General features: G+C 71.6%; 52 protein-coding genes and 1 pseudogene (2 of these 53 cut by a window edge). 36 read left to right on the top strand and 17 right to left on the bottom strand.

All coding sequences use genetic code 11. The annotated features are described in order from the left end of the window. A protein-coding gene (locus tag ACWC97_RS18285; RefSeq protein ID WP_450650256.1) for a helix-hairpin-helix domain-containing protein crosses the window boundary here: on the bottom strand, positions 1-279 show its 5' portion. It extends 1926 nt beyond the left edge of the window; the window shows 279 of its 2205 coding nt (coding positions 1-279); its start codon is at positions 277-279; the stop codon falls past the left edge of the window. Beyond that, positions 276-1259, bottom strand: coding sequence for an aldo/keto reductase (locus ACWC97_RS18280; protein WP_352280635.1), 984 nt, complete (start codon positions 1257-1259; stop codon positions 276-278). Before ACWC97_RS18280 ends, ACWC97_RS18285 begins: the two co-directional genes overlap by 4 nt. Positions 1260-1399: 140 nt before the next feature. Here ACWC97_RS18280 and ACWC97_RS18275 point away from each other — a divergent pair, with 140 nt between their 5' ends. Then, positions 1400-2449 (top strand): LLM class F420-dependent oxidoreductase, encoded by a 1050-nt coding sequence (locus ACWC97_RS18275; RefSeq protein ID WP_450650253.1) that lies wholly within the window; start codon positions 1400-1402, stop codon positions 2447-2449. A gap of 168 nt (positions 2450-2617) precedes the next feature. After that, complete coding sequence (locus ACWC97_RS18270; protein WP_352280645.1) at positions 2618-3406, top strand: ferritin-like domain-containing protein; 789 nt, start codon at positions 2618-2620, stop codon at positions 3404-3406. Between the two features lie 15 nt (positions 3407-3421). Here ACWC97_RS18270 and corA read toward each other — a convergent pair whose 3' ends face one another. Further along, positions 3422-4417, bottom strand: a complete 996-nt coding sequence (corA, locus tag ACWC97_RS18265; RefSeq protein ID WP_352280631.1) for a magnesium/cobalt transporter CorA — start codon at positions 4415-4417, stop codon at positions 3422-3424. A 66-nt stretch (positions 4418-4483) separates the two neighbouring features. Here corA and ACWC97_RS18260 point away from each other — a divergent pair, with 66 nt between their 5' ends. The 5 genes from ACWC97_RS18260 (at position 4484) to ACWC97_RS18240 (ending at position 11247) form a co-directional block, all read left to right on the top strand. Beyond that, the gene (locus tag ACWC97_RS18260; RefSeq protein ID WP_352280629.1) at positions 4484-5173 is read left to right on the top strand and encodes a histidine phosphatase family protein; all 690 of its coding nucleotides are present in this window, start codon (positions 4484-4486) and stop codon (positions 5171-5173) included. 123 nt (positions 5174-5296) lie between these two features. Continuing rightward, on the top strand, positions 5297-5887 hold the full coding sequence (locus ACWC97_RS18255) for a DUF3090 domain-containing protein (RefSeq protein WP_352280628.1): 591 nt from the start codon (positions 5297-5299) through the stop codon (positions 5885-5887). After that, the gene (locus ACWC97_RS18250; protein WP_352280626.1) at positions 5851-6696 is read left to right on the top strand and encodes an SCO1664 family protein; all 846 of its coding nucleotides are present in this window, start codon (positions 5851-5853) and stop codon (positions 6694-6696) included. Before ACWC97_RS18255 ends, ACWC97_RS18250 begins: the two co-directional genes overlap by 37 nt. Positions 6697-6816: 120 nt before the next feature. After that, complete coding sequence (gene mshC, locus ACWC97_RS18245) at positions 6817-8046, top strand: cysteine--1-D-myo-inosityl 2-amino-2-deoxy-alpha-D-glucopyranoside ligase (RefSeq protein ID WP_352280624.1); 1230 nt, start codon at positions 6817-6819, stop codon at positions 8044-8046. A gap of 135 nt (positions 8047-8181) precedes the next feature. Beyond that, a complete protein-coding gene (locus ACWC97_RS18240) occupies positions 8182-11247 on the top strand; it encodes an NPCBM/NEW2 domain-containing protein (protein ID WP_450650251.1) in 3066 nt (1021 codons plus the stop codon). A gap of 71 nt (positions 11248-11318) precedes the next feature. Here ACWC97_RS18240 and ACWC97_RS18235 read toward each other — a convergent pair whose 3' ends face one another. Then, on the bottom strand, positions 11319-12374 hold the full coding sequence (locus ACWC97_RS18235) for a PAC2 family protein (protein WP_352280620.1): 1056 nt from the start codon (positions 12372-12374) through the stop codon (positions 11319-11321). Positions 12375-12632: 258 nt separating this feature from the next. On the opposite strand from ACWC97_RS18235, the gene ACWC97_RS18230 reads away from it, so the two are divergent. Together ACWC97_RS18230 and ACWC97_RS18225 are read left to right on the top strand one after the other, a co-directional pair. Further along, entirely contained in the window at positions 12633-13985 is a 1353-nt protein-coding gene (locus ACWC97_RS18230; protein ID WP_352280618.1) for an L-fuconate dehydratase, read from the top strand. Further along, a complete protein-coding gene (locus ACWC97_RS18225) occupies positions 13982-14761 on the top strand; it encodes an SDR family NAD(P)-dependent oxidoreductase (RefSeq protein ID WP_352280616.1) in 780 nt (259 codons plus the stop codon). Before ACWC97_RS18230 ends, ACWC97_RS18225 begins: the two co-directional genes overlap by 4 nt. Before the next feature lie 122 nt (positions 14762-14883). Here the strand turns inward: ACWC97_RS18225 and ACWC97_RS18220 are convergent, their stop codons facing one another. The 5 genes from ACWC97_RS18220 to ACWC97_RS18200 all read right to left on the bottom strand — a co-directional run bounded on the left by ACWC97_RS18220 (position 14884) and on the right by ACWC97_RS18200 (position 20762). After that, positions 14884-15555: a FadR/GntR family transcriptional regulator gene (locus tag ACWC97_RS18220; protein ID WP_352280614.1), complete on the bottom strand. Its 672-nt coding sequence runs from the start codon at positions 15553-15555 to the stop codon at positions 14884-14886. 144 nt (positions 15556-15699) lie between these two features. After that, positions 15700-17310, bottom strand: coding sequence for an FAD-dependent oxidoreductase (locus tag ACWC97_RS18215; protein ID WP_450650247.1), 1611 nt, complete (start codon positions 17308-17310; stop codon positions 15700-15702). Between the two features lie 5 nt (positions 17311-17315). Beyond that, entirely contained in the window at positions 17316-18851 is a 1536-nt protein-coding gene (gene glpK / locus ACWC97_RS18210; protein WP_450650246.1) for a glycerol kinase GlpK, read from the bottom strand. A gap of 57 nt (positions 18852-18908) precedes the next feature. Next, positions 18909-19700 carry an MIP/aquaporin family protein gene (locus ACWC97_RS18205; RefSeq protein ID WP_352280608.1) on the bottom strand — a complete coding sequence of 264 codons (792 nt, stop codon included), beginning with the start codon at positions 19698-19700 and terminating at the stop codon, positions 18909-18911. Positions 19701-19997: 297 nt separating this feature from the next. Then, on the bottom strand, positions 19998-20762 hold the full coding sequence (locus ACWC97_RS18200; protein ID WP_352280606.1) for an IclR family transcriptional regulator: 765 nt from the start codon (positions 20760-20762) through the stop codon (positions 19998-20000). Between the two features lie 240 nt (positions 20763-21002). Between ACWC97_RS18200 and metH the strand changes: the two genes are divergently transcribed. From metH to ACWC97_RS18185, 3 genes are all read left to right on the top strand, one after another. Next, positions 21003-24515 carry a methionine synthase gene (gene metH / locus ACWC97_RS18195; RefSeq protein WP_352280604.1) on the top strand — a complete coding sequence of 1171 codons (3513 nt, stop codon included), beginning with the start codon at positions 21003-21005 and terminating at the stop codon, positions 24513-24515. A gap of 118 nt (positions 24516-24633) precedes the next feature. After that, positions 24634-25335, top strand: a complete 702-nt coding sequence (locus ACWC97_RS18190) for an HAD family hydrolase (RefSeq protein ID WP_392279292.1) — start codon at positions 24634-24636, stop codon at positions 25333-25335. 113 nt (positions 25336-25448) lie between these two features. Next, positions 25449-27053 carry an ABC transporter substrate-binding protein gene (locus tag ACWC97_RS18185; protein WP_352280601.1) on the top strand — a complete coding sequence of 535 codons (1605 nt, stop codon included), beginning with the start codon at positions 25449-25451 and terminating at the stop codon, positions 27051-27053. A gap of 37 nt (positions 27054-27090) precedes the next feature. On the opposite strand, the gene ACWC97_RS18180 is transcribed toward ACWC97_RS18185, so the two are convergent. Further along, positions 27091-27762 carry a response regulator transcription factor gene (locus ACWC97_RS18180; RefSeq protein WP_352280599.1) on the bottom strand — a complete coding sequence of 224 codons (672 nt, stop codon included), beginning with the start codon at positions 27760-27762 and terminating at the stop codon, positions 27091-27093. Positions 27763-27780: 18 nt separating this feature from the next. Then, positions 27781-28626: a RecB family exonuclease gene (locus tag ACWC97_RS18175; protein ID WP_450650392.1), complete on the bottom strand. Its 846-nt coding sequence runs from the start codon at positions 28624-28626 to the stop codon at positions 27781-27783. 171 nt (positions 28627-28797) lie between these two features. On the opposite strand from ACWC97_RS18175, the gene ACWC97_RS18170 reads away from it, so the two are divergent. The 3 genes from ACWC97_RS18170 (at position 28798) to ACWC97_RS18160 (ending at position 31811) form a co-directional block, all read left to right on the top strand. Next, entirely contained in the window at positions 28798-30048 is a 1251-nt protein-coding gene (locus tag ACWC97_RS18170; protein ID WP_450650243.1) for a site-2 protease family protein, read from the top strand. Between the two features lie 50 nt (positions 30049-30098). Continuing rightward, a complete protein-coding gene (locus ACWC97_RS18165; protein WP_352280595.1) occupies positions 30099-31001 on the top strand; it encodes a tRNA (adenine-N1)-methyltransferase in 903 nt (300 codons plus the stop codon). Positions 31002-31232: 231 nt separating this feature from the next. Beyond that, positions 31233-31811, top strand: coding sequence for a hypothetical protein (locus ACWC97_RS18160; RefSeq protein ID WP_450650242.1), 579 nt, complete (start codon positions 31233-31235; stop codon positions 31809-31811). Between the two features lie 52 nt (positions 31812-31863). On the opposite strand, the gene ACWC97_RS18155 is transcribed toward ACWC97_RS18160, so the two are convergent. Continuing rightward, positions 31864-32175: a ferredoxin gene (locus tag ACWC97_RS18155; RefSeq protein WP_352280591.1), complete on the bottom strand. Its 312-nt coding sequence runs from the start codon at positions 32173-32175 to the stop codon at positions 31864-31866. A 241-nt stretch (positions 32176-32416) separates the two neighbouring features. Between ACWC97_RS18155 and arc the strand changes: the two genes are divergently transcribed. From arc to prcA, 6 genes and pseudogenes are all read left to right on the top strand, one after another. Further along, positions 32417-34183: a proteasome ATPase gene (gene arc, locus ACWC97_RS18150; RefSeq protein WP_352280589.1), complete on the top strand. Its 1767-nt coding sequence runs from the start codon at positions 32417-32419 to the stop codon at positions 34181-34183. A 235-nt stretch (positions 34184-34418) separates the two neighbouring features. Next, a complete protein-coding gene (gene dop / locus ACWC97_RS18145; protein WP_352277597.1) occupies positions 34419-35930 on the top strand; it encodes a depupylase/deamidase Dop in 1512 nt (503 codons plus the stop codon). 122 nt (positions 35931-36052) lie between these two features. Further along, positions 36053-36271 (top strand): ubiquitin-like protein Pup, encoded by a 219-nt coding sequence (locus tag ACWC97_RS18140; protein ID WP_124718707.1) that lies wholly within the window; start codon positions 36053-36055, stop codon positions 36269-36271. Positions 36272-36372: 101 nt separating this feature from the next. Beyond that, positions 36373-36563: pseudogene (locus ACWC97_RS18135) on the top strand (endonuclease domain-containing protein); the annotation flags it as partial. After that, on the top strand, positions 36515-37360 hold the full coding sequence (prcB, locus tag ACWC97_RS18130; protein WP_352277596.1) for a proteasome subunit beta: 846 nt from the start codon (positions 36515-36517) through the stop codon (positions 37358-37360). The pseudogene ACWC97_RS18135 and the gene prcB, both read left to right, overlap by 49 nt. A gap of 59 nt (positions 37361-37419) precedes the next feature. Next, positions 37420-38211, top strand: a complete 792-nt coding sequence (gene prcA / locus ACWC97_RS18125) for a proteasome subunit alpha (protein ID WP_352277594.1) — start codon at positions 37420-37422, stop codon at positions 38209-38211. Between the two features lie 64 nt (positions 38212-38275). On the opposite strand, the gene ACWC97_RS18120 is transcribed toward prcA, so the two are convergent. Then, complete coding sequence (locus ACWC97_RS18120) at positions 38276-39301, bottom strand: LacI family DNA-binding transcriptional regulator (protein WP_450650238.1); 1026 nt, start codon at positions 39299-39301, stop codon at positions 38276-38278. 132 nt (positions 39302-39433) lie between these two features. On the opposite strand from ACWC97_RS18120, the gene ACWC97_RS18115 reads away from it, so the two are divergent. The 12 genes from ACWC97_RS18115 to ACWC97_RS18060 all read left to right on the top strand — a co-directional run bounded on the left by ACWC97_RS18115 (position 39434) and on the right by ACWC97_RS18060 (position 51549). Then, positions 39434-40693 carry an MFS transporter gene (locus tag ACWC97_RS18115; RefSeq protein WP_385210642.1) on the top strand — a complete coding sequence of 420 codons (1260 nt, stop codon included), beginning with the start codon at positions 39434-39436 and terminating at the stop codon, positions 40691-40693. A gap of 9 nt (positions 40694-40702) precedes the next feature. Next, positions 40703-42064 carry a Pup--protein ligase gene (gene pafA / locus ACWC97_RS18110; protein ID WP_352277589.1) on the top strand — a complete coding sequence of 454 codons (1362 nt, stop codon included), beginning with the start codon at positions 40703-40705 and terminating at the stop codon, positions 42062-42064. A gap of 164 nt (positions 42065-42228) precedes the next feature. Then, positions 42229-43173: an FKBP-type peptidyl-prolyl cis-trans isomerase gene (locus ACWC97_RS18105; protein ID WP_352277588.1), complete on the top strand. Its 945-nt coding sequence runs from the start codon at positions 42229-42231 to the stop codon at positions 43171-43173. Positions 43174-43217: 44 nt separating this feature from the next. After that, positions 43218-43592 carry an FKBP-type peptidyl-prolyl cis-trans isomerase gene (locus ACWC97_RS18100; protein WP_352277586.1) on the top strand — a complete coding sequence of 125 codons (375 nt, stop codon included), beginning with the start codon at positions 43218-43220 and terminating at the stop codon, positions 43590-43592. Positions 43593-43707: 115 nt separating this feature from the next. Further along, positions 43708-44661: a helix-turn-helix transcriptional regulator gene (locus tag ACWC97_RS18095; protein WP_352277585.1), complete on the top strand. Its 954-nt coding sequence runs from the start codon at positions 43708-43710 to the stop codon at positions 44659-44661. 18 nt (positions 44662-44679) lie between these two features. Further along, on the top strand, positions 44680-45639 hold the full coding sequence (locus tag ACWC97_RS18090; protein ID WP_352277583.1) for a helix-turn-helix transcriptional regulator: 960 nt from the start codon (positions 44680-44682) through the stop codon (positions 45637-45639). 19 nt (positions 45640-45658) lie between these two features. Beyond that, positions 45659-45928: a hypothetical protein gene (locus ACWC97_RS18085; protein WP_352277582.1), complete on the top strand. Its 270-nt coding sequence runs from the start codon at positions 45659-45661 to the stop codon at positions 45926-45928. A gap of 44 nt (positions 45929-45972) precedes the next feature. Further along, complete coding sequence (locus ACWC97_RS18080; RefSeq protein ID WP_385210651.1) at positions 45973-46173, top strand: hypothetical protein; 201 nt, start codon at positions 45973-45975, stop codon at positions 46171-46173. Between the two features lie 261 nt (positions 46174-46434). Continuing rightward, positions 46435-46728, top strand: a complete 294-nt coding sequence (gene tatA, locus ACWC97_RS18075) for a Sec-independent protein translocase subunit TatA (RefSeq protein ID WP_352277579.1) — start codon at positions 46435-46437, stop codon at positions 46726-46728. Between the two features lie 65 nt (positions 46729-46793). Further along, on the top strand, positions 46794-47744 hold the full coding sequence (gene tatC / locus ACWC97_RS18070; RefSeq protein ID WP_352277578.1) for a twin-arginine translocase subunit TatC: 951 nt from the start codon (positions 46794-46796) through the stop codon (positions 47742-47744). A gap of 17 nt (positions 47745-47761) precedes the next feature. After that, positions 47762-48670: a diacylglycerol kinase gene (locus ACWC97_RS18065; protein WP_352277576.1), complete on the top strand. Its 909-nt coding sequence runs from the start codon at positions 47762-47764 to the stop codon at positions 48668-48670. A gap of 44 nt (positions 48671-48714) precedes the next feature. Beyond that, a complete protein-coding gene (locus ACWC97_RS18060) occupies positions 48715-51549 on the top strand; it encodes a DEAD/DEAH box helicase (RefSeq protein ID WP_450650234.1) in 2835 nt (944 codons plus the stop codon). Between the two features lie 124 nt (positions 51550-51673). Here ACWC97_RS18060 and ACWC97_RS18055 read toward each other — a convergent pair whose 3' ends face one another. Both ACWC97_RS18055 and ACWC97_RS18050 read right to left on the bottom strand, forming a co-directional pair. After that, positions 51674-52117, bottom strand: a complete 444-nt coding sequence (locus ACWC97_RS18055) for an SPW repeat protein (RefSeq protein WP_450650232.1) — start codon at positions 52115-52117, stop codon at positions 51674-51676. An 84-nt stretch (positions 52118-52201) separates the two neighbouring features. Then, positions 52202-53611, bottom strand: coding sequence for a cryptochrome/photolyase family protein (locus ACWC97_RS18050; RefSeq protein ID WP_450650230.1), 1410 nt, complete (start codon positions 53609-53611; stop codon positions 52202-52204). A gap of 135 nt (positions 53612-53746) precedes the next feature. Here ACWC97_RS18050 and ACWC97_RS18045 point away from each other — a divergent pair, with 135 nt between their 5' ends. From ACWC97_RS18045 to ACWC97_RS18035, 3 genes are all read left to right on the top strand, one after another. Further along, positions 53747-54442, top strand: a complete 696-nt coding sequence (locus ACWC97_RS18045; RefSeq protein WP_450650228.1) for a PadR family transcriptional regulator — start codon at positions 53747-53749, stop codon at positions 54440-54442. A 209-nt stretch (positions 54443-54651) separates the two neighbouring features. Further along, entirely contained in the window at positions 54652-55665 is a 1014-nt protein-coding gene (locus tag ACWC97_RS18040) for an ATP-binding cassette domain-containing protein (protein WP_450650226.1), read from the top strand. After that, positions 55662-56441, top strand: coding sequence for an ABC transporter permease (locus ACWC97_RS18035; protein ID WP_450650224.1), 780 nt, complete (start codon positions 55662-55664; stop codon positions 56439-56441). Before ACWC97_RS18040 ends, ACWC97_RS18035 begins: the two co-directional genes overlap by 4 nt. A gap of 71 nt (positions 56442-56512) precedes the next feature. On the opposite strand, the gene ACWC97_RS18030 is transcribed toward ACWC97_RS18035, so the two are convergent. Further along, complete coding sequence (locus ACWC97_RS18030) at positions 56513-57355, bottom strand: siderophore-interacting protein (RefSeq protein WP_352277566.1); 843 nt, start codon at positions 57353-57355, stop codon at positions 56513-56515. 46 nt (positions 57356-57401) lie between these two features. Then, on the bottom strand, positions 57402-57671 hold the final stretch of the coding sequence (locus tag ACWC97_RS18025) for a 5'-3' exonuclease (RefSeq protein WP_450650390.1). The gene runs 639 nt beyond the window's last position; only the last 270 of its 909 coding nucleotides appear in the window; the start codon falls outside the window, past its right edge — the gene reads right to left on this strand; it ends in the stop codon at positions 57402-57404.

Here is a 57671-nt window from a genome sequence, read left to right as displayed (position 1 = left end):
GGCGGCGATCGGCCCCGCCTTCTCCGCCTTGCGCTGCTCGATCCGCTCCCGCAACTCGCGCTGGGCGGCCAGCTCGGCCTCCGCCTCGGAGGGCGCCGCGGCCCCGTCCTCCGTACCCGCGTCCGTCTCCGTGGCCGCGTCGTCGGACGTCGGCGACCCGTCGTCCACGGCCGCTTCGCCGGCGGACGGGGCGGGCACGTCGGCGGAAGGGGTGGCCTCGGCGCCGTCGTCGGCGGCGGCCGGGGAGCCGGGGGTCTCTCCCCCGGGAAGCGCAGTCACAGCGTGCTCCAGTCCTGGTCGGGATAGCGGTGCACGGGCGCCGACACGTCGTCGAGCGCCTGGCAGATCTCGTCAGGAAGACTAAGCGCCTCCACTGACAGCGCCTCCGCGAGCTGCCGCGCGGTGCGCGCGCCGACGACCGGGGCCACCACTCCGGGACGGTCCCGCACCCAGGCGAGCGCCACCTGGAGCGGGGTGGTGGCCAGACCGTCCGCCGCCGTCGCCACCGCGTCCACGACCCGCCTCGCCGGATCGTCGAGATACGGCTCGACGAACGGGGCCAGCAGCTCCGAGGCGCCCCGGGAGTCCGCCGGGGTGCCCGTGCGGTACTTCCCGGTGAGCACGCCGCGCCCCAGCGGCGAGGACGGCAGCAGCCCGATGCCGAGGTCGAGGGCGGCGGGCAGCACCTCGCGCTCCACCCCCCGCTGCAGCAGCGAGTACTCCATCTGGGTGCTCGCGATCCGGGTACGCATCCCGGGCGAGGCGAGCTGCCAGGTCGCCGCCTTGGCCAGCTGCCAGCCGCAGAAGTTCGACACCCCGGCGTACCGGGCGCGCCCGCTGGACACCGCCAGGTCCACCGCCTGGAGCGTCTCCTCCAGCGGGGTCGCCGGATCGTAGGCGTGTATCTGCCACAGGTCCACGTGGTCCGTGCCCAGCCGCTCCAGCGAGGCGTCCAGCGCGGCCAGCAGATGGCCGCGCGAGCCGTCGAACCTGCGGTACGGATCGGCCACGCTGCCGGCCTTCGTCGCGACGACCAGATCGCTCCTCGGCACCAGGCCGCCGATGAGCTGACCCAGCAGGTACTCGGCCTCCCCGCCGCCGTACACGTCGGCGGTGTCGACCAGCGTGCCGCCCGCTTCCCAGAAGACCTTCAGCTGTTCGGCGGCGTCGTGGTCATCGGTGTCCCGGCCCCAGGTGAGGGTGCCGAGCCCGATCCGGGACACGCGAAGGCCGGTGCGGCCGAGATGCCTCTGCTCCATGGGGGCTGAGATTACTGGCCGGAACCCCACCGGGCCCGGGCCTGTGGACAACCAGGCGGCAAGCCGCCTCTGCCGGATCGCGCCACCGCGCGCTAGAGTCCGGAACTCAGGGACGTTACTGATCGGTAAGGGGAGCGGCCATGCGGCTCGGCATCAATCTCGGCTACTGGGGTGCGGGAATGGACGGCGACAACCTCGCCGTCGCCCAGGAGGCCGACCGGCTCGGCTACGACGTCTGCTGGGCGGCCGAGGCGTACGGCTCCGACGCGCCGACGGTCCTCTCCTGGGTCGCCGCCCGGACCGAGTCCATCGACGTCGGCTCCGCGATCATGCAGATCCCGGCCCGTCAGCCCGCCATGACCGCGATGACCGCGGCCACCCTCGACTCGCTCTCCGGCGGCCGGTTCCGGCTCGGCCTCGGCGTCTCGGGGCCGCAGGTCTCCGAGGGCTGGTACGGCGTCAAGTTCGACAAGCCGCTCGCCCGCACCCGCGAGTACGTCGAGATCGTCCGCCGGGCCATGTCCCGCGAGCGCCTCTCCTACGAGGGGGAGCACTGGACGCTGCCGCTCCCGGGCGGACCGGGCAAGCCCATCAAGCTGACCGTCCACCCGCAGCGCGAGCACATCCCGCTCTACATCGCCGCGATCGGCCCGAAGAACCTGGAGCAGACCGGCGAGATCGCCGACGGGGCGCTGCTGGTCTTCCCCTCCGCCGAGCACCTGGAGGAGACCGCGATGAAGCCGCTGCGGGCGGGCCGCGAGAAGGCGGGCCTGACCATGGACGGCTTCGACGTCTGCCCGACGCTGCCGCTCGCCGTCGGCGACGACCCGGACGCCCTCGCGGACATCTTCCGCCCGTACACCGCCCTGTACGTGGGCGGCATGGGCAGCCGCAAGCAGAACTTCTACAACCAGCTCGCGCAGCGCATGGGCTACGAGAAGGAAGCCGCCGAGATCCAGGACAAGTACCTGTCCGGCGACAAGAACGGCGCCGCCGCCGCGGTGCCGAGGCAGCTGGTCGACCAGACCTCGCTGCTCGGCCCCGTCGAGCGGATCGCCGACCGGATGCAGGCCTACGCCGACGCCGGCGTCACCACGCTGACCCTCGCCCCGGCCGGGTTCACCCTGGAGGAACGGCTCACCGCGCTGCGGGCCGGGACGGACGCCCTGGAGCGGGCCGGACTCGCCTGATCCCGGTGCCGGCCGGTCGGGCCCGCCCCGGACCCGACCGGCCGGACGGAACCGGGGCCCCTCCCGTACCCGTGTGCCGGACGCCCCGGCCCGGGGCCGTTCCTGTTGCCCGTGCCGGGATGCCGCACTTGACTGTCGTCCGGAGGAAGCGGCACGGAGGTGGCAGTGATGCTCTCGGCGAAGAACCTGTTCCAGGAGATCCTCGACGACGACGAGTCGTTCCGGCTGTTCTGTTCCATCGCGGCCGGCGGGGAGTCGCAGGGCGGCTGGGAGAACGGCCGGATCGCCGCCCTGGCACCGGAGAGCCAGCGCGCCCTGGCCCCCAGGATCGCCCGGCACGGCGCCGACGAGGACAAGCACGGCAGGATCTTCCACGCGCTGCTGCGCAAGCGCGGGCTGCGGCCCGTGGCGGTCCCGCACGAGACCGACTACACGATGCTGCTGGAGAAGCACGGCATCGGCCTCGCCCACGAGCGGCTGCGCGAGGAGGAACGGCTCACCGAGCACGACATCATCACCTACCTGGCCCACAGCCGGGTCACCGAGCAGCGCGCCTCCGAGCAGATGGCCCTGCTCCGCAAGCACTTCGCCGACCACCCCGACATCGGCCGTGCCGTACGGATGATCTCGGACGACGAGGACAACCACCTGGCCTACTGCCACGAGGAACTGCTCCGCTTCGCCCGGGCCGGACACGGCCGCACCATCCAGCGCACCCTGCGTGCCTGCGCACTCGCCGAGATCCGCGTCTACCGAGACGTCAGCCTCGCCGTGATGGACCACATGGGCCGCATCCTGGGCTGGTCCCGGACCAGGGCCGCGGTGCTGGCCGCCGGGATCCACGCGCTCTACGCCTACGAGCGGTTCGCCGGGTGGCGGCGGATGGTGAGCCTGGCGCAGCCCGAGCGGCGCGACGCGCTGGGCGGGCCCGCGACGCCCGGCCCCGAGCCCGCCTGACCCCGCCCCGCGCCCTCAGAGCCAGCCGCGCCGCTTGAACTGCCGGTACAGCCCGAACACCACCACGGCCATCAGCGCGATCACCGCCGGATAGGCCCACACCCACTTCAGCTCCGGCATGTGGTCGAAGTTCATGCCGTAGATCCCCGCCACCATCGTCGGCACGGCGGCCATCGCCGCCCAGGCCGAGATCTTGCGCATGTCGTCGTTCTGCCGCACCCCCACCTGGGCCAGATGGGCCGAGAGGATGTCGGAGAGCAGCCGGTCCAGCCCCTCCACGTACTCGGTGGCACGGGTCAGGTGGTCGCCGACGTCACGGAAGAACGGCTGCGAATGCGCGGGGACGAACGGCACCTGCGCGTTCGCCAGCCTGGACATCGGCTCGCTCAGCGGCCCGGCCGCCCGGCGGAACTCCAGGAGCTGCCGCTTGAAGGTGTAGATCCGGGACGCGGTGCCCTTGGTGTCCCGGGAGCCGGTCGGCGCGAACACCTCGGTCTCCAGCTCCTCCAGGTCGGTCTGGAGCTCACCGGCCACCTCGATGTAGTGGTCGACGACGGCGTCGCTGATCGCGTACAGCACCGAGGTCGGCCCGTGCTTGAGCACCTCCGGCTCCGACTCCAGCCGCCGCCGTACCGCGGCCAGCGGCGCCCCCTCCCCGTGCCGGACGGTCACGACGAACGAATCGCCCACGAAGGCCATCAGCTCGTCGGCGGAGACCGTGTCGTCCGACTGCTGGTACACCACCGGCTTGATGACGGCGAACAGGGAGTCGTCGTACACCTCCAGTTTGGGGCGCTGGTGCGCGCCCAGGGCGTCCTCGACCGCCAGCGGGTGCAGCTTGAACGCCCTGCTCACCAGGGAGAACTCCTTCTCCGTCGGCTCGTGCAGCCCGATCCAGAGGAAGGCGTCCCCGGTGGCCCGCGCCTCCGCGAGGGCCTCGGAGAGATCGGCGGGGCCGTCGGTGCGGCGCCCGTCCCGGTAGATGGCACTGTCCACGATCACGGCGGGCATTCTTCCCTGCCCCGCTCCCCGGCGCACCTCTTCGCCGGTGCGCCGGTACCCCCTACGCTGGCCCGTATGCCCACCCTGATCCTCGTACGCCACGGACGCTCCACCGCCAACACGGCCGGGGTGCTCGCGGGCCGCACCCCGGGCGTCGCGCTCGACGAACGCGGCGCCGCGCAGGCCGCTGCCCTCCCCGGCCGCCTCGCCGGGGTGCCACTCGCCGCCGCCGTCAGCAGCCCGCTCCAGCGCTGCCGGGAGACCCTGCGCCCGCTGCTCGACGCCCGCCCGGAGCTGGAACCGCACACCGAGGAGCGGATCAGCGAGTGCGACTACGGCGACTGGTCGGGGCGCAAGCTCACGGAGCTCAACGACGAGCCCCTGATGGACGTCGTGCAGCGCCACCCCTCGGCCGCCGCGTTCCCCGGCGGCGAGTCGATGCGCGCCATGCAGGCCCGCGCCGTCGACGCCGTACGGGACTGGAACGCCCGCGTCGAGGCCGCGCACGGCGAGGGGGCCGCCTATGTGATGTGCTCGCACGGCGACATCATCAAGGCCCTGGTCGCCGACGCCCTCGGCCTCCACCTCGACCTCTTCCAGCGCATCCACGCCGACCCCTGCTCGGTCACCGTGATCCGCTACACCCGGCTGCAGCCCTTCCTGCTCAGACTCGGCGACACCGGGGACCTCGGATCGCTCGTACCGCGCGAGGACCCCGGCGCGGACGCGCGGGCGGCCGTCGGCGGCGGCGCTGGGGCGCCGTGATCGCTTCGCGCAGTAGGGTGGGCGCTCCGTAGGTGCCGGGGCGCCAGGCCCCTGCCCCGGGAGACCTTCCGCGGCCTTTCCGGCCGCTTTCCCCACCGTCGTCGATCTCAAGGGAGACAGGACGTGTCCCGTCAGGTGTTCCTCTACGACCCGCCGGACCGCTTCGTGGCCGGTACGGTCGGGCTGCCTGGGCGCCGTACGTTCTTCCTGCAGGCGTCCTCGGGCGGACGTGTCACCAGCGTGGCCCTGGAGAAGACCCAGGTCGCCGCACTCGCCGAGCGGATCGACGAACTGCTCGACGAAGTGGTGCGGCGGACCGGCGGGAACTCCCCGGTGCCCGCCGTGGCGCCGATGGACGTCACCGACACCGCGCCGCTGGACGTCCCCGTCGAGGAGGAGTTCCGCGTCGGCACCATGGCGCTCGCCTGGGACGGCGAGGAGCAGCGCATGATCGTCGAGGCGCAGGCGCTGGTCGAACTGGACGTGGAGGCCGACGAGGACCCCGCCGAGGCGGAGGAGCGGCTGCTCCAGGACGAGGAGAACGGCCCGCCGATGCTCCGCGTCCGGCTCAGCGGCGCACAGGCGCGGGCCTTCGCCAAGCGCGCCCTCGACGTCGTGAACGCCGGCCGCCCGCCGTGCCCGCTGTGCAGCCTGCCGCTCGACCCGGAAGGACATGTATGCCCGCGCCAGAACGGATACCGTCGCGGAGCCTGACCGGCACCGACCACCTGACCCTGCTCGCCGAGGGCGAGCTGACCGTTCTCGGACAGATCCGCGGCGCCTCCAACGCGGCGCTCCACTGCACCGTCGCCCTGGACGGCGAGGAAGCCGCCTGCGTCTACAAGCCGGTGGCCGGCGAGCAGCCCCTGTGGGACTTCCCGGACGGCACGCTCGCCGGGCGTGAGGTGGCCGCGTACCGGATCTCCGAGGCGACCGGCTGGGGCCTGGTCCCGCCCACGGTGCTCCGCGACGGCCCGTACGGCGAGGGCATGTGCCAGCTGTGGATCGACGCGCTGCCCGAGGAGGGGGAGGACGCCGCGGAGCCGCTGCTCGCGCTCGTCGAGGATGACGAGCCCGGCGAGGGCTGGAAGGCCGTGGTCCGCGCCGGGATCGGCGGGGGCCGCACCGCCCTGCTGGTGCACGCGGACGACGAGCGGCTGCGGCGGATGGCCGTCCTCGACGCCGTGATCAACAACGGTGACCGCAAGGGCGGCCATCTGCTGTCCGCGCCCGACGGCCGGATCCTCGGCATCGACCACGGAGTGACGTTCCACACCGACGACAAGCTGCGCACGCTGCTGTGGGGCTGGGCGGGGGAGCCGCTCACCGAGGAGGCGGCCGGGGTCGTCGAGCGGCTCGCGGACCGGCTCGCGCCCGGAACCCCGTTGGTCACCCGGCTGGCCGAACTGATCACCGGGGCCGAGATCGAGGCCCTGCGGGGGCGGGTGGCGCGGCTGCGGGAGACCGGACGCCACCCGGAGCCGAGCGGTGAGTGGCCCTCGATCCCCTGGCCGCCGGTCTGATCCCGGCGAGGACGGCTCCGGGGGCGAAGCACACGGGAGGCCATGGCGCAAGAACGCCTCTTCGGCCGGTATCCGGGATCCGGTTCGTATCCGGAACGTGCATCCGGTTACGCTCGTGCCATGCATGCCTGGCCCGCTTCTGAGGTCCCCGCCCTGCCCGGCAAGGGCCGCGACCTTCGGATCCACGACACCGCGACCGGCGGACGGATCACTCTTGACCCCGGTCCCGTCGCCCGCATCTACGTCTGCGGCATCACGCCGTACGACGCGACCCACATGGGTCATGCGGCGACCTACAACGCGTTCGACCTCGTGCAGCGCGTGTGGCTCGACACCAAGCGGCAGGTCCACTACGTCCAGAACGTGACGGACGTGGACGACCCGCTGCTGGAGCGGGCCGTGCGCGACGGACAGGACTGGACCGAACTCGCCGAGCGCGAGACGGCCCTGTTCCGCGAGGACATGACCGCTCTGCGCATGCTTCCGCCGAAGCACTACATCGGTGCCGTGGAAGCGATACCCGGCATCGTTCCGCTGGTGGAACGGCTCCGCGACGCGGGCGCCGCCTACGAGCTCGACGGCGACGTGTACTTCTCCGTCGAGGCCGACCCGCGCTTCGGCGAGGTCTCCCACCTCGACGCCGAGGCGATGCGCCTGCTCTCCGCCGAGCGCGGCGGCGACCCGGAGCGCCCCGGCAAGAAGAACCCGCTCGACCCGATGCTCTGGATGGCCGCCCGCGAGGGCGAGCCGAGCTGGGACGGCGGCTCGCTCGGCGCCGGCCGCCCCGGCTGGCACATCGAGTGCGTCGCCATCGCCCTGGACCACCTGGGCATGGGCTTCGACGTCCAGGGCGGCGGGTCCGACCTCGTCTTCCCGCACCACGAGATGGGCGCCTCGCACGCCCAGGTGCTGACCGGCGAGCACCCCTTCGCCCAGGCGTACGTCCACGCCGGCATGGTCGCCCTGGACGGCGAGAAGATGTCCAAGTCCCGGGGCAACCTGGTCTTCGTCTCCCGGCTGCGCCGCGACGGCGTGGACCCGGCGGCGATCCGGCTCGCCCTGCTCTCGCACCACTACCGGTCCGACTGGGAGTGGACGGACCAGGTGCTGGCCGACGCGGTGGCGCGGCTCGGCCGCTGGCGGTCCGCCGTCTCCCGGCCGGACGGGCTGCCCGCCGAGGCCCTGGTGGAGGAGGTCCGCGCGGCCCTCGCCGACGACCTGGACGCGCCGGCCGCGCTGGCCGCCGTGGACCGCTGGGCCGAGCGGCAGAACGCCGAGGGCGGTACGGACGAGGGCGCTCCCGGCCTGGTGTCGCGCACCGTCGACGCGCTGCTGGGCGTCGCCCTGTAGTGCCGCACATGCGGACAACTCGCTGAATCATCAAGGCTGTTCATCGGGAACCGGCCCCGGACTTCTTTCATGGAGTTCGGGGCCGGTTCCGTTTTGTCCGTGGTCAAGTGCTCGATCCTGCGCTAAAAGCGCTCTATGCAATCATCAACGCGCATCAGAGCGGCGGCAGTTGCAGCCTTGCTGGGACTGGTGGCCGTCTTCACCGGACCCGGCGCCGGACCGGCCGCGGCCGCCGCACCCGAGGCCGCCGAGGCCGGTCCGGACACCACGGTCGGCGACGTCACCGGCTTCTCGGCCGATGGGGCCGTCTACCACCTGGAGGCGGGCGCCGCCGAGGTCCGGGTCGGCTTCGTCTCCACCGACACCTTCCGCATCGAACTGGCCCCGGACGGCACCTTCACGGACCCGGCGGGCGACGAGATCGTCCTGCCGCAGGGCGCCCCGCCCCGCACCCGGTGGAAGGAGCTCGGCGACCGCTACGAGCTCTCCACCGCCGACATCACCCTGCGCGCCTACAAGTCGCCCCTGCGGTTCGCCCTCCACCGGGCGGACGGCAGCCGGATCTGGTCCGAGACCCGGGGGCTGAGCTGGAACGGCGAGCGGACCACCCAGACCCTGGCCCGGGGCGCCGACGAGCAGTTCTACGGCGCGGGCATGCAGAACGGCCGGGGCAACACCTCGCACCGGGGCAAGACCGTCGAGATCGGCGTCGACTACGACTGGAACGACGGCGGCCACCCCAACTCGGTGCCGTTCTACCTCTCCTCGGCCGGATACGGCGTCTTCCGCAACACCTTCGCGCCGAACACGTACACCTTCGGCGACCCGGTGACCACCAGCGCGCAGGAGAAGCGGTTCGACGCCTACTACTTCGCCGGCGACAGCGCCAAGGACGTCATCGGCCAGTACACGAAGCTCACCGGGAAGCCCTTCCTGCCGCCCGTGTACGGGCTGGAGATCGGTGACGCCGACTGCTACCTCCACAACGCCAACCGGGGCGAGCGGCACACCCTGGACGCGCTGAAGGTCGCCGACGGCTACGTCGAGAACGACATGCCCAACGGCTGGATGCTCGTCAACGACGGTTACGGCTGCGGCCACGAGAACCTCGCCGAGACCGCCAAGGGCCTCCAGGACCGCGGCATGCAGCTCGGCCTGTGGACCGAGGACGGCATCGACAAGATCGCCGACCAGGTCAGGGCCGGCCAGCGGGTCGCCAAGCTGGACGTCGCCTGGGTCGGCGACGGCTACCAGTTCGCCCTGGACGGCTGCAAGGACGCGTACAAGGGCATCGAGGACAACAGCGACGCCCGCGGCTTCACCTACGCACCCGAGAGCTGGGCGGGCGCGCAGCGCTGCGGGGTGCAGTGGTCCGGCGACCAGTACGGCACCTGGGACTACATCCGCTGGCAGATCCCGACGTACGCGGGCGCCACGATGTCCGGCCTCGCCTACACCACCGGCGACGTCGACGGCATCTTCGGCGGCAGCGCCAAGACCTACACCCGCGACCTCCAGTGGAAGATGTTCCTGGGGACCACGATGACGATGGACGGCTGGGCGGCCAGCGACAAGCAGCCCTTCCGCCACGGCGAGCCGTACACCTCCGTCAACCGCGACTACCTCAAGCTCAAGGAGTCGCTGCTGCCGTACCAGTACTCCTACGCGCACGAGGCGACGAAGACCGGCGTCGGCATGGTCCGCCCGCTCGCGCTGGAGTACCCGGACGACCCCAGGGCGGCGACGGACGCCGCGAAGTACGAGTTCCTCTCCGGCGAGGACTTCCTCGTCGCCCCGGTCTACCGGGACACCGCCGTCCGCGACGGCATCTACCTCCCGAAGGGCACCTGGACCGACTACTGGAGCGGACGCACCTACGAAGGGCCGGTCACCCTCGACGGCTACAGCGCCCCGCTCGACACCCTGCCGCTGTTCGTCCGGGGCGGCGCCGCCGTCCCGATGTGGCCGGGCATCCGCTCCTACCGCGACCGCACCGCCGACTCTCCGCTGGCCTGGGACGTCTACCCGCGGGGCCGGTCCTCCTTCACGCTGTACGAGGACGACGGCGTCACCAAGCAGCACCGCGACGGCAAGTACGCCACCCAGCGCGCCGAGGTGACCGCCCCGGACCGGGGCGCCGGCGACGTGACCGTGCGGATCGGCGCCAGCCGGGGCGACTTCACCGGCAAGCAGCGCAGCCGCCCGTACGAGTTCACCGTGCACACCGGCTCCGAGCCGGCCTCGGTCGCCCTGCGCGGGAAGCTGCCCCGGCTGGGTTCGGCCGCCGCGTTCGAGGCGGCGGAGCAGGGCTGGTGGTACGACCGGGACGACCGGGGCGGCGTCGTACGGGTCAGGACCGCGCCGCTGAGCACCGGGGCGCCGTTCACCCTGCGGCTGACGGACGCGAGCGCGGTCGGCGGCCGGCACCCGGCGGCCGGCGCGGTGGTCACCGTCCCGGCCGGGCAGGAGCTCGGCGCCGGGACCGGGTCCACCGTTGCCGTCGACGTCACCGCGGGCACCGCCGAGGTGACCGGGGCCGAGATCGGCCTGGACGTCCCCGAGGGCTGGAAGGTCACGCGCCCCGCGACGGTGGACCGGATACCGGCGGGCACCACCCGGCGGGTCGAGGTCGCCGTCACCCCCGGCAAGGACGCCGCGCCGGGCGAGGCCCGGCTCACCGCGCTCGCCCGCTACCGCGCTGCGGGCGAACCGCGCACCACCACGCAGCGGTTCGCGGCCGCGGTGATGCCACCGCCGCCCACCGGGCAGGCCTGGGCGAGCGACCTGGTCTGGCTGACGTCCGTCAACGGCTACGGACCGGCCGAACGCGACCGCAGCAACGGCGAGTCGGGCGCGGCCGACGGCCACCCGCTGACCCTCGACGGGAAGACGTACGAGAAGGGCATCGGCACCCACGCCGACTCCGACATCGAGGTCTACCTCGGCGGCCGCTGCACCGCGTTCACCGCCGACGTGGGCATCGACGACGAGATCGACGGCTACGGCGAGGTCGCCTTCTCCGTAGAGGCGGACGGGAAGGTGCTGTGGACCTCGCCGAAGACGACCGGGGCCTCGGCGACCGTGCCGGTCGACGTGAAGCTCGACGGGGCCCGCCATGTGCGCCTGAAGGTCACGGACACCAACGGGTCGAAGACCGGTGACCACGGGGACTGGGCGGTGGCCCGGTTCAGCTGTTCCTGAGCCCCACCGAGGACGGGGGAGCGCCGGGCGGTCGCGTCCGGCCCGGCGCTCCTTCCCCACCGCTCGTGCCGTCACTCCTCCGGCGAATCCTGCGGGCCGTCGCCCTCCTCGGGGCCGTCGCCGTCCTCCTGGTCGGCGGGGCGCCGGCGGGGACCGGAGGCCGGGCCGCCGCCCGTGTCGGGGCGGAGCGGCTTCGGCGGGCGGGTGCGGCCGCCGGAGGTGTCGCGCAGATAGGAGGTGTCACCGCTCTCCGTCGCATGCCCGCCCGGGGACTGGCCCGGACCGCCGACGTCCCGGCGGCGCAGATAGCGCTCGAACTCGCGGGCGATGGCCTCGCCGCTCGCCTCGGGAAGCTCGGCGGTGTCCCGGGCCTCCTCCAGCGTCTGCACGTACTCGGCCACCTCGCTGTCCTCGGCGGCCAGCTGGTCGACGCCGAGCTGCCAGGCGCGCGCGTCCTCGGGCAGCTCGCCCAGCGGGATGCGGACCCCGATGAGGTCCTCCAGCCGGTTCAGCAGGGCGAGCGTGGCCTTCGGGTTGGGCGGCTGCGACACGTAGTGCGGCACCGCCGCCCACAGGCTGACCGCGGGCACGCCCGCATGCGCGCAGGCTTCCTGGAGGATGCCGACGATCCCGGTCGGCCCCTCGTACCTGGTCTCCTCCAGGTCCATGGCCCGCGCCAGATCGGGGTCGGAGGTGACCCCGCTGACCGGCACCGGGCGGGTGTGCGGGGTGTCGCCGAGCAGGGCGCCCAGCACCACGACCATCTCCACCCCCAGCTCATGGGCGAAGCCGAGGATCTCGTTGCAGAACGACCGCCAGCGCATGGACGGTTCGATGCCGCGGACCAGGACGAGGTCGCGGGGCTTCTCCCCGCCGACACGGACCACGGAGAGCCGGGTGGTGGGCCAGGTGATCTTGCGCACTCCGCCGTCCAGCCAGAGCGTCGGCCGGTTGACCTGGAAGTCGTAGTAGTCCTCGGCGTCCAGCGCCGCGAACACCTCGCCCTTCCACTCCCGGTCCAGATGCGCCACCGCCGTGGAGGCGGCGTCCCCTGCGTCGTTCCATCCCTCGAACGCGGCCACCATGACCGGGTCGATCAGCTCGGGTACCCCGGCGAGCTCGATCACCCAGGCCTCCTTCCGAAGTTCCCTTGTGTACCCATCAACCTTACGGCTTCCGGCCCCTCCTGCCGCTGCCCCCGCGCACAGCCGTCCGGACCCGTTCCCCCACGGTGCATCACCGATCGAATCAGGGCATCGAGCATCGAATACATCCGAGCTGTGAGGGGTGAAATTCCAGAAAACCCTGGACGGCATCGCCTCTAGGGCGCTATACATCGGATGACCAGAACAGAGGTCCGATGTTATTCCCCTGGGGGGCCGCACATGAGCCAGACCGTCACGGATTTCGAGGTCCATGACATCCGTTTCCCGACCTCGGAACAACTGGACGGCTCGGACGCCATGAACCCCGATCCCGACTACTCGGCCGCCTACGTCGTCCTGCGCACCGACGCCCCCGGCGCCGCGGACCCGTCGGACGGTGCCGGCTCCGGCATCGAGGGCCATGGCTTCTGCTTCACCATCGGGCGCGGCAACGAGGTGATGGCCGCCGCCATCGAGACCCTGCGCCCCTATCTGGTGGGGCGCCCGGCGCCCCGCACCGCGGCCGATCTCGCCGCGCTCCACCGCGAGCTCACCCATGACTCGCAACTGCGCTGGCTCGGCCCGGAGAAGGGCGTGATGCACATGGCGGCCGGCGCGGTCGTCAACGCCGCCTGGGACCTGGCCGCCAAGCTGGCCGGCCGGCCCGTCTGGGAGTTCCTCGCCGGGATGACCCCCGAGGAACTCGTCTCGCTGGTCGACTTCCGCTACCTCACCGACGCCCTCACCCCCGAGGAGGCCCTGGAGATCCTGCGGGCCGCCGAACCGGGCCGCGCCGAGCGCGCCGAACGGCTCCGCGCTGAGGGCTACCCTGCGTACACCACCTCGCCCGGCTGGCTGGGCTACAGCGACGACAAGCTGGTCAGGCTCGCCAAGGAGGCCGTCGCCGAGGGCTTCACCCAGATCAAGCTGAAGGTCGGCGGCAGCCTCCCCGACGACGTCCGCAGACTCGCCCTGGCCCGCGAGGCGGTCGGCCCCGGCATCCGGATCGCCGTCGACGCCAACCAGCGCTGGGACGTCGCCGACGCCGTCGCGTGGATGACCGCGCTCGCACCGTACGACCCGCACTGGATCGAGGAGCCGACCAGCCCGGACGACGTCCTCGGCCACGCGGCCGTCCGCTCCGGCCAGCCGGTCAAGGTCGCCACCGGCGAACACGTCGCCAACCGGGTCGTGTTCAAGCAGCTCCTCCAGGCCGGGGCCGTCGACTTCGTCCAGATCGACGCGGCCCGGGTCGCGGGCGTCAACGAGAACCTGGCGATCCTGCTGCTCGCGGCGAAGTACGGCGTCCCGGTCTGCCCGCACGCCGGCGGCGTCGGCCTCTGCGAACTGGTGCAGCACCTCTCGATGTTCGACTACGTGGCCGTCTCCGGCAGCCGGGAGGACCGCGTGATCGAGTACGTCGACCACCTCCACGAACACTTCGCCGACCCCACCGTGATCGAGTCGGGCCACTACCGGGCACCGAGCGCTCCGGGCTTCTCCGCCCGGATGCTCCCCGCGTCGATCGCCGCACACCGCTACCCGGAGGGCGCCGTCTGGCGCTCCCGCCGCACCGAGGAGGCCAACCGATGACCGGCACACGCGACTTCGAGGGAATGGGGGCCCTGGTCACGGGCGGCGCCTCCGGGATCGGGGCGGCCGTCGCGACCCAGCTCCTGGCGCGCGGCGCGAGGGTCGCCGTCCTGGACCGGGACACCGCGGGCGCCCCCGAGGGCACCCTGGCCGTCGAGGCGGACGTCACCGACGACGCCGCCGTGCGCCGGGCGGTCGACCGGGCCGCCGCCGAACTGGGCGCCCTGCACACCCTGGTGTCCAACGCGGGCATCGGCTCCATCGGCACGGTCGAGGACAACGCCGACGCGGAGTGGACCCGGGTCCTGGACATCAACGTCCTCGGCATGGTCCGCACCGCCCGGCACGCCCTGCCCCATCTGCGGCGTTCCGCCGCCGAGCGGCCCGGCGCCGTGTCGATCACGCAGACCTGCTCCATCGCCGCGACCGCCGGGCTCCCGCAGCGCGCCCTCTACAGCGCGAGCAAGGGCGCGGTCCTCTCGCTGACCCTGGCGATGGCCGCCGACCACGTCCGCGAGGGCGTCCGGGTCAACTGCGTCAACCCCGGCACCGCGGACACCCCGTGGATCGGCCGCCTCCTCGGCCAGGCCGACGACCCGGAGGCCGAGCGGGCCGCCCTCAACGCCCGCCAGCCGCTGGGACGGCTGGTCGCGGCCGACGAGGTGGCCGCCGCGATCGTCTACCTGGCGAGCCCGGCCGCCGCCTCGGTCACCGGCACGGCGCTGGCCGTCGACGGCGGGATGCAGGGACTGCGCCTGCGCCCCGCCGGCGCCTGACCGCGCGGGGTACGGCCCCGAGGGTGCCCGCCCGGCCCTGACACCGGCCGGGCACCCCGGGCCGTACCCCGCGCTTTGCTCCGTACCCGGCGCTCCACCGGGACGCCCCGCCGCCCGCCGCGCTACAGCGTCGAGCGCAGCCACTGCTCCACGCTCGCCACATGGACCGTGGCCCAGGCCCGCGCCGCCTCCGCGTCCCGGTCGCGCAGCGCCGACACGATCGCCCGGTGCTCGTGGAGCGTACGGCTGACCGCGTCCTCCTGGGTCAGGCCGCGCCAGACCCGGGCCCGGGTGGTGGGCCCGGACAGTCCGTCGAGCAGCGAGCAGAGCACCGAGTTCCCCGACGACTGCACGATGCCCCGGTGGAACTCCAGGTCGCCAGCGACCAGTTCCTCCACCGAGGGCCGCGGGCCCAGCGCGTCGAGCTGCGCGGTGAGCTCGTCGAGCCGGTCCTCGGTGATCCGGGTGGCCGCCATCGCCGTGGCGGCGGGTTCCAGGATCCTGCGGACCGCGAGGAACTCCAGCACCGTGTCGTCGCGGTGGAAGTCCACCACGAAGCTCAGCGCCTCCAGCAGCAGTTGCGGGTCGAGGCTGGTCACGTACGTGCCGTCGCCCTGGCGGACGTCGAGGATGCGGATCAGCGACAGGGCCCGCACCGCCTCCCGCAGCGAGTTGCGGGAGAGCCCCAGCTCCGCCGCCAGCTCGCTCTCCTTGGGAAGCCGGTCGCCGGGGCGCAGCGCACCCGAGACGATCATCGCCTTGATCTTCTCGATCGCCTCGTCGGTGACAGCCATGACGGTCCTCCTGGGGCCGGAGCGGGGGAATCAGCCAGCGGAATCAGACATCCGATGTATCCGTTCATTATGCGGGTCGGCCCGAACCGCAGAAGGGGGCGGCCCCGACGGGACCGCCCCCTTCTCCGGACGCGTCCGGCCCGGTCAGCGCCGGTCGTCGAGCATCGCTTCGACAGCGGCCCGGATGCCGTCCGTCGCCAGGCCCCGGATCGTCAGCGTCGTACGGCGGCGCAGCACGTCGTCGGCGGTCTCGGCCCACTCGTGGTCCCGGGCGTAGGCGACCTGCGCCCAGATCTCCGGCGCGTCCGGGTGGACGCGCTCGGCCAGCGCCGGGTTCTCGTTCGCCATCCGGGCGATGTCGAAGGCGAGCGAGCCGTAGTGGGTGGCCAGGTGCCGGGCGGTGTCGGCGGCCATCCGGGGGCCGGGCGCGGCGCCGTCGACGACCAGCCGGTGCGCCACCGCGTTCGGGTTGGCGATGCCGGGCAGCGGGAGCTTCTTCGGCAGGCGCGCGATGGGCTCCATGTCCTCGGCGAGCGGGTGCCCGGGCAGCGCGGCCAGCTTGTTCACCACGGTGCGGCCGATGTGGCGGAACGTCGTCCACTTGCCGCCCGCCACCGACAGCATCCCGCCCCGGCCCTCGGTGACCACCGTCTCGCGCTTGGCCCGGGAGGTGTCGCCGGGCCCGCCGGGCAGCACCCGCAGCCCGGCGAAGGAGTACGTGATCAGATCGCGCGAGAGCTGCTGGTCGCGGACCGAGAACGCCGCCTCGTCCAGGATCTGCGCGGTGTCCTTCTCGGTGACCGCGACGTCCGCCGGGTCGCCCTCGTAGACCTCGTCCGTGGTGCCGAGCAGCAGCATGTCCTCCCACGGCAGGGCGAAGGTGATGCGGTACTTGTCGATCGGGGTGGCCAGCGCGGCCTTCCACGGGCGGGTCCGCCGCAGGACCAGGTGGGCGCCCTTGGACAGGCGTATGGAGGGCGCCGCGTTCGGGTCCTCCATCTTCCGCAGGTGGTCGACCCAGGGGCCGGTGGCGTTCAGCACGAGACGGGCGTCGACGCCGAACTCGGTGCCGTCCAGCCGGTCCGTCAGCTCGGCGCCGGTGACCCGGCCCCGGGTGAACCGCAGCCCGGTGACCGCCGCGTGGTTGAGGACGACGGCGCCCGCGTCGACGGCCGCGCGGACGGTCATCAGCGCCATCCGGGCGTCGTTCATCTGGTCGTCGCCGTAGACCGCGACGGCCTTCAGGTTCTCCGTGCGCAGCTCGGGCACGTCGCGCCGGGCCTGCGCCGGGCTGATCACGTGCCCGACGCCGTCACCGAAGGCGGAGAGCGCCGAGTACGCGAACACGCCCGCGCCGAGCTTGGCCGCGCCGTGCGGCCCGCCCTTGTAGACGGGGAGGTAGAAGGTGAGCGGGTTGGCGAGGTGCGGGGCGACCTGACGGGACACCGCGCGCCGCTCGAAGTGGTTCTCCGCGACCAGCTTGACCGCGCCGGTCTGCAGGTAGCGCAGACCGCCGTGGAGCAGCTTGGAGGAGGCGGAGGAGGTGGCGCCGGCGAAGTCGCCGGCGTCCACCAGGGCCACCCGCAGCCCGGACTGCGCGGCATGCCAGGCGGTGGAGATGCCCAGGATGCCGCCACCGATCACCAGGAGGTCGTACGCCGCCTTGGACAGCTGTTCCCTGGTCTCGGCCCGGCTCGGAAGGGAACCGGCGGCCGGGCGGGTCCCGAGGGCCGGGACGCTCTGCAGGGTGGTCATGTCGATTACTCCTCGGCAGTGTTCTCGTCGAGCCAGCCCATGGAACGCTCCACGGCCTTCAGCCAGCTCTTGTACTCGCGGTCGCGGGTGTCCGCGGCCATGCGGGGGGTCCATTCGGCGGCCCGGCGCCAGTTGGCGCGCAGCGCGTCGGTGTCCGGCCAGAAGCCGACGGCCAGACCGGCGGCGTAGGCGGCGCCGAGGCAGGTCGTCTCGGCGACCATGGGCCGCACCACGGGCGCGTCCAGGAAGTCGGCGAGCGTCTGCATCAGCAGGTTGTTGGAGGTCATGCCGCCGTCGACCTTGAGGGCGGTCAGCTCCACCCCCGAGTCCTTGGTCATCGCGTCGGTGATCTCGCGGGTCTGCCAGGCGGTGGCCTCCAGCACGGCACGGGCGATGTGCGCCTTGGTGACGTACCGGGTCAGGCCGGCGATGACGCCGCGGGCGTCGGAGCGCCAGTACGGGGCGAACAGGCCGGAGAACGCGGGCACGAAGTAGGCGCCGCCGTTGTCCTCGACCGACAGGGCCAGCGTCTCGATCTCGGCCGCCGACTTGATCAGCCCCATCTGGTCGCGCATCCACTGCACCAGCGAGCCGGTGACGGCGATGGAGCCCTCCAGGGCGTAGACCGGCTTCTGGTCGCCGATCCGGTAGCCGACGGTCGTCAGCAGCCCGTTGTACGAGTTGACCGGGGTCTCGCCGGTGTTCATCAGCATGAAGGTGCCGGTGCCGTACGTGGACTTGGCCTCGCCCTTGGAGAAGCAGGTCTGGCCGAAGAGGGCCGCCTGCTGGTCGCCGAGGGCGGACGCCACCGGTACGCCGTCGAGCGCGCCGCCCCTGGCGGTGCCGTACACCTCGGCGGAGGAGCGGATCTCGGGGAGGACCGCGGCCGGGATGTCCATGGAGTGCAGGATGCGCTCGTCCCACCGCATCTCGTGGAGGTTCATCAGGAGGGTGCGCGAGGCGTTGGTGACGTCGGTGACGTGGACGCCGCCGTCGGTGCCGCCGGTCAGGTTCCAGATGACCCAGGAGTCCATGGTGCCGAAGAGGATGTCGCCGCGCTCGGCGCGCTCGCGCAGCCCCTCGACGTTGTCGAGCAGCCAGCGGACCTTGGGCCCGGCGAAGTACGAGGCGAGCGGCAGGCCGGTCTCGCGGCGGAAGCGGTCCTGGCCGACGTTGCGGCCGAGCTCCTTGCAGAGCGCGTCGGTCCGCGTGTCCTGCCAGACCAGGGCGTTGTGCACCGGCTCGCCGGTGTGCCGGTCCCAGAGCAGCGTGGTCTCGCGCTGGTTGGTGATGCCGATGGCCTTCACGTCGGCGGCGGTGATGCCGGCCTTGGCGACGGCGCCGACCACCACTTCCTGGACGTTCGCCCAGATCTCGCGCGCGTCGTGCTCGACCCAGCCCGGCTTCGGGAAGATCTGTTCGTGCTCCTTCTGGTCGACGGAGACGATCCGGCCGTCCCGGTCGAAGACGATGCAGCGGCTGGAGGTGGTGCCCTGGTCGATGGCGGCGATGAACGGGCCGGCGGTGTGTGCGTCGGTCACGGTGTGCTCCCGGAGGTCTGTGTGGTCGTGAGGGGGTACGGCTACGGGGGCCGCGGCTCAGGCGAAGGCGACGTTGTAGAGGCCGCCGGCTATCGCGCCGCCGACGAGCGGGCCGACGATCGGGACCCAGGCGTAGCCCCAGTCGGAACCGCCCTTGTTCGGCAGCGGCAGCAGCGCGTGCACGATACGCGGGCCGAGGTCGCGGACCGGGTTGATCGCGTACCCCGTCGGGCCGCCGAGCGAGAGGCCGATGCCGACGACGACCAGCGCGGTGATCAGCGCGCCGAGGGTGCCCAGGCCGTTGCCGTCGTCGTTGAGGCCCTGGGTGAGGATGGCCAGGACCAGCACGACGGTGGCGACGACCTCGGTGGCCAGGTTCTGTACGGCGTTCCGGATCTCCGGACCGGTGGAGAAGATACCGAGGACCGGTCCCGCAGCCGGGGCGGCGGCCTGGTCGACCATGCCGTCCTCACCCGTCCGGGTGCCCACGATCTCCGGATCGGTCAGATGGGCCCGGAACTGCCCGTAGTACGTCACCCAGACCAGCACCGCGCCGATCATCGCGCCGAGCAGCTGGGAGCCGAGGTAGACCGGTACGTCGCTCCACTTCGTGCCGCCCTCGATCGCGAGGCCGATGGTGACCGCCGGGTTGAGGTGCGCGCCCGACACGCCGCCGGCGAGGTACGCGCCGGTCAGCACCGCGAAACCCCACCCGAAGGTGACGGCCAGCCAGCCGGCGTTCCGGGCCTTGGAGTGCTTGAGCGTGACGGCGGCACAGACACCACCGCCGAGCAGGATGAGCACGGCGGTACCGATGGTCTCGCCGATGAAGATGTCGGAGCTGGACACCCGCGACTCCTTTGTCCTTCGTCCAGGGAAGCCGAACCACGGGTCACTCCGGTGGTCCGCGCCCTCGGGGGGAGGGCGTTTCCGGCCCTGCGCACCGTCACACCCTAACGCCACTTTCCGTCAGGTGTTCGACAATGCCGACCGGTGAACGGCAATGCTTCCCCTCGGTGCATCGGGCGTCAAGAGTTGTGCGGCCCCGAACCGGATCGTTACCGGTGGCGTCGCGTCCGGGGGCGGTGCGCCGGGCGGGCCGGTCCCGGGCCGCGGTGCGCGGCCCCGGACCGGCCCCGGGGCCCGTCAGAACCGGCCGGCGCCCAGGTCCCGGGAGACCGCGCGGGCGCAGTCGCGCACCGCCGCGATCAGCTCGGGGCGCAGCTCCCCGGCCGCGCAGACCCGCTCCACGGCGCCGGTCACGGCCACCGCGCCGACCGGCATCCGGCGCCGGTCGTGGATCGGGGCGGCCACCGCGGCCACCCCCTCCCAGGTCTCCTCCACGTCGGCCGCCCAGCCGCGCGCCCGGATCAGGTCGAGCATCGCCTCGAACTCCTCCGCGCCGGTCACCGTGCGCGGGGTGAAGGACTGCCGCTCGGCCTCCATGGCCTCGGTGTGCGCCACCGGGTCGTACGCCGCCAGCACCTTGCCCAGGGCCGTGGAGTGGAGCGGCTGCATGGCACCGACCTCCAGCACCTGGCGGCTGTCGTCGGGCCGGAAGACGTGGTGGACGACGAGGACGCCCTGCTGGTGCAGCACGCCCAGATGGGCGCTCTCGCCGCTGGAGCGGGCCAGGTCGTCCGTCCAGACCAGGGCGCGGGCCCGCAGCTCGTGCACGTCCAGATAGCTGTTGCCCAGGCGCAGCAGCTCGGCCCCCAGCTGGTAGCGGCCGGACGCCGCGTCCTGCTCGACGAAGCCCTCGTGCTGGAGGGTGCGCAGGATGCCGTGCGCGGTGCCCTTGGCCAGCCCCAGCGAAGAGGCGATGTCGGACAGTCCCAGCCGCCGCTCGCCGCCTGCCAGCAGGCGCAGCATCGCCGCCGCCCGCTCCAGCGACTGGATGTTCTTGGCCATCGCGCCGTACTCCTCCACCTCGGTTCGACAATGCTGAACACTATCGGTCGATGCCGACCAGTGCTCGGTCATGCGACGAAACCGCGCCACCTCATGGATCCGGACATCTCCCCGCACAGCATGCAGTCCGCTCCGTGGGACGGAGTGACGGCCCCGGCCGTCACCGGGCTACGCTGGCCCGGTGCGTCTTCCACCGAAGTACGCAAAGCCGACAGCCGTCGCATCCCAGGGAGCACATCCATGGCCTCGTTGCCGACCCCTTCCGCCGACAGCCGGAACCGAGCCGAAGCCCTCCGCGAGGCACTCGCCACCCGTGTCGTGGTGGCCGACGGCGCCATGGGCACCATGCTCCAGGCGCAGGACCCGACCCTCGACGACTTCCAGGACCTCGAGGGCTGCAATGAGATCCTGAACGTCACCCGCCCCGACATCGTGCGCTCGGTGCACCAGGAGTACTTCGCCGCAGGGGTGGACTGCGTCGAGACCAACACCTTCGGCGCCAACCTGTCGGCCCTGGGCGAGTACGACATCCCCGAGCGGATCTTCGAGCTCTCCGAGTCCGGCGCGAGCATCGCCCGCCAGGTCGCCGACGAGTTCACCGCCGACACCGGGCAGCAGCGCTGGGTGCTCGGCTCGATCGGCCCCGGTACGAAGCTGCCGACCCTGGGCCACGCCCCGTACACCAAACTCCGCGACGCCTACCAGCAGAACGCCGAGGGGCTGATCGCGGGCGGCGCCGACGCCCTGCTGATCGAGACCACCCAGGACCTCCTCCAGACCAAGGCATCCGTCATCGGCGCCCGCCGCGCCCTCGCGGCCGCCGGCGCCTCGCTGCCGGTGATCTGCTCCGTCACCGTCGAGACGACCGGCACCATGCTGCTCGGCTCCGAGATCGGCGCGGCGCTCACCGCCCTGGAACCGCTCGGCATCGACCTCATCGGTCTGAACTGCGCCACCGGCCCCGCCGAGATGAGCGAGCACCTGCGCTACCTCGCCCGGCACTCCCGCATCCCGCTCTCCTGCATGCCCAACGCCGGTCTCCCCGTGCTCGGCAAGGACGGCGCGCACTACCCGCTCACCCCGTCCGAGCTGGCGGACGCCCAGGAGACCTTCGTCCGGGAGTACGGCCTCTCCCTGGTCGGCGGCTGCTGCGGTACGACCCCCGAGCACCTGCGCCAGGTCGTCGAGCGCGTCCGCGGCACCGCCGTCGTCCCCCGTACCCCGCACCCCGAGCCGGGCGCGGCCTCCCTCTACCAGACCGTCCCGTTCCGCCAGGACACCTCGTACCTGGCGATCGGCGAGCGGACGAACGCCAACGGGTCGAAGAAGTTCCGCGAGGCCATGCTGGAGGCCCGCTGGGACGACTGCGTGGAGATGGCCCGCGACCAGATCCGCGAGGGCGCGCACATGCTCGACCTCTGCGTGGACTACGTGGGCCGCGACGGGGTGGCCGACATGGAGGAGCTGGCCGGCCGCTTCGCGACCGCCTCCACGCTCCCGGTCGTGCTGGACTCCACGGAGGTCCCGGTGCTCCGGGCCGGCCTGGAGAAGCTGGGCGGCCGCGCGGTGCTGAACTCGGTCAACTACGAGGACGGCGACGGGCCCGAGTCGCGGTTCGCCAAGGTCACCGCTCTGGCCGCCGAGCACGGCGCCGCGCTGATCGCGCTGACCATCGACGAGGAGGGCCAGGCCCGCACCGTCGAGCACAAGGTCGCCGTGGCCGAGCGCCTGATCGCCGACCTGACCGGCAACTGGGGCATCCGCGAGTCGGACATCCTGATCGACACGCTGACCTTCACCATCTGTACCGGCCAGGAGGAGTCGCGCGGCGACGGCATCGCCACCATCGGCGCGATCCGCGAGCTGAAGAAGCGCCACCCCGAGGTGCAGACCACCCTCGGCCTGTCCAACATCTCCTTCGGCCTCAACCCGGCCGCCCGTGTCGTGCTGAACTCCGTCTTCCTCGACGAGTGCGTCAAGGCCGGGCTGGACTCCGCGATCGTGCACGCCTCCAAGATCCTCCCGATCGCCCGTCTGGACGAGGAGCAGGTCAAGGTGGCCCTCGACCTCGTCTACGACCGGCGCGCCGAGGGCTACGACCCGCTCCAGAGGCTCATGGAGCTGTTCGAGGGCGTCAGCACCAAGTCGATGAAGGCGGGCAAGGCCGAGGAACTGGCCGCCCTGCCGCTGGAGGAGCGCCTCCAGCGCCGCATCATCGACGGCGAGAAGAACGGCCTGGAGGCCGACCTCGACGAGGCGCTCCGCTCCCGCCCCGCTCTCGACATCGTCAACGACACCCTCCTGGAGGGCATGAAGGTCGTCGGCGAGCTCTTCGGCTCCGGCCAGATGCAGCTCCCCTTCGTCCTCCAGTCTGCCGAGGTCATGAAGAGCGCGGTCGCCCACCTGGAACCGCACATGGAGAAGTCCGACGCCGAGGGCAAGGGCACCATCGTGCTGGCCACGGTGCGCGGCGACGTCCACGACATCGGCAAGAACCTCGTCGACATCATCCTGTCGAACAACGGCTACAACGTCGTCAACCTGGGCATCAAGCAGCCCGTCTCCGCGATCCTGGAGGCCGCCGAGGAGCACCGGGCCGACGTGATCGGCATGTCCGGGCTCCTGGTCAAGTCCACCGTGATCATGAAGGAGAACCTGGAGGAGCTCAACCAGCGCAGGATGGCCGCCGACTACCCCGTCATCCTCGGCGGCGCCGCCCTCACCCGCGCCTATGTCGAGCAGGACCTCCACGAGATCTACGAGGGCGAGGTCCGCTACGCCCGCGACGCCTTCGAGGGGCTGCGCCTGATGGACGCGCTGATCGCGGTCAAGCGCGGCGTCCCCGGCGCCGTGCTGCCGGAGCTGAAGCAGCGCCGGGTGCCCAAGCGCGACACCGCGGTCCTGGAGGTCGACGAGCCGGAGGAGGGCGTGCGCTCCGACGTCGCCGTCGACAACCCGGTCCCCGAGCCCCCGTTCTGGGGAACCCGCGTCGTCAAGGGCATCCAGCTCAAGGAGTACGCCTCCTGGCTCGACGAGGGAGCCCTCTTCAAGGGGCAGTGGGGCCTCAAGCAGTCCCGGGCCGGGGACGGGCCCACCTACGAGGAGCTGGTGGAGACCGAGGGCCGCCCGCACCTGCGCGGCTGGCTCGACAAGCTCCAGACCGAGAACCTCCTGGAAGCCGCCGTCGTCCACGGCTACTTCCCGTGCGTCTCCAAGGGCGACGACCTGATCCTGCTCCACGAGGACGGCTCCGAGCGCACCCGCTTCACCTTCCCCCGCCAGCGCCGCGGCCGGCGGCTCTGCCTCGCGGACTTCTTCCGGCCCGAGGAGTCCGGAGAGACCGACGTCGTCGGCCTCCAGGTCGTCACGGTCGGTTCGAGGATCGGCGCCGAGACGGCCAAGCTCTTCGAGGCCAACTCCTACCGCGACTACCTGGAGCTGCACGGCCTCTCCGTCCAGCTGGCCGAGGCGCTGGCCGAGTACTGGCACGCCCGGGTCCGCTCCGAGCTGGGCTTCGGCGGCGAGGACCCGGCCGACGTCGAGGACATGTTCGCGCTGAAGTACCGGGGGGCCCGCTTCTCCCTCGGCTACGGGGCCTGCCCCGACCTGGAGGACCGCGCCAAGATCGCCGATCTGCTCCAGCCGGAGCGGATCGGGGTGCACCTCTCCGAGGAGTTCCAGCTGCACCCGGAGCAGTCCACCGACGCGATCGTCATCCACCACCCGGAAGCCAAGTACTTCAACGCCCGGTAAGACGCCGTTCGACGCGCGGCAGCACCGCAGGTCGTACACTTGTCGGCCCAGTGCAGGCCGGTCGCCCTCCCACGGGAGTGGCGGCCGGCCTTCTCGTCCCTTACGGAAGGTGTGCCGGATGACCAGTACGGTCCCCGCGTCCTTGACCCGCACGGCCGAAGACGCCGCGCTCCAGGCAGTCCTCCTCGACATGGACGGCACCCTGGTCGACACCGAGGGGTTCTGGTGGGACGCCGAGGTGGAGGTCTTCGCCGACCTCGGGCACCGGCTCGACGAGGCGTGGCGGGACGTGGTGGTCGGCGGCCCGATGACCCGCAGCGCCGGATACCTCATCGAGGTCACCGGCGCCGACGTCAGCCTCGACGAACTCACCGTGCTGCTCAACGACCGCTTCGAGAAGCGCATCGGCCGGGGCGTCCCGCTGATGCCGGGCGCCGAGCGGCTGCTGGCCGAGCTGACCGGGCACGGAATCCCCACCGCCCTGGTCTCCGCCTCGCACCGCCGGATCATCGACCAGGTACTGGAGTCGCTGCGCCCGCACCGCTTCGGCCTGAGCGTCGCGGGCGACGAGGTCTCCCGCACCAAGCCGAACCCGGAGCCCTATCTCGTGGCCGCGGCCGGCCTCGGCGCCGCCCCCGAACGCTGCGCGGTGATCGAGGACACCGCGACCGGCGTCGCCGCCGCCGAGGCGGCGGGCTGCCGGGTGGTCGCCGTACCCTCCGTCGCGCCCATCGCCCCCGCACCGGGCCGGAAGGTCGTGGGCTCGCTCGAAGAGGTCGACCTGGCCTTCCTGCGGCGCCTGGTCTCGGCACCGTACTGAACCGGCCGCCGGCCCGGCCCGCCCGCCGGTAACCGGAACCCCTCGCTCCTGGGCGGTCGACGGCACCCACTACTGTCGCTCTGTCCATGACCGGATGAGGGAGAGCGTCCACGATGAACCGCAAGAACCTGGTGCTGCCGGCCGTCGCCGGCCTCCTCGCACCCGTACTCGCCGCCTGCGGCGCATCGGACGAGGGGACCGGCCGAGGGGCGGCCGTCGTGGTCGGCACCACCGACGGGATCGCCGTCTCGAAGGACGCCCCCGCACCGCTCGACCCCGCCGTCGGCCACGGGACGGGCGCGTGGAACGTGCTCCGCCAGACGGTGCAGACCCTGACCCGGATACCGGTCGGCGGCGGCGCGCCGGTGCCCGAGGCGGCCGAGAGCTGCCGGTTCACCGACCGGCAGAACGAGAGCTACCGCTGCGAACTGCGCCCCGGCCTGACCTTCGCCGACGGGACCCCGCTCACCGCCGACGACGTCACCTACTCCATCGAACGGGCCCTCGCGCTGCACACCCCGGGCGGCCCGGCCGCCGCCCTGCTCGACACGGTCGACACGGTCGAGGCCCAGAGCGAACGCGAGGTCGTCTTCCACCTCCGCACCCCGGACGCCACGTTCCCGTACAAGCTCACCACCCCCGTCGCGGGCATCGTGCCGCGCGGGTCGTACCCCGCGAAGTCGGCACGGACCGGCTTCCGGGTGGACGGCTCGGGCCCGTACACCATGAAGGCTCAGACCGACCGGAACCGGGCCGTCAGGATCAGCCTCACCCGCAACCCCCGCTACAAGGGCAGCCTGAAGATACGGAACGAACGGGTCGAACTGAACCTCTTCGGTGCCGCGGGAGCCATGGAGAAGGCCCTCCGCGACCGGCGGATCGACCTGATGACCCGCACCATGACCCCGGCCCAGGCCCGGCGGCTGCGGGAGGAGCCCGCGGACGGCGTCGTCCTCACCGAGATGCCCGGCCTCGGCATCCACTACCTCGGCTTCGACACCGGCGACCGGACCGCGGGGAACAGGGCGGTCCGCCAGGCCATGGCCCAGGTCGTCGACCGGGACGAGATCACGGCCACGGTCTACGGCGGCACGGCCGACCCGCTCTACTCGCTGATCCCCTCCGGCATCGCCGCGCACACCAACTCGTTCCACGACCGGTACGGCGAACCCAGCCCCGCCAAGGCGGCGGCGCTGCTGCGCTCCGCGCACGTCCGCACCCCGGTGAAGCTCACCCTGAACTACCCCACCGGCCACTCCGGCGCCGCCACGGCCGACGAGTTCGCCCTGCTGAAGAAGCAGCTCGACCGCACCGGCCTGTTCGACGTCACCCTCCGGGGCACCGCCTGGGACACCTTCCGCCCCGCGCAGCTCCGCGGCGAGTACGCCGTCTACGGCATGGACCGGTTCCCCGACTTCCCGGACCCGGACAACTTCACCGCCCCGTTCCTCGGCCGCGACAACGTCCTCGGCTCGGAGTACACCTCGGTCCCGGCGCGGCGGACGCTCATCCCGCAGTCCCGCCGTGAGGCCGACCGCACCGCGACCACTACGGCCTTCCGGCGGATCCAGTCCATCGTCGCCAGGGACGTGCCCGTGCTGCCGATCTGGCAGGGCAAGGAGTACGCCGCCGCACGCCAGGGCCTTTCCGGCGTCGAACGCGCGGTCAACCCCTCCACCGGCCTCCGGCTCGGCGAACTCTCCCGCGACCCCCGCTGACCGCCGCTCAGTGAGCCGGGACGGGACCGGCCCCGGCTCACTGAGCGCCGGGACGCACCAGACCGCTCTCGTACGCGTACACCGCGGCCTGCACCCGGTCGCGCAGCCCCAGCTTGGTCAGCACATGGCCGACATGCGTCTTGACCGTCGTCTCGCTGACGAAGAGGTCCGCGGCGATCTCGGCGTTCGACAGACCGCGCGCCACCAGCTTCAGCACCTCGACCTCACGGTCGGTCAGGGTGTGCAGGGTGTTCGGCGCCGGCTCCTCGCCCGAGGGCAGGTGGTCCGCGTACTTGTCGAGAAGCCTGCGGGTGATGCTCGGCGCGAGCATCGCCTCGCCCGCCGCGACGACCCGGATCGCCTGCACCAGCTCGTTGGCCGGGGCGTCCTTCAGCAGGAAGCCGCTGGCACCGGCGCGCAGCGCCTCCACCACGTACTCGTCGAGGTCGAACGTCGTCAGCACCAGCACCTTCGCCGGACCGTCGCGGTCCGGGCCGGTGATCTGGCGCGTCGCCTCCACACCGTCCATCCGGGGCATCCGGATGTCCATCAGCACCACATCGGGCTGGAGCGCCCGTACCTGGTCGATGGCCTGGAGACCGTCACCGGCCTCGCCCACCACCGCGAGATCGCCCTCCGCCTCCAGGATCATCCGGAAGCCGGTGCGCAGCAGTGGTTGGTCGTCGACCAGCAGGACGCGGATAGCCACAGGGTCTCCTTGTCTCCCTCAGGGGCCTTCGGGGGCCGTGGACCGGCCGGCCTCGGCACGGACCGGCTCCATTCTGCCCTGCGCGCCGGGCTCCGGCTCCGCCGGGCGGACCGTGAGCGGATAGACCGGGGGAGTACCGCCGAACTCGGGGCAGAACGCCCGGTGGTCGCACCAGCCGCAGAGCTTCGTCGGCCGGGGCCGCCACTCGCCCGTCTCCGTGGCCTGCGCGATCGCCTCCCACAGGGCCAGCAGCTTGCGCTCCACCCGCTCCAGGTCCCCGATCACCGGGTCGTACGTCAGGACGTCACCACTGCCCAGGTAGACGAGCTGGAGCCGGCGCGGCACCACGCCCTTCAGCCGCCAGATCACCAGGGCGTAGAACTTCATCTGGAAGAGCGCGCCCTCCGCGTACTGCGGGCGGGGGGCCTTGCCCGTCTTGTAGTCGACGATCCGGACCTCGCCGGTCGGCGCCACGTCGATCCGGTCGATCACCCCGCGCAGCCGCAGCCCCGACTCCAGCTCCGTCTCGACGAAGAGCTCCCGCTCGGCGGGCTCCAGGCGCGTCGGGTCCTCCAGCGAGAACCACCGCTCCACCAGACCCTCCGCCTCCGACAGCCAGCGCGCCAGCCGCTCGCCGTCGGCGTCCTCGGCGAACAGCTCCGACAGCTCCGGCCGGGACTCCAGCAGCCGGTCCCACTGGGCGGGGACCAGCGCCGTGGCCCGGCTCGCCGTCCGCTCCGCCGCGGGATGGTCGAAAAGCCGCTCCAGCACCGCGTGGACCAGCGTGCCCCGGGTAGCCGCCTCACTGGGCTTCTCCGGCAGCCGGTCGATGACCCGGAAGCGGTACAGCAGCGGGCACTGCATGAAATCGCTCGCCCGCGACGGCGACAGGGACGAGGGAGGCTGGACGGGCGCCGGCAGGGAGGTCATGCCGAAGACCCTACGGCCCGCCACTGACAGCGGGCGACATACCATCGACCCCACAAGCTCCGAACACCGCATCACGCGCCATGGCGCACCGACCGAAGGGATCCCGTGGACGAGAGCGGCGACAGCGGGCGCCCGCAGCCCGGCCCGGAGGAAACGCCCTCCGCGCCCGGCCCCGACAAGGACGGACCGCAGCGCCCCGAAGAGCCCGGCGGCGGCATCCTCATGGGCCGCCCCTTCGGCGTGCCGGTGTACGTCGCGCCCAGCTGGTTCCTGGTGGCCGCGCTGATCACCTGGGTCTTCGGCGGCCAGCTCGACCGGGTGCTCCCCGAACTCGGGGCGGCGCGCTACCTGGTCTCGCTGTTCTTCGCCATAGCCTTCTACGCCTCCGTGCTCGTCCACGAACTCGCGCACACCGTCGTGGCGCTGCGCTACAAGCTGCCGGTGCGCCGCATCCAGCTCCAGTTCTTCGGCGGCGTCTCCGAGATCGAGAAGGAGTCCGAGACCCCGGGCCGCGAATTCCTCCTCGCCTTCGTCGGACCGCTGCTCTCCCTGGTGCTCGCGGGCGTCTTCTACGCCGGGATGAAGTTCGTCGAGCCGGGCACCGTTCCCGGCGTCCTGCTCGCCGGGCTGATGATCTCCAACCTCCTGGTCGCCGCCTTCAACCTGCTCCCCGGCCTCCCGCTGGACGGCGGCCGCATGCTCCGCGCCGTCGTGTGGAAGATCACCGGACGCCCGATGAGCGGCACGATCGCCGCCGCCTGGGTCGGCCGCGCCCTCGCCGTCGTCACGCTGATCGGCCTGCCGCTGCTCACCCGCACCGGCGCCCTCGGCAACGACCCGGCCGAGCTCAGCGGCATGGACACCCTGACCGACGCGCTGCTCGCCGCCATCCTCGCCGCCATCATCTGGACCGGCGCGGGCAACAGCCTGCGCATGGCCCGACTGCGCGAACACCTCCCCGAACTGCGCGCCCGCACCCTCACCCGCCGCGCCGTCCCGGTGGAGTCCGCGACCCCCCTCTCCGAGGCGCTGCGCCGCGCCAACGAGGCGGGCGCCCGCGCCCTGGTCGTCGTCGACGGGGAGGGCGAGCCGCAGGGCATCGTCCGGGAGACCGCCATCGTCTCCGTACCCGAGCACCGCCGCCCCTGGGTCGAGGTCGGCGGCCTCGCCCAGGACCTCACCGACGGCATGAAGGTCTCCGCCGAACTGTCCGGCGAGGCGCTCCTGGACCGGCTCAAGGCCACCCCGGCCACCGAGTACCTGGTCCTGGAGGAGACCGGGGAGATCTACGGCGTCCTGTCCACCTCGGACGTCGAGCACGCCTTCGTCGCGGCCCTGGCCAGGCCCGCCTCCTGACGGCCGGGGCTCGCGGCGGTCGCCCCGGAAATCACCGGTACGCTGGTCACATGTCTGAACCGACCGGTGCCGCCCGCCGACGCGGGCCCTTCAAGGTCGGGGACCAGGTCCAGCTCACCGATCCCAAGGGACGCCACTACACCTTCACGCTCGAAGCAGGAAAGAACTTCCACACCCACAAGGGTTCTTTCCCGCACGACGAGCTGATCGGTGCCCCCGAGGGCAGTGTGGTCCGGACCACGGGAAACGTCGCCTATCTCGCGCTGCGCCCCCTGCTCCCCGACTATGTCCTGTCCATGCCCCGCGGCGCCGCCGTGGTCTACCCCAAGGACGCGGGGCAGATCCTGGCCTTCGCCGACATCTTCCCCGGCGCCCGCGTCGTGGAGGCGGGGGTCGGCTCGGGATCGCTCTCCACCTTCCTGCTCCGCGCCATCGGTGACCAGGGCATGCTGCACTCCTACGAGCGCCGCGAGGACTTCGCCGAGATCGCCCAGCAGAACGTGGAGCGCTACTTCGGCGAGCCGCACCCGGCCTGGCAGCTCACCGTCGGCGATCTCCAGGACAACCTGTCGGACACCGACGTCGACCGCGTCATCCTGGACATGCTCGCCCCCTGGGAGTGCCTGGAGGCCGTCTCCAAGGCCCTGGTGCCCGGCGGCATCCTCTGCGCGTACGTCGCCACCACCACCCAGCTCGCCCGGACCGTCGAGTCCATCCGCGAGATCGGCTGCTTCGCCGAACCGCAGCCCTGGGAGTCGATGATCCGCAACTGGCACGTGGAGGGCCTCGCGGTCCGCCCGGACCACCGGATGATCGGCCACACCGGCTTCCTCGTCACCGCCCGCCGCCTGGCCGACGGAGTGGAGCCGCCGCTCCGCCGCCGCCGCCCGGCCAAGGGTGCCTACGGCGAGGACTACGACGGTCCCGGCAGCCAGAGCGGCTCCTCCCGCTGACCCCACGCGAGGCACCGGCGCCGCCGCCTGCTTTCCGGGCACTTCCGGGAACTCGGCGGCGGCGCCTCTTCGTTGCCGGTGGGTGAGGACCGCCCCACCGGCCGGGAGTCACGTACGACCCCACCGTTCCACCGCTCGGTGAGGTGTGGCACGATGCTGGCCACCCACGCCACCGGGCACCGCCCGCCCCGGGCATCCTCGGGCCACCAGGAACCACAGGAGACATCCCGCGTGCAGACCTCCGAGCTCCCGGACCTCGCGCACACCGACACCACGCCGCTGCACTGGCTCGCCACCGCGGCGGCCATGGCCGCCGTCATCGCGGCAGCCGGCCTGCTCCAGCCGGACCCCACGGCCTCGGCCTCCAGCCCGCACCGCACCACCGCGCAGCACGGCACCGCGCCCGCCGTCGCCCCCGACCCGGCCGAGGCGTCCTTCCCCCTGGACTGCGGCGGTTCCAAGAGCGTCGTGGCGGAACAGGCCACCGGCGACCTCGACGGCGACGGCCGCCCCGAGACCGTCGCGGTGGTCCACTGCGACGCCGGATCCGGCACCCCGCCCAGCGGTGTCTACGTCCTCACCCGGGGAAGCGGGCCCGAACCCCGGGTCGTGGCGACCCTGGTCGACCCCGCCCAGGGGATGAGCATCAGCGATTTCGCGGTGCGCGACGGCATCGTCTCGGCCACCCTGCTCGGCTACTCCTCCGACGCCGTGGCGCGCTGCTGCCCCGACCAGCAGGAGCGGGTCACCTGGCAGTGGAAGGGCGGAGCGTTCGTCCGCGCCGTACAGGCCGCCCCCGGCAACGCCTGAAACGACATCCGGCCGGCCACCGAGGGTGACCGGCCGGACGGGAGCGCCGGGATCAGGCGGCCTCGGGCCCGTACACCTCGACCCGGTCCGAGACGCGCCGTACGTGGATGCAGTCCCCGGGGCACTCCTTGGCCGAGTCGACCACGTCCTGGAGCAGCGGCAGCGGCACGGGCGTCGTCGCCCCCGCGTCCTGGAGCAGCTCGTCGTCCGCGCTCTTCACGTACGCCAGGCCGTCGATGTCCAGCTCGAACACCTCGGGGGCGTACTGGACGCAGATGCCGTCTCCCGTGCAGAGGTCCTGGTCGATCCAGACCTCCAGATCCTCCGTGTCGCCACCGTTGGGAGCGTCCTGCTGCACGGTCATTTCTCCTGCCGTTCCCTGCGTATCCGAACCAAAAGAAGCCAGCCCTGACGGGTGTTGAACGGTTCGACGATACAACTGGCGGCTTTCCGATGTTGAAGGGTGGGTATTCCCCAGACACGAGGGGGAACGCAAGGGTGAAGATCGGACACGTACCGCAGTCTTTGTGATCTAGGGGTTTCAATCATCACCCACGCAGGTAGGGTCAGGAAGCGTCCAGCTCCCCTTGGAGGAGGTGAGGACCGTGGCAGCCCACGACGACGACATCAACCGCGGCATCCGGCCCGGACGGGGGTCCGAAGACCCGGCCGGCCAGGTTGCCTATCTAGAGCAGGAAATCGCCGTCCTGCGACGTAAGCTCGCCGACTCTCCGCGCCATACGAGGATTCTCGAAGAGCGGATCGTCGAGTTGCAGACCAACCTGTCAGGCGTCTCCGCACAGAATGAGCGGCTCGCCAACACATTGCGCGAGGCCCGCGACCAGATCGTGGCCCTCAAGGAAGAAGTCGACCGGCTCGCGCAGCCGCCGGCCGGTTTCGGGGTGTTCCTGCAGAGCAATGAGGACGACACCTGCGACATCTTCACCGGAGGCCGCAAACTCCGGGTGAACGTCAGTCCCAGCGTCGAGCTCGACGACCTCCGGCGCGGCCAGGAAGTCATGCTCAACGAAGCGCTCAACGTGGTCGAAGCCATGGAATTCGAGCGGGCCGGCGACATCGTCACCCTCAAGGAGATCCTTGAGGACGGCGAGCGGGCCCTGGTCATCGGGCACACCGACGAGGAGCGGGTGGTGCGGCTCGCCGAGCCGCTGCTGGAGCTGACCATCCGCCCCGGCGACGCCCTCCTGCTCGAACCCAGGTCCGGCTACGTCTATGAAGTGGTGCCCAAGAGCGAGGTCGAGGAGCTCGTCCTCGAAGAGGTCCCGGACATCGACTACGACAAGATCGGCGGCCTGGGCGACCAGATCGAGCTGATCCGCGACGCGGTCGAGCTGCCCTACCTCCACCCCGACCTCTTCAAGGAACACGAACTGCGTCCGCCCAAGGGCATCCTGCTCTACGGGCCGCCCGGCTGCGGCAAGACGCTCATCGCCAAGGCCGTCGCCAACTCGCTCGCCAAGAAGGTCGCCGAGGTCACCGGCCAGCCTGCCGGGAAGAGCTACTTCCTCAACATCAAGGGCCCCGAGCTGCTCAACAAGTACGTCGGCGAGACCGAGCGGCACATCCGCCTGGTCTTCCAGCGGGCCCGTGAGAAGGCCAGTGAGGGCACCCCGGTCATCGTCTTCTTCGACGAGATGGAGTCCCTCTTCCGCACCCGTGGCTCCGGTGTCAGCTCGGACGTGGAGAACACCATCGTCCCCCAGCTGCTCGCCGAGATCGACGGTGTCGAGGGCCTGGAGAACGTCATCGTCATCGGCGCCTCCAACCGCGAGGACATGATCGACCCCGCGATCCTGCGGCCCGGCCGCCTCGATGTGAAGATCAAGATCGAGCGCCCGGACGCGGAGGCCGCGAAGGACATCTTCGCGAAGTACCTGACGCCCTCGCTGCCGCTGCACGCGGACGACCTCGCGGAGCACACCGGCTCCAAGGAGGCCGCCGCCCAGGCCATGATCCAGTCGGTCGTCGAGCGGATGTACACCGAATCCGAGGAGAACCGTTTCCTGGAGGTCACGTACGCCAACGGCGACAAGGAAGTCCTGTACTTCAAGGACTTCAACTCCGGCGCGATGATCCAGAACATCGTCGACCGGGCCAAGAAGATGGCCATCAAGGCCTTCCTCGAACAGGGCCAGAAGGGCCTGCGCGTCTCCCACCTCCTCCAGGCATGCGTGGACGAGTTCAAGGAGAACGAGGACCTTCCGAACACCACCAACCCGGACGACTGGGCCCGGATCTCCGGCAAGAAGGGCGAGCGGATCGTCTTCATCCGCACGCTCGTCACCGGGAAGCAGGGCGCGGACACCGGTCGCTCCATCGACACGGTGGCGAACACCGGGCAGTACCTCTAGAAACGCCGACCGGCTGCGGCTGCCCGGCCGGGCAGCCGCAGCCGGTCGCTTTCGGTACGTCCCACGCGACACCGCGGCAATGGCGCATTTGATCTCCCCGCCGGCGCAGCGGCGCTCTAGGCTCTTGCGTACCGCCCGGTCGCGCGACGCGTGGACGGGCCGTGCACGCGCACCGACAAGCAGCGGTACTTGAGCGCCGCCCCTCAAGGGAGCGCCGCCGGGCAAGGAGGGCCGCATGACCGTACGGCGAGTAATGGGCATCGAGACGGAGTACGGCATCTCCGTCCCCGGCCACCCCAACGCCAATGCCATGCTCACCTCGTCCCAGATCGTCAACGCCTACGCGGCGGCGATGCACCGGGCGCGCCGCGCCCGCTGGGACTTCGAGGAGGAGAATCCGCTGCGGGACGCGCGGGGTTTCGACCTCGCCCGCGAGACCGCGGACGCCAGCCAGCTCACCGACGAGGACATCGGCCTCGCCAACGTCATCCTCACCAACGGGGCCCGTCTCTACGTGGACCACGCGCACCCCGAGTACAGCTCGCCCGAGGTGACCAATCCGCGGGACGCGGTGCTGTGGGACAAGGCCGGCGAACGGATCATGGCCGAGGCCGCCGAGCGCGCGGCCCAGCTCCCCGGGGCCCAGCCGATCCATCTGTACAAGAACAACACCGACAACAAGGGCGCCTCGTACGGTACGCACGAGAACTACCTGATGAAGCGGGAGACCGCGTTCTCCGACATCGTGCGCCACCTGACCCCGTTCTTCGTCTCCCGCCAGGTGGTCACCGGCGCAGGACGGGTGGGAATCGGCCAGGACGGCCACGAGCACGGCTTCCAGATCAGCCAGCGGGCGGACTACTTCGAGGTCGAGGTCGGACTGGAGACCACGCTCAAGCGCCCCATCATCAACACCCGGGACGAACCCCACTCCGACGCCGAGAAGTACCGCCGGCTCCATGTGATCATCGGGGACGCGAACCTCTCGGAGATCTCCACCTACCTCAAGCTCGGCACCACGTCCCTGGTCCTGTCCATGATCGAGGACGGTTTCATCAACGTCGACCTCGCGGTCGACCAGCCCGTGCGCACGCTGCACCAGGTGTCCCACGACCCGGACCTCGCCCAGCTCATCACGCTGCGCAGCGGTCGCACCCTCACCGCGGTGCAGTTGCAGATGGAGTACTTCGAGCTGGGCCGCAAGTACGTCGAGGAGCGGTACGGGGCCGACGCCGACGAGCAGACCAAGGACGTCCTGAGCCGCTGGGAGGACACGCTCAACCGGCTGGAGAACGATCCGATGAGCCTCTCCGGCGAGCTGGACTGGATCGCCAAGCGGGAGCTGATGGAGGGCTACCGCCGCCGGGACGCGCTGGACTGGGACGCGGCCCGGCTGCACCTGGTGGATCTCCAGTACGCCGACGTGCGGGCCGAGAAGGGCCTGTACAACCGTCTGGCGGCCCGCGGGAAGATGAAGAGGCTGCTCGACGAGAGCGAGGTCGCGGAGGCCCGTACGAAGCCTCCGGAGGACACCAGGGCCTATTTCCGCGGCCGCTGCCTGGAGCAGTACGCCGACGACGTGGCCGCGGCCTCCTGGGACTCGGTCATCTTCGACCTGCCGGGTCACGACTCGTTGCAGCGGGTGCCCACCCTGGAGCCGCTGCGCGGCACCCGCAGCCACGTCAAGGATCTCCTGGACCGCTGCCGCACGGCGGAGGAGCTGGTCCAGGTCCTCACGGGCGGCTGAAAGGGCCGTGATCGGGGAATCATCGGGATGACCCCCGGACGTTGAGGGAAAGTACCGGGCCGATGTCGGAGCCCGTGGGTAGGGTCTGATTCAAGTGCTTCGAACCGAGCGGGGTGAGCTAGATGGCGACCAAGGACACCGGCGGCGGACAGCAGAAGGCGACGCGCTCCACCGAGGAGGTCGAGGAGCAGGCGCAGGACGCGCAGGTCTCGGAGGACCTCAAGGACCGCCAGGAGAAGCTGAGCGACGACGTCGACTCGGTCCTGGACGAGATCGACGACGTGCTCGAGGAGAACGCGGAGGACTTCGTGAGGTCCTTCGTCCAGAAGGGCGGACAGTAATCCGCGTATGTGAACGCGAAGGATCGGGGGGCGGTGCGCGCGGTACGGGTCGGGTCGGCCCGTACCGCGCGTTCGCACACGGCGGAACGGGCCGTGCAGCCGCTCCCGGGGTTCGGGTGGATCGCCGCCGCCGGGCGGGTAGGGTCCGTGGCGTAACCGCATCAAACGCAATTCGGCCATCGGCAAGTTGGGAGACGATCCTGACGCCTTGCGCAGGGCCGTCGCTTACCTGGAGGGAAACGCGTGGAAGCCAACACTCGTAGCACCGGGCGTCTACCAGCTGCCTTCCTGACGCCGGGATCCTCTTCGTTCATGGATTTCCTGTCCGACCAGGCCCCCGGAATGCTCCCGGGCAACCGGAACCTGCCGCCCCTGAAGGGGGCGGTCGAGGCCCCCCACGGGACGACGATCGTCGCGGCGACGTTCCCCGGCGGCGTGGTCCTGGCCGGCGACCGGCGCGCGACCATGGGGAACATGATCGCGCAGCGCGACATCGAGAAGGTCTTCCCGGCCGACGAGTACTCGGCGGTGGGCATCGCCGGCACCGCCGGGCTGGCCGTGGAGATGGTCAAGCTCTTCCAGCTGGAGCTGGAGCACTTCGAGAAGGTCGAGGGCGCGCAGCTCTCCCTGGAGGGCAAGGCCAACCGGCTCTCCACGATGATCCGCAGCAACCTGGCCATGGCCATGCAGGGCCTCGCCGTCGTCCCGCTCTTCGCCGGCTTCGACGTCGACCGTGAGCGGGGGCGCATCTTCTCGTACGACGTCACCGGCGGCCGCTCCGAGGAGCACGGCTACGCGGCCACCGGCTCCGGCTCGGTCTTCGCCCGCAACTCGATGAAGAAGCTCTACCGCCAGGACCTGACGGAGCAGGACGCCCTCACCCTGGTCGTGCAGGCGCTGTACGACGCCGCGGACGACGACTCGGCGACCGGTGGTCCGGACGTGGCCCGGCGCATCTATCCCATCGTCACCGTCATCACCGACGAGGGCTTCCGGAGGCTGGACGAGGCGGAATCCTCCGAGATCGCCCGCGCCGTCCTGGAACACCGGCTGGAGCAGCCCGACGGCCCGCGCGCCGCGCTGCTCTGACCCCCCGTTCCACCGCTTCCCCGACGCTCTCGTCACCGACAGAAAGGGACGGACAACAGGTGTCGACGCCGTTCTATGTCTCTCCTCAGCAGGCCATGGCCGACCGGGCGGAATACGCCCGGAAGGGCATCGCCCGTGGTCGCAGCCTGGTCGTGCTGCAGTACGCCGACGGCATCGTGTTCGTCGGCGAGAACCCGTCCCGCGCGCTGCACAAGTTCAGCGAGATCTACGACCGGATCGGTTTCGCCGCCGCCGGCAAGTACAACGAGTACGAGAACCTCCGCATCGGCGGGGTGCGCTACGCCGATCTGCGCGGCTACACCTACGACCGCGACGACGTGACGGCCCGTGGGCTGGCCAACGTCTACGCGCAGACGCTCGGCACGATCTTCTCCAGCGCGGCCGAGAAGCCGTACGAGGTGGAGCTGGTGGTGGCCGAGGTCGGCGTCGATCCGGAGGGCGACCAGATCTACCGGCTGCCGCACGACGGCTCGATCGTGGACGAGCACGGCTCGGTCGCGGTCGGCGGCAACGCCGAGCAGATCAGCACCTTCCTGGACCAGCGGCACCGTGACGGGATGACGCTCGCCGAGGCGCTGAAGCTGGCGGTGCAGGCGCTGTCCCGCGACCCCAACGGCAGCGAGCGGGAGATCCCCGCCGAGCGGCTGGAGGTCGCGGTCCTGGACCGGACGCGGCCGCAGCAGCGGAAGTTCAAGCGGATCGTCGGCGGGCAGCTCGCCCGGCTGCTGGAGGCGGACGGCTCCCCGGCGGACGCCGGCTCCGAGACCGGGGGAGAGGGCGGCGAGTCCGCCGCGCCCGGGACGTCCGATTCCGGCGGGGACGTCGAGTAGCCCGCCCGCAGCGATTCGTCCGTACCGTGGACCGGCCCGCCCCTTCCGGCGGGCCGGTCCACGGTCATGTGCGCGGCGGCGCCGACGAGCCGCGCGCCACCAGGCGTACGGGAAGGCTGCCCGGCTCGGCCGGCCGGTCCTCCAGGACCGCCAGCAGGGCGGCCATGCCGCGCTCCCCGACCTGCTCGGCGGGGAGCTGCACGGTGGTCAGCTCCGGCTCCACGGCCACCGCCAGCGCCAGGTCGTCGAAGCCGGTGACCGACAGGTCGTCGGGGACGCGCAGACCGAGCCTGCGGGCGGCTTTGCAGGCCCCCGCGGCGAGGATGTCGTCGTCGCAGACGAGCGCGGTCGGCCCGGGTCCGGGATCGGCCAGTACGCGCTCCGCGGCTTCCCGGCCCGCGTGCACGTCGAGCGCGGCGGTGACCGTCCGTACCGAGGTGCCCGGCACCGCGCGCAGGGCGGCGTGCAGCGCCCGGCCGCGCGCCGCGAAGGTCCAGGAGTCGACCGCCGAGGCCAGATGGACGAAGCGGCGGTGGCCCAGGGCCAGCAGATGCTCCGCCACCTGCCGCATCCCGTCGGCGATGTCCAGGTTGACGCGGGCGGCGACGCCGGTGTCCGCCGGGTCGCTGTCGAGCATGACCAGCGGCAGACCGGCGCCGCGCAGCGCGCCGAGGGCGTCGGCGGCCATCGAGGAGGCGATCACGCCGTCCAGGGAGGAGCTGGCCGAGGCGAACGGGTCCTTGGCCGGTCCGGTGCCGTCGGGCGACGGATAGAGGACGACCCCGAAGCCGTGCTCGGCGGCTACCGACGCGGCGCCGGTGTAGACCCGGGCGAAGAACTCGTTGGTGAGCGCGGGGACGACCAGCAGCGCGGTCCTGGTACGGCCCAGGCGCAGATTGCGGGCGGCGAGATTCGGCCGGTAACCCAGGCCCCGGGCGGCGCCGCGGACGCGCTCGGCGGTGGCCTCGGAGACCCGGCCGCGCCACTTGTCGCCGAGGACCAAGGAGACGGTCGCCTGCGAGACGCCCACCGCCCGCGCCACGTCGCGGCTGGTGGGCCGGGGCGGGGCGGGTTGCGGTGCGCTGCTCACTCGGGCCTCCGGGCCGGTCGGGGCAGGTGCCGTGCGGTGGACCTGCGGACTGGCCACATGGTACTTATGGGCATCGACGTTATACGTAAAACCTCGGGGTCGCCGAACACCGGGGGAGAGGGGCGAAGCGACATGGCCGCGGGCTATCTGGACATCCTCCGGGCGCGGCACGCCGCCCGGCTGCTGGCGGGAACCCTGGTGGGGCGGCTGCCCAACGGCACCGCCCCGATCGCGATCGTGCTGTTCACCCGGGCCGAGGGCGGCAGCTACTCCCTGGCCGGCGCGCTCGCCGCCGTCTACGGACTGGCCACCGCGGTGGGCCAGCCGCTGCTCGGGCGCGCGGTGGACCTGTACGGCCAGCCCCGCGTCCAGCTCCCCGCCGCCGTCGTGTCCGCGCTGGGCATGGCCGTGCTGGCGCTGGCGGGCCTGGGGTCGCTGCCGCTGGCCTATGCGGCGGTGGTGGTGGCGGGGCTCTTCACCCCGCCGCTGGAGGGCGGGCTGCGGGCCCTGTGGCCGAGCGTCCTGGGCCGGGAGGACCGGGTCCACCGCGCGTACGCCATGGACGCGGTCGCCCAGGAGATCATGTTCACCGCGGGCCCGCTCCTGGTGACGGCGCTGGTCGCCGTCTGGTCGCCGGCCGCGGCGCTGCTCGTCATCAACGTGATCGGCGTGCTCGGGGCGCTCTCCGTCGTCCTCTCCGAACCCTCCCGCGCCTGGCGCTCCGCACCCCGCGAGGCGCACTGGCTGGGCGCGCTGCGTTCACCGGGGCTGCTGGCCCTGCTCGGCTCCTTCTTCTTCGTCGGGCTCGCACTGGGCTCGATCACGGTGGCCGGTGTCGCCTACGCCGACGACCACGGCCGGGAGGCCGTGTACGGCTGGCTGATGGCGGCGCTCGGGCTGGGCGCCCTGGTCGGCGGCACGGTCTACGGGGCGCGCCAGTGGTCCGGGGCGCCGGAACGCCGCCTCCGGGTCGTCGTCGCCCTGCTGGCGCTCGGCTACCTGCCCCTGACGCTGACCCCCTCGGTCCCCGCCATGATCGCCCTGATGGCCCTGGCCGGGGTCTTCCTGGCCCCCGCGATCGCCTGCTCCTTCATCGTCGTCGACCGGCACGCCCCGCGGGGCACCGTCACCGAGGCGTTCTCCTGGCTGGTGACCACGTTCGGGGTCGGCGCGGCGGTCGGAACGGCCGCGGCGGGCCCCGCCGTCGAAGCGGGAGGGACCTCGTGGAGTTTCGCCGTCGCGGGGGCCGGAGGGGTGGCGGCGCTGCTCGTTCTCCTGACGACCGGAAAGGTGCTGGAGGTTCCCGGGCGTACCGCGGTTGCCGCACATGGATCGGAAAATGATCGAAACGGAGCTGTCGAACCCGGTTTCAGCTCAGGCCATCAGGCGTAATGTTCAGTCATGGACCGCCGCATTTTCGGGCTGGAGAACGAGTACGGCGTCACGTGCACGTTCAGGGGACAGCGCCGACTGTCCCCTGATGAAGTGGCGCGCTACCTCTTCCGCCGTGTTGTGTCATGGGGCCGCAGCAGCAATGTCTTTCTGCGGAACGGCGCCCGCCTCTACCTCGACGTGGGATCGCATCCGGAATATGCAACCCCCGAATGCGACAACCTGACCGAACTGGTCACCCACGACAAGGCCGGCGAGCGCATTCTCGAAGGTCTGCTCGTCGACGCCGAACGCCGCCTGCACGAGGAGGGAATCGCGGGCGACGTCTACCTCTTCAAGAACAACACCGACTCGGCGGGAAACTCCTACGGATGTCATGAGAACTACCTCGTGGCCCGGCACGGAGAATTCTCCCGGCTCGCGGACATCCTCATTCCCTTCCTCGTCACGCGACAACTGATCTGCGGCGCGGGCAAGGTGCTGCAGACCCCCCGGGGCGCGGTCTACTGCGTCAGCCAGCGTGCCGAGCACATCTGGGAGGGCGTCAGCTCCGCGACCACGCGTTCCCGCCCGATCATCAACACCCGCGACGAACCGCACGCGGACGCGGAGCGGTACCGCCGCCTCCACGTCATCGTCGGCGACTCCAACATGTCCGAGACGACCATGCTTCTCAAGGTCGGCGCGACCGACCTGGTGCTCCGCATGATCGAAGCCGGCACGGTGATGCGGGACCTGACGCTGGAGAACCCGATCCGGGCGATCCGCGAGGTCAGCCACGACACCACCGGGCGGCGCAAGGTGCGCCTGGCCAGCGGCCGTGAGGCCTCCGCCATCGAGGTGCAGCGCGAGTACTACGAGAAGGCCGTCGACTTCGTCGACCGCCGGGGCATCCGCACCGGCACGGTCGCCCGGGTCCTGGAGCTCTGGGGCCGCACGCTCGACGCGGTCGAGGAGGAGGACCTCGACCGGATCGAGACCGAGATCGACTGGGTGATGAAGTACAAGCTCATCGAGCGGTACCGGGCCAAGCACAACATGACCATGTCGCACCCGCGGGTCGCCCAGATAGACCTCGCGTACCACGACATCCACCGCCGACGCGGCCTGTACTACCTGCTGGAGCGCAAGGGCCAGGCCGCCCGCGTCTGCAACGACCTGAAGATCTTCGAGGGCAAGTCCGTGCCCCCGCAGACCACCAGGGCGCGGCTGCGCGGGGACTTCATCCGCAGGGCGCAGGAACAGCGGCGGGACTTCACCGTCGACTGGGTCCACCTCAAGCTCAACGACCAGGCGCAGCGCACGGTGTTGTGCAAGGACCCCTTCCGTTCGGTCGACGACCGGGTGGAGAAGCTGATCGCGGGCATGTGACCGGAACAGGCCGTTCCAGGACACCGGTGCGACGAGGACCCCGTACGTTTCCCGTACGGGGTCCCCGTACGTCCATGGGGGTGTAGGACCGGCCCCGATCGGCCGCACACCCCCTAGAGTGGCGGGGACCCACCCCATCGTGTCGTCTGAGATCTGAGGAACAAGTGCGCCGACTTGCCGGCCTTCTCGTCGTCCCCCTCCTGCTGCTGACCGCGGCATGCGGTGACGAGAAGGGCTCCGATTCCGTTTCCGCCTCCGCGTCGAAGGACGGGTTCCCCGCGATCACCGCGGGCGCGAAGTTCGGTGAGAAGCCGACCCTGGCCAAGGGGGAGGGCAAGCCGCCCAAGGAGCTCAAGACCAGAGTCCTCAGCAAGGGCGACGGCGCCACGCTCAAGAACGGCGACGCGATCCAGGTCAACTACCTCGGTCAGTCCTGGGATTCCGACAAGCCCTTCGACAACAGCTTCGACCGCAAGCAGCCGTTCGACCTGACCCTCGGTGCCGGCATGGTCATCCAGGGCTGGGACAAGGGCCTCGTCGGGCAGAAGGTCGGCAGCCGCGTCCAGCTGGTCATCCCGCCGGACCTCGGCTACGGCGCCCAGGGCCAGGGTGACATCAAGCCGAACGCCACGCTCGTCTTCGTCGTCGACGTCCTGAAGGCGACGCAGATCCCGGCCTCCGCCAAGGGCACCGAGGTCGCCCAGGACAACATCGACCTGCCCAAGGTCGGCACCAACACGGACGGCAAGGCCCCCAAGGTCACCATCCCGAGCAAGAGCACCCCGCCGGCCGAGCTCGTCTCCAACTACGTCCTGGAGTCCAAGGGCGAGGTGGTGAAGGACACCGACAGCGTCGTCGTGAACTACGTCGCACTGACGTGGAAGGACGGCAAGACCTTCGACAGCACCTACCAGGCGGGCAAGACGCAGACCTTCCCGCTCGCCCAGGTGACGCTGAAGGGGCTGAAGAACGGCCTGGTCGGCAAGAAGATCGGCAGCCGCGTGCTGCTCGTCATCCCGCCGGACCAGGGCTTCGGGGACAAGGCGCAGCAGACCATCCCGGCCAAGTCCACGCTGGTCTTCGCCGTCGACCTGCTGGCGAAGATGTAAGACTGTCCCGGTTGCCCAGTTCACCATCAACGAGGAGCAAGTCAGTGGAGATCGAGAAGCCGGAGATCGACTTCCCGGAAGGCGCGCCGCCGGCCGACCTGGAGATCAAGGACGTCTGGGAGGGCGACGGACCGGTTGCCAAGGCGGGCGACTTCGTCTCCGTGCACTACGTCGGTGTCGCCTTCTCCACCGGTGAGGAGTTCGACGCCTCCTGGAACCGCGGCCGGCCGCTGGAGTTCCAGCTCGGTGCCGGACAGGTCATCGCGGGCTGGGACCGCGGCGTGCAGGGCATGAAGGTCGGCGGCCGCCGCCGGCTGACCATCCCCGCGCACCTCGCGTACGGCGACCGCGGCGCCGGCGGCGGCCTCATCGGCCCCGGCGAGACGCTGATCTTCGTCTGCGACCTGGTCTCCGTCTGACCTCCGCCTCCGTGCGGAACGAGGGCCCGTGCCGACAGGCACGGGCCCTCGCTTTTGTCCCGGCAGCGCGGGGCGGTACGGTCGACCGTCGTAGAGCGAAACAGAAGGGGCGTCGATGGCGATTGCCAAGGCCGAGCGGCTGATGAACCTGGCGCTGTGTCTCCTGGGGACCCGCCGCCCGCTCAGCAAGCGCGAGCTGCGCGGTTCCATCGAGGCCTATCTCGAAGCGGGCTCCGACGACGCCTTCAACAGGATGTTCGAGCGCGACAAGGACGATCTGCGCGAGCTCGGCCTGGTCATCGAGACCGTGGAGAACCTGGACGGCGAGACCGGCTACCTCGCCCGCCGCGACAGCAACCGGCTGCCCCCGATCACCCTGGACGCCGAGGAGGCCGCCGCGCTCGGGCTGGCCGCCAAGGTCTGGCAGCAGGCCCGGCTGGCCGGCGCGGCCAGCGGGGCCCTCCAGAAGCTGCGGGCCGCGGGCATGCCGGAGACCGAGGACGCCTACGAGGTGCACAGCGCCCTCGAACCGCGCATCCCCGTCCACGAGGCGGCGTTCGAACCCCTGATGCTGGCCTGCCGCGACCGCCGCCCGGTCACCTTCGACTACCGCAAGGGCAACGCCGCCATCCCCGAACAGCGCCAGGTCGAGCCGTGGACGCTGGAGTGCTGGCGCGGCCACTGGTACCTGGCCGGCTGGGACCGGGACCGGCGCGCCGAGCGTGTCTTCCGCCTTTCCCGCATCACCGGCCGGGTCCGCTCCCGGGCCGGGGCCTTCACCGCCGAGGTGCCCGACGTCGTCACCGTCCGCGAGACCGTCGAGAGCTGGGCCGGGGAGACGGCCACCAGGACCGCGCGGATCCGGCTGCGCACCGGCGCCGGATACCCGCTGCGCTCGCGCGCCGTGACGGTCCGGGAACTCGGGAACGGGTGGGACGAGTTGGAGATTCCGTACGGACACGGCCTGGACGCCTGGCTCGTCGAGTTCGGTCCGGACGTCGTCGTACAGGAACCCGCCGACCTGCGGGCCGATGTGGTGGACCGGCTGCGCGCCGTGGCCAAGGACTGAGGGAGAAGAGCACCACCCATGGCCACGAACGCGATCGACCAGACCCGCCGGATGCTCTCCCTGGTGACCTACCTCCGGGAGCGCCCCGGCGCCCACGTCCAGGACGTCGCCCGCGCCTTCGGGATCACCGAGGACGAGCTGATCTCCGACCTCGACGTGCTGCCCATGTGCGGTACCAGCTTCCGCGGCGGCGACCTGCTGGACATCGACACCGACGGTGACCGGATCTGGTGGCACAACCCGGACGACGTCGCCGAGCCGCTGCGGCTCGCCGCCGACGAGGCGACCGCGCTCCTGGTCGCCGCCCGCGCGGTGGCCACGCTGCCCGGGCTGCGCGAGAGCGACCGCCAGGCACTGCTGAGGGCCACCGCGAAGCTGGAGACCGCGGCCGGCGAGACGGGGGCGGCCAGCTCGCGGCTCTCGGTCACCTTCGAATCCGAGGGCGGCGTCTTCGCCGAGGTGGACCGGGCGATCTCCGAGCGGCGCCGGCTCTGGCTGCGCTACTACTCGCCCGCGCGCGACGAGCTGACCGAGCGCGAGGTGGACCCGATCCGGCTGTTCGCGGTGGGCCACACCTACATGGAGGCATGGTGCCGCTCCTCGGAGGACCGGCGCACCTTCCGGCTCGACCGGGTCGCCGCGATCCGGCTGCTCGACGAGCCCGCCGCACCGCCCGAGCTGGAGCTGCGCGACCTGTCCGCGGGGCTCGTCCAGCCGGCCGCGGAGGACCCCGAGGTCATCGTCGAGGTCGGCCCCGGCGGACGCTGGGTCGCCGAGTACTACCCGCACGACAGCGCGGAGGAGCTGCCCGACGGCGGGCTGCGGATCGCGTTGCGCACCCCCGACCCCGCCTCGTTGCGCAGGCTCGCGCTGCGGCTGGGCGGCGAGGGCCGCATCACCTCCCCGCCGGAGCTGGCCCGCAGCGCGCGCGACGCGGCCCGCGCGGCGCTCGCCGGATACGACGACGGCACGGTCTGAGCGGAAACCGAGGGAAGGGATGAGCCGGATGTCTGTGGTGTCGGGCGTACCGACCGTGGTGGTACCCGAGTCCGTACGGTTCAGGGCCGCCTGCCCGGACTGCCGCGAGTGCTTCGAACTGGCCGCGGCGGCCCTCCGCCTGGCCGTGGGGGCCAGCCGCCGGACGACGTTCTACTCCTTCACCTGCCCCCGATGCGGTGCGGCGGTCCGCAAGCCCGCGGGGGAGCGGATAGTCGAACTGCTCAGCCGCGGCGGTGTGCGGACCCTGCGCCTGCACACCGGCTCCTGAAGCACTCCGTCCGACACTCTCTAGACACCATCGAGGCTCTCCGCATGTTCTGGCCGATGCTCGCCGTTGCCCTGGGCTTTCTCGGGATCGCCGTGCTCGGCGTGCTGGCCGTCCGGGTCTTCGTCGAGGCCCAGCGGCTCGGGCGTCAGGTGACGCGTACCACCCAGCGCATCAACCAGGCCGCGGAGGACCTGGAACGGGCGGCGACCGACCTCGCCGGGAACGGAGAGGCGCTGCGCCCGTAGCACTTCTCCGGCATCCGGGGAACCGGCTGTGAGCTGCGCCGATCGATCCGACCGGGCACGGCCTCCTGTTTCACGGATTCGGAGGGTACGCTGCTCACGGCGGCCCTGAGAGCGAGGCATGGGCCGTAATCGCACGGATGCATGGGTATTGCCCTGCGTTTACTCCTGCGGGATACGATCGCTGACGGTAAGAAGATCGGACGCCTTGTCCGAGGTTCCACCCGCCCCACCCCTGCTGCCTCGGTGAGAAGGTACACGCATATGTTCGGAAGGCTCGGCGCTCCCGAGATCATCCTGATCCTCGTCGTCATTGTTCTGCTGTTCGGCGCGAAGAAGCTTCCTGACATGGCTCGCTCGCTCGGCAAGTCGGCCCGCATCCTCAAGAGCGAGGCCAAGGCCATGAAGTCCGAGAGCGCTCCCTCGGCGACGCCGGCCGAGCCGGCCGCCAACGACGCCGCCCAGGACCAGGCAGCCCCGCGCACCATCAAGGCCGCGCCCGGCGACGTGACCAGCTCGCGTCCGGTCGGGGAGCCGACCGACTCGACCAAGCGCTGACAAGTAACGGGCCGACGCAGGCACGCCGACCGGCAACGGCCTGCCGCACGAGATGAGGACGTGGGTTGCTCAAGTCTGCCCGCAAGCAGGAGACGGACCCAGAGGGCCGCATGCCCTTGGTGGAGCACCTGCGTGAGCTGCGTAACCGCTTGGCCAAGGGCCTGCTCGGGATCGTCATCGTCACGATCGTCGCCGCGTTCTTCTACAAGGACATCATCGAGTTCTTCACCAATCCGGTGCTGAAGTCGGTCGGTTGCGAACACAGCTTCGCCGAGCTCGCCAAGAAGAGCGACGCCACCTGTGCACGGATTGTGCTCAACGGTCTCCTCACGCCGTTCACCCTCGCCCTCAAGGTCTCCCTGATGGCCGGTGTCGTCCTCTCGTCGCCGGTCTGGCTCTACCAGCTCTGGGCCTTCGTCGCCCCGGGCCTCCACAAGCACGAGAAGAAGTACTCGCTCTCCTTCGTGGGCGCCGGGTTCCCGCTCTTCCTCGCGGGCGGCTTCTTCGCGTACAAGACGCTGCCCACGATGGCGCGGGTGCTGCTGGAGTTCTCCCCGGCCGATCTCGACAACCAGCTGCCGCTGGACGAGCTGCTCGACCTGATCACCCGCATGGTCGTGGTCTTCGGGCTCGCCTTCGAACTGCCGCTGCTGCTCGTGATGCTGAACGTCGGCGGGATCCTCACCGGCAAGCGGATGCTCGGCTGGTGGCGGGGCATGATCATGGGCATCACCGTCTTCGCGGCGGTGGCCACCCCCAGCACCGACCCGGTGAGCATGCTGCTGCTCGCCGGACCGATCTGGGTGCTGTACTTCGCCGCCACGCTCGTCTCGCTCCTCAACGACCGCCGCAAGGCACGGATCGCGGCGTCCGGACCCGACGACGACGAGGCCTCGGAGCTGGATCTCACCCCCGAGGACATCGGTGAGGTCGAGTCCGTCTCGTCCAGGAGGTCGCTGCCCTCGCAGTCGAACTCGGACCGTGACCGCCTCGACGGTTACGACGACATCACCTGACCTTGTAGGGTCCCCGGGTGACCAGCGAGATCACCCTCTTCGTCAATCCCACCGCGGGAAGCGGCCGGGGCGCGCACGCCGCGCAGCCGGCCGCTTCCGCGTTGCGGGACGCAGGCTTCTCCGTACGGACCGTGCTCGGGGTGGACGCCGACGACGCGCTGGAGCGGGCCCGTGAGGCCGTCGCGGGCGGGACCGGGGCGCTGATAACCGTGGGCGGGGACGGCATGATGTCCCTCGCCCTCCAGGCGGTCGCCGGGACGACGACCCCGCTCGGGGTGGTCGCCGTCGGCACCGGCAACGACTTCGCCCGCGCGCTCGGGCTGCCGATCCGGGAACCGGCCGCCGCCGGACGGCTGGCCGCCGAGGCGCTGAAGGGTGGGACGGTACGGGAGATCGACCTGGGCCGGGTCGGCGAGCGGTGGTTCGGCTCGGTGCTCGCCTCCGGCTTCGACTCCCGGGTCAACGACCGGGGGAACCGGATGCGGTGGATCGGCGGCCGGTTCAAGTACGACCTCGCGATCGTCGCCGAACTCGCCGCGTTCAAGCCCATTCCGTACCGGGTCCGGCTGGACGGCGGACCGGTCCGGGAGATCGAGGCCACGCTCATCGCCGTCGGCAACGGGACGACGTACGGCGGCGGCATGCGGATCTGCGCGGAGGCCGTCATGGACGACGGGCTCTTCGACGTCACCGTGGTCGGCGACTGCAGCCGCGCCACCCTGCTCAAGGTGTTCCCCCGCGTCTACAAGGGGACGCACCTCGACCACCCCAAGGTCACCGTGCACCGGGTCTCCTCGATCGAGCTGGCCGCGGCGGGTGTCACCGCGTACGCGGACGGTGAACCGCTCGGGGCGCTGCCGCTGACCGCCACCTGCGTCCCCGGCGCGGTGCGGGTGCTCGCACCGGGGCGGGCCCCCGTCGTTTAAAGATCGCGTCACTGTCGGAAGCGCCGGGTAGGCTCGTAAGCAAGATGACAGAGGACCTCTCACCCGCTGAGCGATACCAGGCTTCTCGGACCCGTGCAGCCGAGCTGGCCACCGCACTCGCGCCCTTCCGCGAGCTGTACGAATTCGATCTGGACCCGTACCAGATCGAGGCCTGCGAGGCCCTGGAGGCGGGCAAGGGGGTGCTCGTCGCGGCCCCGACCGGCTCGGGCAAGACGATCGTCGGCGAATTCGCCGTGCACCTCGCCCTGGAGCAGGGCCGCAAGTGCTTCTACACCACGCCGATCAAGGCTCTCTCCAACCAGAAGTTCGCCGATCTGGTCAAGCGGTACGGAGCGGAGAAGGTCGGCCTGCTGACCGGCGACAACAGCGTCAACGCCGATGCCCCGGTGGTCGTCATGACCACCGAGGTGCTGCGGAACATGCTGTACGCGGGCTCGCAGGCGCTGCGGGGCCTTGGCTACGTGGTGATGGACGAGGTGCACTACCTCTCCGACCGGTTCCGCGGCGCGGTCTGGGAGGAAGTGATCATCCACCTCCCGGACTCCGTGACGCTGGTGTCGCTGTCGGCGACCGTCTCCAACGCCGAGGAGTTCGGCGACTGGCTGGACACCGTCCGCGGCGACACCCAGGTCATCGTCTCCGAGCACCGCCCCGTGCCGCTCTGGCAGCACGTGCTGGCGGGCCGCCGGATGTACGACCTCTTCGAGGAGGAGACCGACCACGGCGGCCGCGGGGTCGGCCGCCGCGAGGTCAACCCCGACCTGCTCCGCCTCGCCCGGATGGAGAACCAGCGCGGTTACAACCCGCGCGAGCGCCGCCGCGGCAAGATGGCCCGCGAGGCCGACCGGGAGCGCGAGCGCCGCCAGCGCAGCCGGATCTGGACCCCGTCCCGGCCCGAGGTCATCGACCGACTGGACGCCGAGGGGCTGCTCCCCGCCATCACGTTCATCTTCAGCCGGGCCGGCTGCGAGGCCGCCGTGCAGCAGTGCCTGCACGCCGGGCTGCGGCTCAACGACGAGGACAAGCGGCGCCTGGTCCGGGAGATCGTCGAGGAGCGGACCGCCGCCATCCCCGGCGAGGACCTCCACGTCCTGGGCTACTACGAGTGGCTCGAAGGGCTGGAACGGGGCATCGCCGCCCACCACGCGGGCATGCTGCCGACCTTCAAGGAGGTCGTCGAGGAGCTGTTCGTCCGCGGGCTCGTCAAGGCGGTCTTCGCCACCGAGACCCTCGCCCTCGGGATCAACATGCCCGCGCGCTCGGTCGTGCTGGAGAAGCTCGTCAAGTGGAACGGCGAGCAGCACGCCGACATCACCCCGGGCGAGTACACCCAGCTCACCGGGCGGGCCGGGCGGCGCGGCATCGACGTCGAGGGCCACGCCGTGGTGCTCTGGCAGCGTGGCATGGACCCGGGCGCGCTGGCCGGGCTCGCCGGCACCCGCACCTACCCGCTGCGCTCCAGCTTCCGGCCGTCCTACAACATGGCCGTGAACCTGGTGCACCAGTTCGGCCGGCACCGCTCGCGGGAACTGCTGGAGACCTCCTTCGCGCAGTTCCAGGCCGACCGCTCGGTGGTCGGCATATCCCGCCAGGTGCAGAAGAACGAGGAGGGCCTGGAGGGCTACCGGGAGGGCATGACCTGCCACCTCGGCGACTTCGAGGAGTACGCGCGGCTGCGCCGCGAGCTCAAGGACCGGGAGACCGAGCTGGCCAAGCAGGGCGCGTCCCAGCGTCGGGCCGCCGCCGCCGCGTCGCTGGAGAAGCTGAAGCCCGGCGACGTCATCCATGTTCCCACCGGCAAGTTCGCCGGGCTCGCGCTGGTCCTCGACCCCGGGCTGCCCGCCGGCCGGGCCAACGCGCACGGCCACCGCGGCATGGAGTACCACGACGGGCCGCGGCCGCTGGTGCTCACGGCCGAGCGGCAGGTCAAGCGGCTCGCCCCGATCGACTTCCCGGTGCCGGTGGAGGCGCTGGAGCGGATGCGGGTGCCGAAGTCGTTCAACCCGCGCTCCCCGCAGTCGCGCCGCGACCTGGCCTCCGCGCTGCGCACCAAGGCCGGACACATCGTGCCCGACCGGCACCGCAAGGGACGGTCCCCGGCCGCCGACGACCGGGAGATCGCCCGCTACCGCGCCGAGCTGCGCGCCCACCCCTGCCACGGATGCGACGAGCGCGAGGACCACGCCCGCTGGGCCGAGCGCTACCACCGTCTGAAGCGCGACACCCGGCAGCTGGAGCGGCGGATCGAGGGGCGGACCAACACCATCGCCCGCACCTTCGACCGGATCGTCGCCCTGCTCACCGAGCTCGACTACCTGCGCGGCAACGAGGTGACCGAGCACGGACGCAGGCTGGCCCGCCTCTACGGCGAGCTGGACCTGCTGGCGAGCGAATGCCTGCGGGCGGGCGTCTGGGAGGGGCTGAACCCGGCCGAACTCGCGGCGTGCGTCTCGGCGCTCGTCTACGAGGCCCGGCAGGCCGACGACGCGGTGGCGCCCAAGCTGCCCGCCGGGCCCGCGAAGACGGCGATGGGCGAGATGGTCCGGATTTGGGGCCGGCTCGACGCCCTGGAGGAGGAATTCAAGATCAACCAGGCGGAGGGCGTCGGCCAGCGCGAGCCCGACCTCGGCTTCGCCTGGGCGGTCTACATGTGGGCGTCGGGGCGGACGCTGGACGAGGTGCTGGGCGAGGCGGACATGCCGGCCGGGGACTTCGTGCGGTGGTGCAAGCAGGTGATCGACGTACTGGGGCAGATCGCGGCCGCCGCTCCGAAGGAAGGGAGCTCCGTGGCGCGGAGCGCCCACAAGGCGGTGGACGCGGTGCTCCGGGGAGTCGTGGCGTACAGCTCGGTGGGCTGAGTCCCGGCACAGGGATCCCCGGGCCCCTCGGGGCCCGGGGATCCCTGTGCCGCGCGGGCGGCTCCTTTGCCCGGCCGCTTCCGGCGCTTTCCGTGATGCGTGGTGCTTCCCCGCGGCCGCCTCCTCAGTCCGGGTGCTTCCCGCTCTTCAGGGCCACGCCGACACAGGCCAATCCGAGCAGAACGGTCAGGCCGCCGACGATGACGTTGCTGAGGACGATGCCGATGCCGGGGCTGCTGCCGACGATCCAGGTGGCGAGGATGGTCCAGGCGCCCATGACGCAGATGGCCCAGCTCAGGCCGTACATGCGCTCCGGCATGACGGTGAACCCGAGGCCGAGCACGGCGATCGCGATACCCATGATCAGGTTGTGGGTGGCGAGGGCGGACTGGGTCGTCGTGAAGTGCAGCACCCACGGCGAGAGGGCGCAGTACAGGCCGACCAGGAACACCGGCGCGTCCACCAGGGCCACGTCCCGGCCGCCGAGCATGCGGGCATAACGGTCGCGCATCTCGGGGACGTCGGGGTGGGTGGCCATGTCATGGCCGGTGTGCGAGAGGTTCGACATGGGGTCGTCTCCTTCCCTCCACGGACCGGGCCGCCGTATCCGTGCGATATGCGGCCCTGGCACCATTCTGCTCTTATATCTCCCTTATGTGTAGCTTTGGGATTCGCCGGAATCTGCGGGAACCGCGGGCCGGTCCAGGCCGCGTGCGTGCTCGAAGCGGGCCCGCGCCTCCGTCAGGCCGACGAGCGGGGCCGGGTAACCGAGCGCTTCCCGACGGGGCCCGGTCAGCTTCCACGGCTCGTGGATCTCGCTGTCCGCCAGCTCCGCGAGCTCCGGCACCCAGCGGCGTACGTAGCCCCCGCGCGGGTCGAGGCGCCTGCCCTGGACCACCGGGTTCAGGATCCGGTTGGGGCGGGTGTCGGTGCCGGTGCCCGCCATCCACTGCCAGTTGAGCTGGTTGTTCGCCAGGTCGCCGTCGACCAGCAGGTCCAGGAAGTGCCGGGCGCCCACCCGCCAGTCCACGTACAGCGTCTTGGTGAGGAAGGAGGCCGCGAGCATCCGGCCCCGGTTGTGCATCCAGCCCTCGTGCGCCAGTTGCCGCATCGCGGCGTCGACCACCGGGTAGCCGGTGCGCCCGGTGCGCCAGGCCGTGATCTCGTCCTCGTCGGACCGCCAGCGGTCGTGCCGGGGGCGGTAGTCGTCCCGTGCGGCGTCCGGCCGGGCGGCGAGCACCTGGTGGTGGAAGTCCCGCCAGGCGAGCTGCCGTACGAACGCGTCGGCGCCCGCCCCGCCCCGCTGCCGCGCCCGGTCGACCGCCTCGGCCGCCGAGAGGCAGCCGAAGTGGAAGTACGGGGAGAGCCGGGAGGTCGCGTCGCCGGCCAGGTCGTCGTGGCCGGTCGCGTAGTCGGCCAGCGGGCCGCGCAGCCAGGACGACAGCAGCCCGCGGCCGGCCGACTCGCCGCCCTCGGCGAGCCCGGGGGAGGTGCCGGGGACCGCCGCCCGCTCCGGCAGCGGGTCCGACACCACCCCGTCCGGCAGCCGCACCGCACGCGGGGCGGGCAGGGGGCCCCGTACCCCGGCCTCCTGCCAGCGGCGGAAGTACGGCGTGAACACCGCGTAGTGGTCGCGGCCCGTCGGGACGACCCCGCCCGGGGCGAGCGCGGTGACCACCGCGTCGTGGACGTGCAGGGTGCAGCCGGCCTCCGCCAGGGCGGCTCGCAGCCGGTGCTCGCGGCGGGCCGCGTAGCCGCTCACCCCGGCGGCGACGTGCAGGCTCCGCGCACCGGTGGCCACGACCACGGCGCGGGCGGCGGCCGCCACCTCGCCCTCGCGGACGACGAGCCGGCCGCCCCTCCGCCGCAGCCCGGCGTCGAGATCGGCGAGGCAGTCGGCGAGGAACGCCCGCCGGTTCGGCGCGTCGAAGCCGGTCCGGTGAATGGCCCGGTCGCGGACGAACAGGGGGACGACGGTGTCCGCTTCATGGAGGGCGGCGCGCAGCACCGGATTGTCGTGCAGGCGCAGATCGGCGGTGAACAGTGCGACGGAGACGGTCATGCGGTGTCCTTTGCCCGAGAAGGCACGATCCTTCCACGGGTTTTGGGGTTCGCGATACATCGTGGTTGACGCGTAAGAGTGAACGAGATATGTTCGCCCGCGAGTATTCGTCAACGAACTATGGGGGCGGGGCTGATGGCCAAGCGACGCAAGCTCGGCAACCCCCTCGCGCTGACGGTCATGGTGCTGCTCTCCGAGCGCTCCATGCATCCGTACGAGATCGCCCAGACGCTGCGGCGACGCGGCAAGCAGCACAGCGTCAAGATCAACTTCGGCTCGCTCTACACCGTCGTCCAGAACCTGGAGAAGCACGGGTACGTGGCGGTGGCCGAGGTCCAGCGGCAGGGCAACCGTCCCGAGCGCACCCTCTACGGCATCACGGACGCCGGGCGCGCGGAGATGCTGGACTGGCTCTCCGATCTGATCGCCGTACCCGCCGAGGAGTACCCGGTCATCGAGACGGCCCTGTCGCTGCTGCCGGTGCTGCCGCCGGGGGAAGTGGTGGAGCTGCTGGAGACCCGGGCGGCGGCGCTGGCGGCCGGGGTGGCGGCCCTGAAGGGCGTCCTCGGTCGGTTGGGCGAGCGACTGCCCCGTATCTTCGTCATCGAGACCGAGTACCAACTACGCATGCAGGAAGCGCAGTTGGAGTGGATCAGTGCCTTCCGTGACGAGCTCGTCGCCGGGACCGTCAGCGGAATCGAGGAGTGGAAGTCCTTCCACGAGACCGGTGAGATCCCGTCCGACTGGCAGGACCTCGACGAACAGGAGAGCGTTCCCGATCCGGGCAAGGAGTCGGGGAGGACTCCGGGGGAGGACCCGGAGAAGAAGTAGCAGTCAAGGGAAAGGCCCCGGTGGGGAGCTGTTGCAGCAGCGACCGACCGGGGCCTCGAACCCCGAACCGGTCGTGCCGTGGAGGCGGACCGGGCCATCGAGGTGCGGCACACCAAGGATAGCCCGGCGCTCTTCACGCGGATCGGCTCGGCATGCCCGTGTGCTCGGGGGTCACCGAGCACCCCGCCGATCAACAGGAGAGCTCTGCCATGAGCACCCGTGCGCCCGCAGTCGTGGCGCGAGACCTGGTCAAGACCTACCCGGGCGATGTCACCGCCCTGGGCGGGATGGACCTCACCATCGAGTCCGGCGCCGTCTTCGGACTGCTCGGCCCCAACGGCGCCGGAAAGTCCACCACCGTCAAGATCCTCACCACCCTGGCCCGCCCCGACTCCGGCACCGCCACCGTCGCCGGGCACGACGTGCTGCGCCACCCCGACCGGGTCCGGCGCGCCATCGGGGTCGTCGCCCAGAAGTCCGGCGCCGACCCGGTCGCCACCGGCCGGGAGAACCTCCTGCTCCAGGGCAGGTTGTACGGCATGCGCGGTACGGACGTGCGCCACCGCGCCGATGAGCTGCTGGCCCGCTTCGACCTCGCCGACGCGGGGAGCCGCCAGGTCAAGGGGTACTCGGGCGGGATGCAGCGGCGGCTGGACGTGGCGCTCGGCCTGGTCCACCGCCCCGAGGTGCTCTTCCTCGACGAACCCACCACCGGGCTCGACCCGGAGGCCCGCACGGCGATGTGGGACGAGATCGCCCGGCTGGCCGGTGACGAGGGACTGACCATCGTCCTCACCACCCACTACCTGGAGGAGGCCGACCGGCTCGCCGAACGGATCGCGATCGTCGACCGGGGCCGGATCGTCGTCGAGGGCACCCCCGACGCGCTCAAGGGCGAACTCCGGGGCGACGCCGTCCATCTGGAGCTGCGCGCCGACGGCGACACCGCGACGCTCACCGCCACGCTCCGGCGGCTGCCCGCCGTGCACGACGTACTGGTCGACGGCCGCCGGGTGAGCGTGCGGGCCGAGGACGGCGCCGCGGCCGTCCCCGTCGTGCTCACCGCCCTGGAGGCGGCGGGCGCAACGGTCGCCTCCGCCACCGTGGCCCGCCCCTCCCTGGACGACGTCTATCTGCGGTACGCCGGACGCCGCTTCGCCGAGGCCGAGGCAGCCGGGGACCGGCACACCCCCGGCCTCGCCGCCGCCGGAGGTGCCCGATGAGCACGGGGACCCTCGTCCAGACCTGGTACATGACGCAGCGCCAGCTCATGGCGGTGATCCGGCAGCCGGTCTTCCTCGCCATCTCCCTGGTCCAGCCGGTGATCTGGCTCTTCCTCTTCGGCAGCCTCTTCCGCGAGGTCGTCGAACTGGGCGGCTTCGGCACCACGTCCTATCTGGACTACCTGGTCCCGGGCATCGTGGTGATGAGCGCGCTGGGGTCGAGCATGTGGGCCGGCATGGGCACCCTGGAGGAGATCGAACGGGGCACGCTCAACCGCTTCCTCACGACCCCGGTCAGCCGCAACGCGCTGATGAACGCCAACGTCGTGCAGAACGCCCTCGGCACCGCCGTGCAGTCCCTCCTCATCGCGCTGCTCGGCCGGATGGCCGGGGCCGCCTTCCCGGGCGGCGCGGTGGGGCTGCTGGTGCTGGTCGTCGCCTCGATGCTGCTCGGTACGGTCTTCGGAGCGCTCTCCAACGCCCTGGGCATGCTGGTCCGCGAGCGTGAGTCGATCATCGGCATCAACACCTTCCTGCTGCTGCCGCTGACCTTCCTCTCCTCCTCCTTCATGGCGCCGGACCGGATGCCGTCCTGGATGCGGCATGTCGCCGACTTCAACCCGGTCGACTGGGCGATGGTGGCGGGCCGTTCGGCGCTGAGCGCCGAGCCGGACTGGAGTGTGGTGCTCGGTCGCGGGGGAGGGCTGCTGGTCCTCGCGGTGGTGGCGGTCGGGCTGTCGACCCGGACGTTCCGCGCGTACCAGAAGTCCGTGTGATCACGCGGCCGTCGCGGTGCGCGGCACCGCGACGGCCGCGCGGGCCCGGCGCACCGGGCCCGTACCCGTTCTTACGCGGCCTGCTCCTGCTCGCGCTCCACCTGGGCGTTCCACTCCCGCTTGACGGCGCGCCAGGCGTCGTCGTTCTGGCCGAGGCGCCAGTAACCGGAGATGGACAGCCGGGAGAGCGGGATGCCGCGGTCCAGCCGCAGATGGCGGCGGAGCTCCTTGACGAAGCCCGCCTCGCCGTGGACGAACGCCTGTACCTCGCCCGCCGGGAACTCCAGCCCCCGCACCGCGTCGACCAGCGCCTCGCCGACCGGGCGCGCGCCGCGGTGCAGCCAGGTCACCCCGACGCCGTCCCGCGTCACGATCTTCTGCTCCTCCGTCGCGTCCGACACCTCGACGAACGCGTGCACCACCGCACCCGTCGGCATCTGCTCCAGGCTCGCAGCGATGGCCGGCAGCGCGCTCTCGTCGCCCACCAGGAGGTGCCAGTCGGCCGAGGCGTCCGGGCCGTAGCCCCCGCCCGGCCCCAGGAACGTCACCCGCTCGCCGGGGACCGCCCGCATCGCCCAGGGCCCGGCGAGCCCCTCGTCGCCGTGGACCACGAAGTCGATGGCCAGCTCGCGGGCGACCGGGTCCCAGGACCGCACCGTGTACGTACGGGTCGTGGGCCACAGCTCGCGCGGCTGCTCCTCGCGGATGCGGGCCATGTCGAAGGGGTGCGCGTAGTCGGCGCCCTCGGGGGCGAAGCAGAGCTTGACGTAGTGGTCGGTGCACCCGGAGAGGGTGAAATCGGCGAGGCCCTCACCGCCGAGGACCACGCGCACCATGTGCGGCGTGATCCGCTCGGTGCGCACCACCTCGGCCCCCCGTGCCGTGGGTGCCTGCCGCGCCGGTCGTTCTGCCACGAGGTTCTCCCTGATCCGATTGCTTAGGCTTACCTAAGCTAGCACCTCAGCCCGGCAGTGTGGAGAGCAGGCGCTGGAGGGATCCGCCCAGCCCCCACCGCTTCGCCAGGGCGTCGAGGGCGGCGGGATCGCGCGGGGCGGACGGCAGCGCCGGGTCGAACTCCGGCAGCGGCACGTCGCCGGCGACCCGGACCACTTCGGGGGCGACCGCCACGTACGCCCGCGCCTCGTCGAGCCGCCTGCGCTGCGAGGGCGTCAGCCGGGCCGCCGGATCGTCGACGGCGGCCATGATCCCGGCCAGGTCGCCGAAGGCGTC

It is taken from the genome of Streptomyces sp. NPDC001108 (assembly GCF_053598535.1).
This window is presented reverse-complemented; position numbering and strand designations above follow the sequence as displayed.

Coding starts and splice junctions, on each gene's coding strand:
- ACWC97_RS18280 (WP_352280635.1), bottom strand. CDS start 1,259: ATGGAGCAGAGGCATCTCGGCCGCACCGGCCTTCGCGTGTCCCGGATC.
- ACWC97_RS18275 (WP_450650253.1), top strand. CDS start 1,400: ATGCGGCTCGGCATCAATCTCGGCTACTGGGGTGCGGGAATGGACGGC.
- ACWC97_RS18270 (WP_352280645.1), top strand. CDS start 2,618: ATGCTCTCGGCGAAGAACCTGTTCCAGGAGATCCTCGACGACGACGAG.
- corA (WP_352280631.1), bottom strand. CDS start 4,417: ATGCCCGCCGTGATCGTGGACAGTGCCATCTACCGGGACGGGCGCCGC.
- ACWC97_RS18260 (WP_352280629.1), top strand. CDS start 4,484: ATGCCCACCCTGATCCTCGTACGCCACGGACGCTCCACCGCCAACACG.
- ACWC97_RS18250 (WP_352280626.1), top strand. CDS start 5,851: ATGCCCGCGCCAGAACGGATACCGTCGCGGAGCCTGACCGGCACCGAC.
- mshC (WP_352280624.1), top strand. CDS start 6,817: ATGCATGCCTGGCCCGCTTCTGAGGTCCCCGCCCTGCCCGGCAAGGGC.
- ACWC97_RS18240 (WP_450650251.1), top strand. CDS start 8,182: ATGCAATCATCAACGCGCATCAGAGCGGCGGCAGTTGCAGCCTTGCTG.
- ACWC97_RS18230 (WP_352280618.1), top strand. CDS start 12,633: ATGAGCCAGACCGTCACGGATTTCGAGGTCCATGACATCCGTTTCCCG.
- ACWC97_RS18225 (WP_352280616.1), top strand. CDS start 13,982: ATGACCGGCACACGCGACTTCGAGGGAATGGGGGCCCTGGTCACGGGC.
- ACWC97_RS18220 (WP_352280614.1), bottom strand. CDS start 15,555: ATGGCTGTCACCGACGAGGCGATCGAGAAGATCAAGGCGATGATCGTC.
- ACWC97_RS18215 (WP_450650247.1), bottom strand. CDS start 17,310: ATGACCACCCTGCAGAGCGTCCCGGCCCTCGGGACCCGCCCGGCCGCC.
- ACWC97_RS18200 (WP_352280606.1), bottom strand. CDS start 20,762: ATGGCCAAGAACATCCAGTCGCTGGAGCGGGCGGCGGCGATGCTGCGC.
- metH (WP_352280604.1), top strand. CDS start 21,003: ATGGCCTCGTTGCCGACCCCTTCCGCCGACAGCCGGAACCGAGCCGAA.
- ACWC97_RS18190 (WP_392279292.1), top strand. CDS start 24,634: ATGACCAGTACGGTCCCCGCGTCCTTGACCCGCACGGCCGAAGACGCC.
- ACWC97_RS18185 (WP_352280601.1), top strand. CDS start 25,449: ATGAACCGCAAGAACCTGGTGCTGCCGGCCGTCGCCGGCCTCCTCGCA.
- ACWC97_RS18175 (WP_450650392.1), bottom strand. CDS start 28,626: ATGCAGTGCCCGCTGCTGTACCGCTTCCGGGTCATCGACCGGCTGCCG.
- ACWC97_RS18165 (WP_352280595.1), top strand. CDS start 30,099: ATGTCTGAACCGACCGGTGCCGCCCGCCGACGCGGGCCCTTCAAGGTC.
- ACWC97_RS18155 (WP_352280591.1), bottom strand. CDS start 32,175: ATGACCGTGCAGCAGGACGCTCCCAACGGTGGCGACACGGAGGATCTG.
- dop (WP_352277597.1), top strand. CDS start 34,419: ATGACCGTACGGCGAGTAATGGGCATCGAGACGGAGTACGGCATCTCC.
- ACWC97_RS18140 (WP_124718707.1), top strand. CDS start 36,053: ATGGCGACCAAGGACACCGGCGGCGGACAGCAGAAGGCGACGCGCTCC.
- ACWC97_RS18115 (WP_385210642.1), top strand. CDS start 39,434: ATGGCCGCGGGCTATCTGGACATCCTCCGGGCGCGGCACGCCGCCCGG.
- pafA (WP_352277589.1), top strand. CDS start 40,703: ATGGACCGCCGCATTTTCGGGCTGGAGAACGAGTACGGCGTCACGTGC.
- ACWC97_RS18095 (WP_352277585.1), top strand. CDS start 43,708: ATGGCGATTGCCAAGGCCGAGCGGCTGATGAACCTGGCGCTGTGTCTC.
- ACWC97_RS18090 (WP_352277583.1), top strand. CDS start 44,680: ATGGCCACGAACGCGATCGACCAGACCCGCCGGATGCTCTCCCTGGTG.
- ACWC97_RS18085 (WP_352277582.1), top strand. CDS start 45,659: ATGAGCCGGATGTCTGTGGTGTCGGGCGTACCGACCGTGGTGGTACCC.
- ACWC97_RS18080 (WP_385210651.1), top strand. CDS start 45,973: ATGTTCTGGCCGATGCTCGCCGTTGCCCTGGGCTTTCTCGGGATCGCC.
- tatA (WP_352277579.1), top strand. CDS start 46,435: ATGTTCGGAAGGCTCGGCGCTCCCGAGATCATCCTGATCCTCGTCGTC.
- ACWC97_RS18060 (WP_450650234.1), top strand. CDS start 48,715: ATGACAGAGGACCTCTCACCCGCTGAGCGATACCAGGCTTCTCGGACC.
- ACWC97_RS18055 (WP_450650232.1), bottom strand. CDS start 52,117: ATGTCGAACCTCTCGCACACCGGCCATGACATGGCCACCCACCCCGAC.
- ACWC97_RS18050 (WP_450650230.1), bottom strand. CDS start 53,611: ATGACCGTCTCCGTCGCACTGTTCACCGCCGATCTGCGCCTGCACGAC.
- ACWC97_RS18045 (WP_450650228.1), top strand. CDS start 53,747: ATGGCCAAGCGACGCAAGCTCGGCAACCCCCTCGCGCTGACGGTCATG.
- ACWC97_RS18040 (WP_450650226.1), top strand. CDS start 54,652: ATGAGCACCCGTGCGCCCGCAGTCGTGGCGCGAGACCTGGTCAAGACC.
- ACWC97_RS18035 (WP_450650224.1), top strand. CDS start 55,662: ATGAGCACGGGGACCCTCGTCCAGACCTGGTACATGACGCAGCGCCAG.